50 protein-coding genes and 1 pseudogene (1 of these 51 running past the window's edge) are annotated in these 45,088 nt (G+C 60.0%); 41 read left to right on the top strand and 10 right to left on the bottom strand.

The features are described from left to right. Window positions 1-32: 32 nt before the first annotated feature. Together JK199_RS12125 and JK199_RS12120 are read right to left on the bottom strand one after the other, a co-directional pair. Window positions 33-1,691: a recombinase family protein gene (locus JK199_RS12125; protein WP_212376322.1), complete on the bottom strand. Its 1,659-nt coding sequence runs from the start codon at window positions 1,689-1,691 to the stop codon at window positions 33-35. 12 nt (window positions 1,692-1,703) lie between these two features. Next, complete coding sequence (locus JK199_RS12120; protein WP_212376319.1) at window positions 1,704-1,898, bottom strand: hypothetical protein; 195 nt, start codon at window positions 1,896-1,898, stop codon at window positions 1,704-1,706. Between the two features lie 391 nt (window positions 1,899-2,289). On the opposite strand from JK199_RS12120, the gene JK199_RS12115 reads away from it, so the two are divergent. After that, window positions 2,290-4,347 carry a ParB/RepB/Spo0J family partition protein gene (locus tag JK199_RS12115; protein ID WP_212376317.1) on the top strand — a complete coding sequence of 686 codons (2,058 nt, stop codon included), beginning with the start codon at window positions 2,290-2,292 and terminating at the stop codon, window positions 4,345-4,347. Window positions 4,348-4,584: 237 nt separating this feature from the next. Here the strand turns inward: JK199_RS12115 and JK199_RS12110 are convergent, their stop codons facing one another. Genes JK199_RS12110 through JK199_RS12095 form a run of 4 tightly spaced genes read right to left on the bottom strand, consistent with a single transcriptional unit; the run spans window position 4,585 to window position 7,365 of the window. Then, window positions 4,585-4,914: a 4Fe-4S dicluster domain-containing protein gene (locus JK199_RS12110; protein WP_212376314.1), complete on the bottom strand. Its 330-nt coding sequence runs from the start codon at window positions 4,912-4,914 to the stop codon at window positions 4,585-4,587. Continuing rightward, on the bottom strand, window positions 4,911-5,816 hold the full coding sequence (locus JK199_RS12105) for an SDR family oxidoreductase (RefSeq protein ID WP_212376311.1): 906 nt from the start codon (window positions 5,814-5,816) through the stop codon (window positions 4,911-4,913). The genes JK199_RS12110 and JK199_RS12105 overlap by 4 nt, the downstream gene beginning before the upstream one ends. Further along, window positions 5,813-6,523, bottom strand: coding sequence for a TetR/AcrR family transcriptional regulator (locus JK199_RS12100; RefSeq protein WP_212376307.1), 711 nt, complete (start codon window positions 6,521-6,523; stop codon window positions 5,813-5,815). The genes JK199_RS12105 and JK199_RS12100 overlap by 4 nt, the downstream gene beginning before the upstream one ends. A gap of 56 nt (window positions 6,524-6,579) precedes the next feature. Next, window positions 6,580-7,365: a helix-turn-helix transcriptional regulator gene (locus JK199_RS12095; RefSeq protein ID WP_212376303.1), complete on the bottom strand. Its 786-nt coding sequence runs from the start codon at window positions 7,363-7,365 to the stop codon at window positions 6,580-6,582. Window positions 7,366-7,510: 145 nt separating this feature from the next. On the opposite strand from JK199_RS12095, the gene JK199_RS12090 reads away from it, so the two are divergent. Further along, window positions 7,511-8,413, top strand: a complete 903-nt coding sequence (locus tag JK199_RS12090) for a ketopantoate reductase family protein (RefSeq protein ID WP_212376300.1) — start codon at window positions 7,511-7,513, stop codon at window positions 8,411-8,413. Window positions 8,414-8,634: 221 nt separating this feature from the next. Here JK199_RS12090 and JK199_RS12085 read toward each other — a convergent pair. Beyond that, window positions 8,635-9,135: pseudogene (locus tag JK199_RS12085) on the bottom strand (integrase core domain-containing protein); the annotation flags it as partial. A gap of 268 nt (window positions 9,136-9,403) precedes the next feature. Between JK199_RS12085 and JK199_RS12080 the strand changes: the two are divergent. The 31 genes from JK199_RS12080 to JK199_RS11945 all read left to right on the top strand — a co-directional run bounded on the left by JK199_RS12080 (window position 9,404) and on the right by JK199_RS11945 (window position 33,621). Further along, on the top strand, window positions 9,404-11,701 hold the full coding sequence (locus tag JK199_RS12080; RefSeq protein WP_212376296.1) for a 3'-5' exonuclease: 2,298 nt from the start codon (window positions 9,404-9,406) through the stop codon (window positions 11,699-11,701). A gap of 198 nt (window positions 11,702-11,899) precedes the next feature. Then, window positions 11,900-12,370 carry an IS5 family transposase gene (locus JK199_RS16145; protein ID WP_456304285.1) on the top strand — a complete coding sequence of 157 codons (471 nt, stop codon included), beginning with the start codon at window positions 11,900-11,902 and terminating at the stop codon, window positions 12,368-12,370. Then, window positions 12,289-12,621, top strand: coding sequence for a transposase (locus tag JK199_RS16140; RefSeq protein ID WP_456304286.1), 333 nt, complete (start codon window positions 12,289-12,291; stop codon window positions 12,619-12,621). The genes JK199_RS16145 and JK199_RS16140 overlap by 82 nt, the downstream gene beginning before the upstream one ends. Beyond that, entirely contained in the window at window positions 12,597-12,737 is a 141-nt protein-coding gene (locus tag JK199_RS16135) for a hypothetical protein (RefSeq protein WP_456304284.1), read from the top strand. Before JK199_RS16140 ends, JK199_RS16135 begins: the two co-directional genes overlap by 25 nt. A gap of 405 nt (window positions 12,738-13,142) precedes the next feature. After that, the gene (locus JK199_RS12070; protein WP_212376292.1) at window positions 13,143-14,345 is read left to right on the top strand and encodes a DUF932 domain-containing protein; all 1,203 of its coding nucleotides are present in this window, start codon (window positions 13,143-13,145) and stop codon (window positions 14,343-14,345) included. An 83-nt stretch (window positions 14,346-14,428) separates the two neighbouring features. Next, complete coding sequence (locus tag JK199_RS12065; protein WP_212376289.1) at window positions 14,429-14,857, top strand: hypothetical protein; 429 nt, start codon at window positions 14,429-14,431, stop codon at window positions 14,855-14,857. Continuing rightward, window positions 14,857-15,903 (top strand): DUF7146 domain-containing protein, encoded by a 1,047-nt coding sequence (locus JK199_RS12060; RefSeq protein ID WP_212376286.1) that lies wholly within the window; start codon window positions 14,857-14,859, stop codon window positions 15,901-15,903. The genes JK199_RS12065 and JK199_RS12060 overlap by 1 nt, the downstream gene beginning before the upstream one ends. A 312-nt stretch (window positions 15,904-16,215) precedes the next feature. Continuing rightward, on the top strand, window positions 16,216-17,151 hold the full coding sequence (locus tag JK199_RS12055; protein ID WP_212376283.1) for a DUF2493 domain-containing protein: 936 nt from the start codon (window positions 16,216-16,218) through the stop codon (window positions 17,149-17,151). Between the two features lie 536 nt (window positions 17,152-17,687). Further along, a complete protein-coding gene (locus JK199_RS12050) occupies window positions 17,688-17,903 on the top strand; it encodes a hypothetical protein (protein WP_212376280.1) in 216 nt (71 codons plus the stop codon). An 18-nt stretch (window positions 17,904-17,921) separates the two neighbouring features. Next, entirely contained in the window at window positions 17,922-18,245 is a 324-nt protein-coding gene (locus tag JK199_RS12045; RefSeq protein WP_166928337.1) for a DUF736 domain-containing protein, read from the top strand. A gap of 341 nt (window positions 18,246-18,586) precedes the next feature. Then, window positions 18,587-18,739 carry a hypothetical protein gene (locus JK199_RS12040; RefSeq protein WP_212376277.1) on the top strand — a complete coding sequence of 51 codons (153 nt, stop codon included), beginning with the start codon at window positions 18,587-18,589 and terminating at the stop codon, window positions 18,737-18,739. A gap of 213 nt (window positions 18,740-18,952) precedes the next feature. Continuing rightward, window positions 18,953-19,180: an XRE family transcriptional regulator gene (locus JK199_RS12035; RefSeq protein ID WP_456304283.1), complete on the top strand. Its 228-nt coding sequence runs from the start codon at window positions 18,953-18,955 to the stop codon at window positions 19,178-19,180. An 11-nt stretch (window positions 19,181-19,191) separates the two neighbouring features. Next, entirely contained in the window at window positions 19,192-19,470 is a 279-nt protein-coding gene (locus JK199_RS12030; protein WP_212376275.1) for a DNA -binding domain-containing protein, read from the top strand. Between the two features lie 132 nt (window positions 19,471-19,602). Next, window positions 19,603-19,902 carry a transcriptional regulator domain-containing protein gene (locus tag JK199_RS15825; protein WP_244985112.1) on the top strand — a complete coding sequence of 100 codons (300 nt, stop codon included), beginning with the start codon at window positions 19,603-19,605 and terminating at the stop codon, window positions 19,900-19,902. Window positions 19,903-19,951: 49 nt separating this feature from the next. Then, on the top strand, window positions 19,952-20,368 hold the full coding sequence (locus JK199_RS12025; protein ID WP_212376273.1) for a DUF2285 domain-containing protein: 417 nt from the start codon (window positions 19,952-19,954) through the stop codon (window positions 20,366-20,368). 109 nt (window positions 20,369-20,477) lie between these two features. Next, window positions 20,478-21,728, top strand: coding sequence for a cation:proton antiporter (locus JK199_RS12020; protein WP_212376270.1), 1,251 nt, complete (start codon window positions 20,478-20,480; stop codon window positions 21,726-21,728). A gap of 193 nt (window positions 21,729-21,921) precedes the next feature. Continuing rightward, window positions 21,922-22,926 (top strand): type II toxin-antitoxin system VapC family toxin, encoded by a 1,005-nt coding sequence (locus JK199_RS12015; RefSeq protein ID WP_212376267.1) that lies wholly within the window; start codon window positions 21,922-21,924, stop codon window positions 22,924-22,926. Window positions 22,927-23,153: 227 nt separating this feature from the next. Beyond that, window positions 23,154-23,447 (top strand): helix-turn-helix transcriptional regulator, encoded by a 294-nt coding sequence (locus JK199_RS12010; RefSeq protein ID WP_018307952.1) that lies wholly within the window; start codon window positions 23,154-23,156, stop codon window positions 23,445-23,447. Continuing rightward, window positions 23,447-24,502 carry a replication initiator protein A gene (locus JK199_RS12005; RefSeq protein ID WP_212376264.1) on the top strand — a complete coding sequence of 352 codons (1,056 nt, stop codon included), beginning with the start codon at window positions 23,447-23,449 and terminating at the stop codon, window positions 24,500-24,502. The genes JK199_RS12010 and JK199_RS12005 overlap by 1 nt, the downstream gene beginning before the upstream one ends. Then, window positions 24,499-25,137 (top strand): ParA family partition ATPase, encoded by a 639-nt coding sequence (gene parA, locus JK199_RS12000; RefSeq protein WP_212376261.1) that lies wholly within the window; start codon window positions 24,499-24,501, stop codon window positions 25,135-25,137. The genes JK199_RS12005 and parA overlap by 4 nt, the downstream gene beginning before the upstream one ends. After that, on the top strand, window positions 25,134-25,877 hold the full coding sequence (locus tag JK199_RS11995; protein ID WP_212376258.1) for a DNA-methyltransferase: 744 nt from the start codon (window positions 25,134-25,136) through the stop codon (window positions 25,875-25,877). Before parA ends, JK199_RS11995 begins: the two co-directional genes overlap by 4 nt. Further along, a complete protein-coding gene (locus tag JK199_RS11990) occupies window positions 25,874-26,116 on the top strand; it encodes a ribbon-helix-helix protein (RefSeq protein ID WP_212376255.1) in 243 nt (80 codons plus the stop codon). Before JK199_RS11995 ends, JK199_RS11990 begins: the two co-directional genes overlap by 4 nt. Then, window positions 26,113-26,577: a DUF2840 domain-containing protein gene (locus JK199_RS11985; RefSeq protein ID WP_212376252.1), complete on the top strand. Its 465-nt coding sequence runs from the start codon at window positions 26,113-26,115 to the stop codon at window positions 26,575-26,577. Before JK199_RS11990 ends, JK199_RS11985 begins: the two co-directional genes overlap by 4 nt. Further along, window positions 26,574-27,110 carry a S26 family signal peptidase gene (locus JK199_RS11980; RefSeq protein ID WP_212376249.1) on the top strand — a complete coding sequence of 179 codons (537 nt, stop codon included), beginning with the start codon at window positions 26,574-26,576 and terminating at the stop codon, window positions 27,108-27,110. The genes JK199_RS11985 and JK199_RS11980 overlap by 4 nt, the downstream gene beginning before the upstream one ends. 7 nt (window positions 27,111-27,117) lie before the next feature. Further along, complete coding sequence (locus JK199_RS11975) at window positions 27,118-27,456, top strand: DUF736 domain-containing protein (protein ID WP_212376246.1); 339 nt, start codon at window positions 27,118-27,120, stop codon at window positions 27,454-27,456. After that, window positions 27,443-28,144: a lytic transglycosylase domain-containing protein gene (locus tag JK199_RS11970; protein WP_212376243.1), complete on the top strand. Its 702-nt coding sequence runs from the start codon at window positions 27,443-27,445 to the stop codon at window positions 28,142-28,144. Before JK199_RS11975 ends, JK199_RS11970 begins: the two co-directional genes overlap by 14 nt. 246 nt (window positions 28,145-28,390) lie before the next feature. Next, complete coding sequence (locus JK199_RS11965) at window positions 28,391-30,145, top strand: relaxase/mobilization nuclease domain-containing protein (protein ID WP_212376240.1); 1,755 nt, start codon at window positions 28,391-28,393, stop codon at window positions 30,143-30,145. 89 nt (window positions 30,146-30,234) lie between these two features. Continuing rightward, complete coding sequence (locus tag JK199_RS11960) at window positions 30,235-30,507, top strand: type II toxin-antitoxin system ParD family antitoxin (protein WP_141262633.1); 273 nt, start codon at window positions 30,235-30,237, stop codon at window positions 30,505-30,507. After that, a complete protein-coding gene (locus JK199_RS11955) occupies window positions 30,504-30,797 on the top strand; it encodes a type II toxin-antitoxin system RelE/ParE family toxin (protein ID WP_212376237.1) in 294 nt (97 codons plus the stop codon). The genes JK199_RS11960 and JK199_RS11955 overlap by 4 nt, the downstream gene beginning before the upstream one ends. Window positions 30,798-31,207: 410 nt before the next feature. Next, entirely contained in the window at window positions 31,208-33,190 is a 1,983-nt protein-coding gene (locus JK199_RS11950) for a conjugal transfer protein TraG (protein ID WP_212376234.1), read from the top strand. A gap of 5 nt (window positions 33,191-33,195) precedes the next feature. Further along, complete coding sequence (locus tag JK199_RS11945) at window positions 33,196-33,621, top strand: CopG family transcriptional regulator (RefSeq protein ID WP_212376330.1); 426 nt, start codon at window positions 33,196-33,198, stop codon at window positions 33,619-33,621. A 278-nt stretch (window positions 33,622-33,899) separates the two neighbouring features. Here JK199_RS11945 and JK199_RS11940 read toward each other — a convergent pair whose 3' ends face one another. From JK199_RS11940 to JK199_RS11930, 3 genes are all read right to left on the bottom strand, one after another. Continuing rightward, window positions 33,900-35,771: a UvrD-helicase domain-containing protein gene (locus JK199_RS11940; protein ID WP_212376231.1), complete on the bottom strand. Its 1,872-nt coding sequence runs from the start codon at window positions 35,769-35,771 to the stop codon at window positions 33,900-33,902. After that, window positions 35,753-38,002, bottom strand: a complete 2,250-nt coding sequence (locus JK199_RS11935; protein ID WP_212376228.1) for an ATP-dependent nuclease — start codon at window positions 38,000-38,002, stop codon at window positions 35,753-35,755. The genes JK199_RS11940 and JK199_RS11935 overlap by 19 nt, the downstream gene beginning before the upstream one ends. 294 nt (window positions 38,003-38,296) lie before the next feature. Continuing rightward, complete coding sequence (locus JK199_RS11930; RefSeq protein ID WP_212376225.1) at window positions 38,297-38,566, bottom strand: HU family DNA-binding protein; 270 nt, start codon at window positions 38,564-38,566, stop codon at window positions 38,297-38,299. A 214-nt stretch (window positions 38,567-38,780) separates the two neighbouring features. Between JK199_RS11930 and trbB the strand changes: the two genes are divergently transcribed. The 8 genes in view from trbB to trbF are tightly spaced (at most 7 nt apart) and all read left to right on the top strand, a layout consistent with a single transcriptional unit that may run on beyond the window. Continuing rightward, complete coding sequence (gene trbB, locus JK199_RS11925) at window positions 38,781-39,749, top strand: P-type conjugative transfer ATPase TrbB (RefSeq protein WP_212376222.1); 969 nt, start codon at window positions 38,781-38,783, stop codon at window positions 39,747-39,749. Next, window positions 39,746-40,072, top strand: coding sequence for a TrbC/VirB2 family protein (locus JK199_RS11920; protein WP_212376219.1), 327 nt, complete (start codon window positions 39,746-39,748; stop codon window positions 40,070-40,072). The genes trbB and JK199_RS11920 overlap by 4 nt, the downstream gene beginning before the upstream one ends. Beyond that, on the top strand, window positions 40,072-40,338 hold the full coding sequence (locus tag JK199_RS11915) for a VirB3 family type IV secretion system protein (protein ID WP_077807154.1): 267 nt from the start codon (window positions 40,072-40,074) through the stop codon (window positions 40,336-40,338). Before JK199_RS11920 ends, JK199_RS11915 begins: the two co-directional genes overlap by 1 nt. 7 nt (window positions 40,339-40,345) lie before the next feature. After that, window positions 40,346-42,769 carry a conjugal transfer protein TrbE gene (trbE, locus tag JK199_RS11910; RefSeq protein ID WP_212376216.1) on the top strand — a complete coding sequence of 808 codons (2,424 nt, stop codon included), beginning with the start codon at window positions 40,346-40,348 and terminating at the stop codon, window positions 42,767-42,769. After that, the gene (trbJ, locus tag JK199_RS11905; protein WP_212376213.1) at window positions 42,769-43,515 is read left to right on the top strand and encodes a P-type conjugative transfer protein TrbJ; all 747 of its coding nucleotides are present in this window, start codon (window positions 42,769-42,771) and stop codon (window positions 43,513-43,515) included. Before trbE ends, trbJ begins: the two co-directional genes overlap by 1 nt. Further along, window positions 43,515-43,787, top strand: coding sequence for a putative entry exclusion protein TrbK-alt (gene trbK-alt, locus JK199_RS11900; protein ID WP_212376210.1), 273 nt, complete (start codon window positions 43,515-43,517; stop codon window positions 43,785-43,787). Before trbJ ends, trbK-alt begins: the two co-directional genes overlap by 1 nt. A 4-nt stretch (window positions 43,788-43,791) precedes the next feature. Next, the gene (gene trbL / locus JK199_RS11895) at window positions 43,792-45,057 is read left to right on the top strand and encodes a P-type conjugative transfer protein TrbL (RefSeq protein WP_212376207.1); all 1,266 of its coding nucleotides are present in this window, start codon (window positions 43,792-43,794) and stop codon (window positions 45,055-45,057) included. A 2-nt stretch (window positions 45,058-45,059) separates the two neighbouring features. Then, a protein-coding gene (gene trbF, locus JK199_RS11890; RefSeq protein WP_212376204.1) for a conjugal transfer protein TrbF crosses the window boundary here: on the top strand, window positions 45,060-45,088 show its 5' portion. Its footprint extends 652 nt past the window's final position; 29 of the gene's 681 nt are visible here — the first part of the coding sequence; it begins with the start codon at window positions 45,060-45,062; the stop codon falls past the right edge of the window.

The following is a 45,088-nucleotide window of genomic DNA, read 5'->3' as shown; positions in this document are numbered from 1 at the left end:
GCGGGGTGGAGCAGCCCGGTAGCTCGTCAGGCTCATAACCTGAAGGCCGCAGGTTCAAATCCTGCCCCCGCAACCAACGATACTTGCGATACGAACGCATCGAGAACGCCACTGTCCGGATGGACCGTGGCGTTTTTCTTGTGCGCCGCGAACTGCAGGATCGCCGCCAGATCACCGCGCAGGATGATCGCCAGTTCGCCATCGGCCGGCTGGAGCGTGATCTGCGAGACGAGCGTGCGCAGACGCTCGGCCGCCTCCGTCTTCGTCTCTTCGGCCTGAAGGCTCTCATAAAGAGACGCGATCCGCTGCTGATAAATCTCCGCCATGTTCGGATGCAGCAGGGGAGGCGGCTCTTCCGTATTGGCCAGACGCTCTGTCACTTCTGCCTTGCGTGCTTCCAACCGCTTCATGTCATCGACGATTGCCTGGATTGGTCCACCAGCCTTGAGCGCGGTCAGAAGTTTTGCCAGTTCCCGATCAATGCGGGGCAGTTCTGCTCGCATGGCAACCAGATCGGCACCGTGCTCCATGCGCAGCCTGTTCACCTCGCGGGTGAACTCGTTGCAGAACTCCTTGAACAGGTCCGGCTCCATCAGGTGCGTGCGTAATCCACTGAGGACCGATGCTTCCAATGCGTCACGGCGGATGTTCAGCCGGTTGTCGCAGGTGCCCTTGTTGCGCGCCGTCGAGCAGCCGAGCAGATCCTTCGAGATCATGCTGTAGCCGCCGCCACAACAGCCGCAGCGGATCAGACCGGCAAAGAGGTGGCGAGGACGGCGCCGGTCATTGAGGGCTTCGTTTCCCCTCTCTGGCTGGCTGAAGGTTGTTTCGGCCTGGCGCGCCTTCACGGCATCCCATAGATCCTGCTCAATGATCCGCAGCTCCGGCACCTCCTGGATGACCCATTCGGATTCAGGATTGAGGCGTGAGACGCGCTTGCCGGTATCAGGATCTTTCAGGTAGCGCAGCCGGTTCCAGACCAGACGGCCGACATACATCTCGTTATTGAGGATGCCGGTGCCGCGTTCCCGGTTGCCGTGAATGGTGGACGGTCCCCATTCGCGGCCCTGCGGGCCGGGAACGCCGTCGCGGTTCAGTTCCATGGCGATCGTGCGTGAGGACTTGCCCCGTGTGTAATCGGTGAAGATGCGTCTGACCGTGCGGGCCTCTTCCTCGTTGATGGTCCGGTCACCCCGGATGCGCTCGCCCTTCGCATCGAACTGGCGCACGACATCATAGCCGTAGGAATTGCCGCCGCCGGACTTGCCGTCCTCGATCCGGCCGCGCAGGCCACGACGGACTTTTTCGGCGAGATCCTTGAGGAACAGGGCATTCATGGTGCCCTTGAGGCCGATATGCAGATGGGTGACGTCGCCTTCGGACAGGGTGATGATCCGCACGCCGGCGAAGGTCATTCGCTTGAACAGGCCGGCAATATCCTCCTGGTCGCGCGACAGGCGATCCATGGCTTCGGCCAGAACGATCGAAAAGCGGCCTCGCGTCGCATCCTGGATCAGCTCCTGAATGCCGGGACGCAGCAGGGAGGCGCCCGAGATGGCGCGGTCGGTATAGCTGTCGACGATCGTCCAGCCCTGTTTCTCGGCATGAAGCCGGCACAGACGCAGCTGATCCTCGATCGACGCGTCGCGCTGGTTGTCGGATGAGTAGCGGGCGTAGAGCGCGACTTTCACAATCCCATCTCCCTATTCCTGGAGATCGCGTCGCCTCGCGGCCTCCACTTCAGCGTTGACGAAATCCCGTGCAGCCTGACGGGCCAGAAGCCGGACCAGACTGACCAGCCGTGGATCGGCTCCACTGCGTAATGGTGTCACGTTGGCCTTCGGAGCGTCGAGAACGAGCCGCACCCTGTCCGCTATCGTATCGCGTTGGCGTGCCATCTTCCCGTCCTTTCTGCATGGATCGTCGAAACGTCCTGAACCCACTGTGGCGGACGGATTTGCAGTGCGTGAACAGAAAAATACACAGAAACAAGGAGATGGGCCGTGCGGAGAGGGCTTCGGGATAGTCGCGAACACGCGCGGCTATCGCTGTCGGCACTATCACAAGATGGTGAACGTGCGACTATAATAGTCGCAATTTATCGCGGTGGCATCGACTCGCAGGTTGGTTGGCACGGACCTGCATCCCTTAAAGCCGTATCTACGCGGTTTCGTGGATGCGATCTGGCGCCTGGTGGGGCCGGGAGAGAGGAAGAGGGAAGTGAGGTTTTCGTGACGGATTCAGGGGTGGAAGAGAGGCTTCCGCCCGTCCGTCACGGAGTGTCCTGCCATGGCGAGTGCCATCCAGAAAATCGCCCTCAATGCGTCCCGTGATATTCCCTTCAACAAGCTGGTGCTGTCGCAGTCCAACGTGCGGCGTGTAAAGGCCGGCCTGTCGATCGAGGAACTGGCCCGCGACATCGAACGCCGCGGCCTATTGCAAAGCCTCAACGTTCGTCCCGTCCTGAACGGTGAGGGGGCGGAAACCGGGGTCTATGAGGTACCGGCCGGTGGTCGCCGGTTCCGCGCCCTTGAACTGCTGGTGAAGCAGAAGAAACTGGCCAGAACGGCACCCGTGCCCTGCGTCGTGCGCGAAGCCGGATCGGCCATTCTCGCCGAGGATGATTCCCTGGCCGAGAATGTCCAGCGGGTCGCGCTGCATCCGCTGGACCAGTTTCGGGCTTTTCGCGACATGCTGGAGAAGGGCATGTCTGAGGAAGAAATCGCGGCCGCGTTCTTCGTCGTGCCGGCCGTGGTCAAACAGCGCCTGCGCCTCATGACTGTGTCGGACAAACTGCTCGATATCTACGAGCAGGATGGCATGAAGCTCGACCAGCTCATGGCCTTCTCGATTAGCGATGATCACACCCGTCAGGAACAGGTCTGGGAGATTGTTTCCCATAGCCACAATCGCGAGCCTTATCTGATCCGTCGCATGCTGACGGAGAAAACCGTGCGAGCCTCGGATCGCCGCGTGCGCTTTGTCGGGCTGGACGCCTATCTCGCTGCCGGTGGCCATGTCATGCGTGACCTGTTCGAGGCAGACGATGGCGGCTGGCTGCAGGATCCGACCCTGCTCGACCAGTTGGTGATGGAAAAATTGCAGGAGGCGGCCGAACAGGTCCGTGCCGAAGGCTGGAAATGGGTCGAAACGGCGCTGTCCTTCCCCTGGGGGCATACACGGGACTTCGCGGAGATTGATGGTGTGCCGGTGGTGCTTTCGGAAGAAGACGCCGCGTGTCTGACCGCTCTGCACAGCGAGCGGCAGACGATCGAGGCGGAATACGCGCAGGCGGATGAATTCCCCGAAGACGTTGATATCCGCCTGGGCGAGATCGAGCAGGCCATTGAGGCGCTGGAAGAACGCCCTGTGTCCTTCGATCCGGTGGACATGCAGCGAGCCGGCGTCTTTGTCAGTCTCGATACCGACGGCACGTTGCTGGTCGAGCGGGGCTTCGTTCTGCCCGAGGATATGCCGGTGGAGCCCGAGGATGGTCACCATGAGTCCGAGGGATATGATGACGGAATTGTCCATGGCAGCGATGGCGACGATGCCGACGGGGGAGGGACGAACGGCGCACCGGACATCGAGCCCGAAGAAGAGGACGGATCGAAGCCGCATTCCGACCGTCTGCTGACCGAACTGACGGCCTGGCGCACGCTGGCCCTGCGCGATGCGTTTGCCGGCAATCCGCATATCGCGCTGACGGAACTGCTCCATACGCTGGTGCGCGACCTGTACTGGCAGGTCTCGGGCGCGGACTGCCTGGAAGCCTATGTTCGGGAAATTTCCCTTCCGGTTCATTCCCCCGACATGCCGGGCAGCCTGCCGGCTCATGCGCTGCGCCAGCGTAACGAAGGCTGGAAGCACGATCTGCCGGAGAATGAGGACGCGTTGTGGCACTGGATCAACGGGCTGGATGACACTAGCCGTCTGGCCCTGCTGGCGCATTGCCTGTCTTTCGGGATCAACGCGCTGCATGAATCGTCCCATGGTCCGTCCCTGGCGCGCAGCGTCAGGGAACGGCTGACGCGAGCCGACCGCCTCGCCACTGCGCTTACGCTTGATCTGGTCGAAGCGGGCTGGCAGCCGACGGTGGAGAATTATCTGGGCCGTGTCACCAAGGCCCGTATTCTCGAAGCCGTACGCGAGGCGCGGGGAACTGAGGCAGCCGAGCGTATCGCACATCTGAAAAAGAACGACATGGCGCCGGCGGCCGAAAGGCTGCTTGAGGGCGCCGACTGGCTGCCCGAAGCATTACGCACGAAAGGACTGTCCGCGCAGATGAAAACTGATGAAGTCCCTGATTACTTAGCAGACGGGCCTACCGCGGTCGCTGCGGAATAGCATTTCCCTGAATGAAAATGGCGGCTTCCGATCTCCGGGAGCCGCTTTTTTCATGCTGTCATGCTACTCGGCAGTGCTTCTGCTTCCGCCTCTTTTAAGACATTCATTGACCTTGAAAGTCTGCCCATAACCAGACATTGATTACGGGTATAAGGCAACTCCACGTTATGGCCCTGTATCAGGCTGACTACGCCTGCCGAGCACGGTTTCATGAGCCAGCCGATTTTTCTCTTCGCGTCAGACTTTCACGAGTTTGATAGCGCGTTCCGGACAGGCCTTTACACAGAGACCGCAGGCACGGCACTGATCGGCATGAGGCGTATACGCGACCAGTCCTCCATGAACATGGCTTTTGATCTTCCCGACAAATGAAAGCTTCCGATAGTCCGAACGGTCGATCTTTCGAACTTCGAAAACATTGTAAGGGCACAAGGCGACGCAGGCGTCTTTTCCCTCACAACGATTGAAATCAACAATTGGGACGACCAGCCCCGTTCGACCTTCTTCCAGGCATTTAGGTGCGCTCATCGGTCTTTCTCCGTTTCCGGTCGTTTCGATGCCACTCATTTGACGCTCTGCTGCAAATTCCGACTTTGGCGAAGTTCCCGCGCGAACATCTCAAGCGTGGTCATTGGTTTCCCCAGTTTTTCCCAGGTTTCCTTGGCGTAAAACGGATCTTCGTGATCGCCGAAATAGGCGAACAGATGCGCCACGAATTTCATTTTCGGATTGAAAAGGCCGATCATTCGCATGACCCAGAGCGGCGCCACGCGAATTTTGAGAGAGGGATCGTAGTTTTTTACAAACCGCTCCAGCGCCTGTCTGACGGAGATCGCTTCCGGTCCCTGCACGGGACAATGTTCTGGCATTGCTTCAGGATTTTGAAATGCCTCGACCACCCATCGCGCATAATCCACAGCGCTGATCCACCAGATCCTGACACGCGTATTCCCGATCCACTGGATCGCGCGTCCGCTGATCATGAAAGGCAGCAACTCCATGAAATGGGTTGGCGCGAAGAAGGTATGACGGATACCGGTGTCCGCAATGATCTTGTGCCCTTCCATACGGATAATATTGGGCACGACATTCTGTTTGATGTTTGGGAGAGCCGGTGGATAGGCACCAAGAGCACCGATCTTGGCAATATACCGGATATCCAGCCCCTGTATGGCCGTCATCAGGTTTCGTACACCCTCTCGCTCTTCATAAAAGGGAAGGTTCGGGTCCGCCGTCTCGGTCGCGAGATTGATGTAGAGCGCGTCTACCCCTTCAAGAGCACTACGCAGTCCCGGAATGTCCCGTAGATCGACCTGAACGATCTCGACAGTGTCCGGGAGCATCCTGCGTGCCTTGTCCGGCGAGCGGACGATGGCGCGGACTTCGAAATGTCTGGCCAGTTCGGTCGCGACCGGCGCGCCAAGGCGACCCGTCGCACCAATGACGGCTATTTTTCTGATCGGTTTCATGGTGTGTCCTGATCCATCGATGCAAAAATTGTCCTGAGTTTTTCAGGACCGTAATGCCGGTTTATGGCGGTGTTTCTGAGGCCGATCCCGCGCAGCAGGAAACGGACCGTGTTCTCGACCAGCTTGTCGCGTGTCACGCCGTATTCAACGACCGTGATGTCGGGCAGGCTGATCAGATGCAGCGTGTTCGCCAGATGATGGACGAACCAGATCTCGGCACTGCCGGTCTGAACACCGTCCTCAATATCGCCCGCGTCCTGCGCAACCCGGAAAGATCGTTCGAAAACGCCGATCCAGGGCTTCACATGCCGATCGAGGAAAGCCTTTGCGAACTGTCCGTCGCCCAGCAGACTGGCCGTGACCAGCCGCTTGGTATCATTATGAGACTGTGCATCTCCGATGCCGGGAAAGACCGCCTGCACGAGCAACGCAACACCTGTGACCAGTGTTGCCGTCGAAGGAGTTGCTTCGGCGAGAAGACGGCTGCCCACGGCGTTGGCTTCTACGCAATGGGACTCAAGTTCCGCGTAAAGCACCTCCTTACTGGCGAAGTGCCGGTAAAGAAGGGCTTCTGAGACACCCGCCGCCTTGGCGATCTCTTTCGTGGTCGCACCCTCCCGACCAAGCCGGGCGAAAACGGGAGCCGCCGCTGACAGGATCGCCTGCCTGCGGTCCGTCGCGGAAAGTCTGGAAGGGCGTGGCGGCATGGTTTCTCCTTACGGAGAATTAGTAAGTTAGTATTCACTTACATGCAAGCGCTTTGTTATACCTCGCCGTATATGACCAGGGTCAGGTCCGGACGCCCATCGACTGCGAAGGTTGAAACCTCAAAGATCCGGGGACCATGAACAGGATGATGGAACGTCTCGGCGCCATGCCCGAACGTATGAACCGTCCTGTCCTGCCATAGCGCCCGGAATTCAGGACTGGCGCTGCAAAGTTCCGCCACTAAAGGCTCGACCGCCTCCGATGCACCCGCCCGGGCCGTATCCATCCTGAAGCTGCTGACGATGAAACGCGCGGAACTTTCCCAGTCCGGGTGAAGCCTCCTGCTGCGCGGGTCGAGAAAAATCAGCCGAAGAATATTGCGGTGTTCGGGCGGAAGGAGCGCAAAATCTGTCATCAGTTCCGTGGCCGCACGGTTCCATGCGACCATGTTCCAGGTTGCGGTACGGATGAACGCCGGACTGGGATCAAGTCTGTCGAGCACGCGTTGAAGTCTCGGCGTGACATCCGTGTCCTGCCGATAACGCGCCTCGGGCGATCGCCCCAGCCCGAGAAGGAAAAGATGCTCGCGTTCTGCGTCGGTCAGCATCAAAGCACCCGCAAGACGCTCCAGAGCCGCAGCCGACGGCATTCCGCCCCGGCCCTGCTCAAGCCAGGTGTACCATGTCACGCTCAGCTCCGCGCGCTGCGCCACCTCCTCGCGACGCAGGCCCGGGGTTCGTCGGCGGATTGCCGGGAATCCCAGTGCGACAGGATCAAGTTTCTGACGTGCATTGCGAAGATAGAGACCAAGCGCCTTCTCACTGGCGTGCAGGCTACTCATCCTGTTAGTTCCTATACCCCTGTAAGTTCACGGCTTTACCAGTGTATCTGATGCCATTCAGTCTGTCCCCTTTCGGGAATACTGTCCGGACCTCAATCCTGAGTCGGGCTGGATCTTGTTTCCGGGAGACGCAGGGGCACAGCACATGAGCATATCTTCCGATAAGTCTTCACTGTTACGCATCGCCATTCTGGGCGGCGGACGGATCGGCAGCGCTTTCGCCTTTCATTTCGCGCGAAACGCGAGGCATGAGGTCACGATCATTGCCCGTCCGAATTCTGCGCGCCTTGCACAGTTGCAACGGGATGAAGGGATCGTGACAACGACGCATGAGCACGCCTCAGCGATCATCTGCGACACGCTGGATGAAAACATCCCGTATGATCTCGTGCTCGTTACGGTGAAAGACTACCAGGTGAGAGCGCTTCTCCCGGCGCTGACGCGCTGTGCAGCCCGGAAAATCCATTTCATGTTCATGACGTTCGAACCGGACCGTCTCCGGCAGGCGGTCAGCCCTGAACGTGCTGTTCTTGGCATGCCCTTTCTCCAGTCCGATTTTGATGCAAACGGCCATCTCAAGATCTCCATCGGAAAGCGCGAGACGCTGACCGACGACCCGGAATGCGCACATCTTTTCAGGGCTTTGGGGCTGCCTGCCCGGCACGAGCCCCAGATGGCCCTGTGGCTGCGCTGTCATGTTCCGCTGGGTGCCGCTTTCGAAAGCGTTGCCGTTGCTGCGGTGCAGCGTGGCAAGGGAGCTTCATGGAGCCGTGCCCGGACCCTGGCTCTTGGTGTACGGGCCTGCTTTGCCATGATCAGGAGCCAAGGATATGAGATTTACCCGAAGGACAAGGCGAGACTGGAAAAAATGCCGGTTTCCATCGTGGCGACCATGCTCTGGGGGCTGTCACGCATTTCAGTGTTCCGTAGTCTTCTGGCAACTGGAAAGACCGAGTGCAGCGCTCTTGTTGATGACATGCTGGCATCAGCGCCCACGACTGCGCCATCAATCGATTTGCACGCCATTCGCGCCATGAAACCAGAATGATAACCTGATCCTTTTCCCGATATGAGGTCTCAGGTTGTTACCACACATGCTGTCGTGCGCATGACCACTTGCAGATAATTTTGATCAATACCGGACAGGCAGTAATCGCCTCATGTCAGACATCAGGCGGTTGGAAGAATTTCCCGGAAGCCGACATAAAACGTCGAGCGCTCAGTTGGAAAGGTAATCCCCCCATTTTTAGTGGGGTTCTGACTGAGAATTTAAGCAGCTGCTTTTAGTTTCTGGGCGGGTGTGAACCCGCTGTTCCCCATGTTGGGTCTGTCATGGTTATATGTCCAGAGCCATTGTGTTGCGACCTCCTGTACGTCCTGAATGCGTTCAAACAGATGCTGCTCCAGCCATTCCTGCCGGACAGTCCTGTTGTAGCGTTCAATATAGGCGTTCTGCTGCGGATTACCCGATGGCGTATAGATCAGGGTAATCCCCTGCTTTTCGGCCCATGAAACCAACGTATGACTGACATATTCAGGGCCATTGTCCATTCGGATAGCCCCTGGCCTCCCACGCCACTCCATAACCTGCTCCAGACAGCGGGCCGGCAGGGAAAAATCAACCTCAATCGCCAGTCCTTCACGATTGAAGTCATCCAGAATGTTCAGGAGCCGAAAAGCGCGCCCATCCAAAAGCCTGTCCGCCATGAAGTCCATGGACCAGGCCCTGTTGGGAAGGGCTGGAACCGGGACGCCGCCCTCATCCTGGCGGATCACACCCATAATCTGCGCGTCAGTAAAGCGATCACTCTTCATCAGAATCTTCTCATTTCTTACGCTGAGAAAATTCTCATTCAAAAGCCACTCTTTTATGGGGGGATTACCGGTGGACTCACAGCTGATAATGCGTATTATGAACCTAATGCAATGCAGTCAGAGTGGTAGAATGATAACAATTATATAAAGCTTATCAAGATAATACAACTTTTATAACTTACAGAACTGCCTCTAACTACTCCCAAAATTTTAAGGATGACACATGGAGCCGGTAATTTATACGAAGAAATTCAATAGTTACTTGCGTCAGCTAAATTTAAGCGGTCAGAAAAAGATTGTGCAGGCTGTCCGGGCTGCAATGGCAGAGGCAGGGACTAATGCTATTATTGAATCATTGCCTCGCACAAAGCACGGTGAGAGCCGCCTGAAAAATATCGAGAAATTTGACCTCCCTGATGCATACCGGCTCGTGGTACAGCGCGTGGGAAATAAAAAGCAAGTGAGAGCGTTTCTCTTTGTGGGGACTCACGACGATGCTGAGAAATGGCTAGATAGTCATCGAAATTATACGTGGGTGAAAAGCCCAACCGATGGTACCTTAAATTTCATACCAATCACCTACAATGAAGAGCGATATGTTCCTGCCGACAGACTTGATCTGGAGAGCCCGGAATCAGATCTCGAAGTTCCTCTTCTTAGGCATCTGACCGATGAGGAATGGAGTCGGATTTTATGCAGTGAACAGCAAAAAATATTAGCAATGCGTATCACTGGCGAACAGTATGAACAAGACGCTGAAGGGATTCTGGAAAAGCTTGATCAGTTGGGCAATTACGAGGCAGCTAGTCTATTATTAGATTTGTTCGTGCTGGCTCATGGAAAAGATTGGGATGCATTTCATCGCCGTCTGGAAATATTTGATCAACCTGAAATCATCTCTGATACAACAAAGCTGCAGTCTGAGATGAACTCCCTCGCTAACGTTGAGCAATTTGTGACGTTCGATGATGAGGCAATGCTCGACGGCTTTTTTGAAAAAATGACATTCTCGGATTGGATGCTGTTTTTACACCCTGAGCAGAAGAAAATTGCGCACCATGATTATAAAGGACCGGCACGTCTTAGGGGTGTATCAGGTAGTGGCAAGACCTCGGTCTTGGTGCATCGAGCTCGTTATCTAGCCAAAAAATATTCTGCACCAGTATTGTTGGTCACGCTAACAGAAAGCATGCGGAAGCTGCTAGAAAAATTAGTTGAAGAGCTTTGTGGGGCAGAGAGATCGCTTATCTTTACCAAAACCATGAACTCGCTTGCTCGGGACGTTTTCAATGAGTGTTACGAGTGTTTCCCATACCCTCAGGTAAACTCCGACGTTCAACATGACTTGCTGACCAAGTGCATCGCGGTTCTTAGGGAGGATCCTTCATTTGTTAAGACCCCGATGCGAGGGATGGTTGACAACGATCTTCGCAACTTTCTCAAAGAAGAGTTCGAGTATGTTAGGGGACGTTTGCGTCCATGCGAATTCAATAAATATCTTGATACCAACTTATTTCATCGCCGTGGTCGTGCAATACCGCTTAATAAGAGTGCGCGCGAGGTCATGGTTCGAGCTGTAGCTGCCTATGAAAACGGTGTAGAGGAGCACAACTTATCCGATCATGAGCTAATCGTTGCTCGGGCGATTGATTCACTTGCCGCCAAACCGAATAATGGTCAATTCAGGAGTATTTTGATTGACGAAGTTCAGGATCTAACAGAGCTCGATGTGGTTTTGCTAAGTAAGTTAGCGACGCCCGATGGAGAGGTTTTATCTCATGTAGAGAACGGTCTATTTTTGGCTGGAGATGGGGCACAAAGTATTTATAAGAGAGGGTTTGCACTTAAACGTGCTGGTGTTGATGTAATTGGTCGCAGTGTTAGCCTAAAAAAGAACTACCGAAATACACATGAGATACTGAAGGCAGCTTTCAATTTGGTATCTGAATACGAATTTTCAGATACTGATGAAGATGAAGTTAGGCAGCCCTCGTTACCTGATTTTGCAAAACGACACGGTGAGCGCCCGCTCTTACTTCAGTGTACAACCTCTCATGACGAAGTCGAAGCAGTTGTTCAGTATGTCTCTACGTTGTTATCTATGAGCCAGACTGCAGGGCAAATTTGCATCATTGCCCCTCAGCAGAGGCTTCGCACTGCAGTGCGCGAAGCCTTAGATGCAAAGGGAGTTGCTTGCGCCGATCTTAAGCATGACGTCAATTTTGATAGTGATAATGTAAAAATCAGTACTATTGAGTCAGCTAAGGGTCATGAATTCGGTGCAGTGCTGATTATGGGCCTTGTCGAAGGCTATTTGCCTCACCAAAACGTGAAACCCCATGAACTGGCTAGAGAAGCATCGCGTCTTTACGTTGCGATGACTCGAGCTCGAGAATCATTATGCATCACCTATAGCCCAAGCTCGAGCCATCCTGCCTCAAGATTTCTTATGTCCATTCAGAAAGATTGCGACGAAGCTAAATATAGGAACGGCAAGATTATTCCGTTGGTTGATGGCTAGGGGTACTTTGAGAGAAAATTTGGGAAGAGTTTTCAACGGGTGCGATCGGTGTTTCAAGGAAGTCCAGTTACAGGCTGAACTGGCATTTGAACACCGAGCCCGCTCAGACGCGTCACTTGGTGTCCGTCCAAGACCATCCTGAATCATTGACATCGTTTGTGATTCCCTGTCAGCGCACCCGATTCGCAGGAATTTCTGATGTGGACCACGGGGAACCGCGCCCGATATGACCAGCGCCAGCTTCGCTATCCGAGCGATCTGACGGACGAGGAATGGTCGCTGATCGCCCCCCTGATCCCGGCCGCCCGGCGTGGCGGCAACAAGCGGACAGTGGATATACGGGAGGTCATGAACGGCCTGATATATGGTCCTGGAACGGGTTGCCCGTGGCGCGCGATCTCGAAAGACTTTCCGCCGCGCAGCACGGTCAATTACTATTTCTGCCGCTGGCAGCATGACGGCACACTCGATCGTCTGCACCATGCGCTTTACATCCTTTGCCGGGAGCAGGCGGGCCGTGAGGCCAGTCCGACAGCGGCGATCATCGACAGCCAGAGCGTCAAGAATGCCGCAAACAGGGGCGGCGCATCGATCCGTCCGGTTTTGATGCCGGCAGGAGGATCAAGGGCAAGAAGCGGCATATCCTCGTCGATACGCAGGGCCTGTTGATGGAGGCAACGGTCCACGCAGCCGATATCCAGGATCGCGATGGCGGTGTCATGCTGATGGCGACATGGTTCGGACTGTATCCGTTCCTTCTGAAACTCTACGCCGACGCGGGCTGTCATGGGGCAAAGTTTCAGCAGGAACTGGCTCATGCCTGCCGTTCTGTGAATGTCGAGATCGTGCGGCGCTGCGACGTCGGAAAATTCGCGGTTCAACCAGGCGCTGGATCGTGGAGCGCACCATCGCCTGGTTGAACCGCTGCCGACGCCTGAGCAGGGATTGGGAGTGCCTCAATCGCAATGCACGCGCTTTCCTCCGAAGGGCATCAGTCCGGATGATGCTCAGAAGACTCTGTAATCATACATCATGATCTTGGGAGGCCTCTTAGAGGCTGTCTCTTAACTCTGTTGTAATGGAGATAGCTGGCTGTGACGAGATCTGCCTCCCGCAGTCTTACGAGACGGAGTTGGAGCATTAGCGCTGGGACTCATATCTGATTACTTCATGCTGCTGGCTATGAGTAAATGCTCAAAGAATGATTTGGCCGATCCGTTCACTTTGTGTCCATTTTGGTATTTTTTATCCTATAAGCCGACCTTCAGCTTGCCCCCCATTGCTGTCGTGATTTCGGGTAGGTGACGGGAACGCCGTGTTCCGGGATGAGGGACTGGGCATTTCTGGGGTTGGATGGGATCCCGCGTGGGAAGTGGTGATCAGAGGAAGAGGGTGGCTTCGCCTTTGGTGCCGAATAACCGGCATCAGAGGAGAGTTTTCCATGGCCACGACCACCATCCTGCCTCCTGCGTCCCGTGGCGCTGCTTCCGGCGGCTTTAAGATCGATCCTTCTCGTGGGGAGCGCAATGCCCGCGTGTCTTCGGAGTGGTTCTCCCGCCCCGATGACGAGCGCTACCTGTCGCTGTCCGACCTCCATGCCTCCACGCTGGCGCGTGCGGATCGGGCTACGGCCCGCACCGTCGAAAGCCGCGCCATTCGTGTCGAAGCTTCCCGCGACAATGCCGAACGCCTGACCCTGACTGTGTCGGGACAGAATGACCCGATCGCCCCCACACACTGGTCGTTCGGCCAGATGTGCAGCCTTGTCGGGGCACCTTCGTCGTACCTGCGTAATCTTCCAGCGCCACTGGCAGCGATCAACCTGCAGCACGGCCTGCTGTCGCACCGGGCCGAACTGGTCAAAACGCTGGAAACCGAGGACGGTCGGGTGGAGCTGCGTGCTGTAACTGGCCCCGATTACGGCCGCATCTGGGACCACGAACTGGTGGGCGCGGTGCGCAAGATCGCGGGCGATGGTACGGGCGATACCAACTGGAAGGTGCCGGGTGTCATCGACTGGGCGACCATGACCCATAATCCCTATGTGGACATCACGAAGGAGACCACGACGCTGTATGCGTCAGACAGGGATGTCTTCCTGTTCCTTGTGGACGATACGCATCCCATTGAAGCCGGACGCCTGCCCAATGGTGACCCCGATCTCTATTTCCGGGGTTTCTACGCGTGGAATTCGGAAGTCGGCAGTAAAAGTCTCGGCATTGCGTCCTTCTACCTGCGCGGCGTGTGCCAGAACAGGATGCTCTGGGGCGTAGAGAATTTCGAACAGATCACGATCCGGCATAGCAAGTTTGCAGCATCCCGTTTCGTGCATCAGGCGACACCGGCGCTCCGGAATTTCGCCACGGCCAGTCCGGCCTCGTTCATCTCGGGCATTCAGGCCTCGCGCCGGGCGCTGGTGGCAAAAACCGATGAGGATCGGGAAAGTTTCCTGCGCCGTCGCGGGTTCTCGAAACCGGAAACCGCAAAGATCATCGAAACGGTCTTACATGAGGAAGGACACAAGCCCGAGAGCGTGTTCGACTTCGTGCAAGGGATTACGGCACTGGCGCGAACGAAGGCCAATCAGGACACACGGCTGGATCTGGAAGAGAAGGCCCGCAGGCTGATGGAGCGTGCGTCCTGAAAGCCGTTTCTCCGTCTTTCCGCCAATACGTTTTTACGAGCCCGGCCACAGCGCCGGGCTTTTTCGTTTCGGGAGTTCTTCCGATGGCTGATTTCTTCACGCATTTTTCCTGCGTGCTCGACGTGGGCACGGTGGACAATGCCGCAAAGGCGCTCGACCTCTATAATGAATTCATGGACGAACTGGCGGCGGAAGAACCGCCGTCTGACGGTTTTGTCCTGTCGATTACGCCTGAATATGGTGGCACCAAGCTCTGGATGCGCGACGAGACAACAGGAGATCCGCATCAGGTCGTGGAATTCGTGCTACACTGCGCGCGGGCCTTTCGGCTGCGGGGCCGATGGGGATTCCAGTGGGCCAATAGCTGTTCACGTTCCCGGGTGGGCGCATTCAGCGGCGGCGCGCATCTGCTCGACCTTGGCAGGCGCAGGACGATTTCATGGACGACCACCGATCGCTGGCTGGCGATTGCCCTGGATGGATGCAATCCCGAAACAGGAGGGCAGGGGTAATGGCCTCGCATGATGCAGGCGATCTTGCCCGTCGTCTGGCGGAGAACGCAGAGGCGGTGTGCCGGCGGTATCTGTCCGCCGGTCGCCGTCACGGCAATTACTGGCTGGTCGGTGATGTGCGCAACACGTCGGGGCGGTCGCTGTTTGTCCGGCTGCACGACACCGCGAACGGCAGGGCTGGAAAATGGACCGACGCACAGTCGGGCGAGCATGGCGACCTGCTGGACGTGATCCGCGAAAGCCTCGGCCTTGTGGATTTTCGCGACGTAGCCGACGAGGCCCGCGCGTTCCTCAGCCTGCCACGTCCCGACCCGGCATCGTCGTCACAGGATCGTCCGGTCCGTGAACGTGGCTCTGCCAGTTCCTCCGAGGCCGCGCGTCGGCTCTGGGTCATGTCCGGGCCGATCACGGGCACGCCCGTAGAAACGTATCTCCGCAGACGCGACATGACGCTTTTGCACGGAACCGGAGCCCTGCGCTTTCATCCACGTTGCTATTATCGCGCCGATACCGACAGTCCGGCCGAGACCTGGCCTGCCATGATCGCCGCCGTCACCGATCTCGAAGGCCGCGTGACCGGTGTGCATCGTACCTGGCTGGCGCGCGACGGACGCGGCAAGGCGCCTGTCGAAATCCCCCGCCGGGCGATGGGCGATCTGCTCGGCCATGCCGTGCGCTTTGGCACGACATCCGACGTTCTGGCGGCAGGCGAGGGGATCGAGACGGTGCTCTCGCTCCGCGAGGTCATGCCCGATCTGCCGCTGGCGGCCTGCCTGTCGTCGGCGCATCTCGCGGCCATGACGTTTCTGCCCACGCTGCGTCGCCTCTACGTGTTGCGCGATGACGACCCAGCCGGAGACCATGCGGTGACGACCCTGCTGGCCCGCACGCAGGAGGCTGGGATCGAGTGCCTCGTGCTGTCACCGCGTCTGGCGGATTTCAACGATGATCTGCGCTATCTCGGGCGTGGGGCGATGCGGGCGATCCTGCATCCCCAGCTTGCCCCGCAGGACGTGGCGCGGTTCCTGCAACCCGTCGCCCACTGAGGCGGGCCGGGAAGGGGGGTGAGGGTCCTCTTCTTTCCCTGTCGTGCGGGGCTGTCCCGTTTCCGGATGCGGCGCGCCCGTGGGCCTTTCATGAGGGGAGCGGGCGCCAGCCAGGCCGGGCCTGCAATGGCGAAGCCGGCTATTTTCCGCCGCGCGTGCCGCGCTTTGCATCGCGAAGCAAAATAGCCGTCTTCCTGCCATCCTCCACTGCGTTCCGGCCGCGCGTTGCGCGGTTCCGGCCCGGCCTTCGTCTGCCGCTATCCGCCCCCGGAAAGGCCGCGAGGGGCGCGGCCAGAACCGGAGAACAGACCCATGACCCGCACGCAGGACGATTTCGAACCCGTACACGCCACCTCTTCCACCGCCCATGTGCTGGCGGAACTCCAGCTTTACGGCCATCGTCCCTTTGAGGACGAGCCGGATCCGAGGTCCTTGCCCGACGCGAGCCAGATCGAGGGCGCGGTGGCCGATATTTTCGACGCCCTGTCAGCCACGCTGACCGACACAAGGCTGGAACCCGATCTCGAACCGCTGCTCTGGTCCACCGTCAATGTCTTTCACCGCATGGTCGGGCAGGTGGAGCGCGATCTCGACCGTAACGAGGCGGCGCAGAAACGCAGCCAGCAGGAACAGGATGGCAGCGAGATCCGCTCGGTGGAACTGGAGCGTCTCATCGCCGAGGGCCTGACCCTGCTGGAACGACGCAACGCCTACGAGATCTTCCGCGACCTTGCCTGCGACCAGTTTGAACGCCTGACCATGTCGCCCTGGCGACCGCGCTCAGGTTCGCTGGTCAGCCGCAGCACGCTGACGGCGTCGATGATCGACAGCCGCGATTTCCTCAACGCCCGCCGCAAGGCCGAAACCGAACTGCTCGTGCCTCCCGGACCAAAGGTCGCGGTCACCGGCGGGCTCGACTACGAGGATCATCACCTGATCTGGAACCGTCTCGACAAGGTGCGAGAGAAGCACCCTGACATGGTGCTGCTGCACGGCGGTTCGCCGAAAGGAGCGGAATTCATCGCTTCCCGCTGGGCCGATCATCGCGACGTCGCGCAGATCGCCTTTAAGCCGGACTGGAACCGGCACGGCAAGGCCGCCCCGTTCAGGCGCAACGACGCTCTGCTGAAAGTGCTGCCCGTCGGTGTCATGGTGTTTCCGGGATCGGGCATTCAGGACAATCTGGCCGACAAGGCCAAACAGATGGGTATCCCGGTCTGGCGCTTCCGCAGGGAGGCTGGCGCGTGAGCGCCACTGTTTCTTTCGACCATATCCTTGAAACGATGAGTGCCGCTCGCGATTTTTCGCGTAGTACCGATCGATCAGAACTGTCCGTCGGGCTCCCTGTTGCCTGCGCTGCCGGTTGAAGCAAACGGGATTGACCGCGCCCCCGGAAGGCCCCACCCGGAGAGATCGGGTGCGGGGTGTGACCTCTTTCCCCATTCCGGCGGCGGGGACGATGGATGAGGGAGCGGTGGTCCCCTTCCTCGTCGGTGAACAGGTCGAAACAGCCGTGGCGAAGGAGGGATCGTCCAGCGGGCAACCGGCTGGCCAGCCTTCGTTGGAACGACGGGTCCAGAGGATGCGGCCCGAACCGTTCGCAGCAGGGACGCAGCAGTCGGGGGCGGGTGTCTAGCCGCGATCCGCGCGACCAGCATGGAAGACGGTCGCACCGGGCGAGCGCGATATCCTCCTGTGTCGTACGTTCCCCACCTGTCGGACCGGTCATGCCGGCATCGTCTCTCCATGAGGCTGGCGGGTCCGCACACCATGGCCTCGGTCGGATGGCTGATCTAGCCGAAGACCGGCTGCGCCTCGATCGGCTGGCCGCAACGGCGTTCCAGAACTTTCTTCCCCTGCCGGCTGCGCCGTCATTCCTCGCGAGACAAGAAAGTTCCGGCCCTGCCGTCCTCCGCTGCGCTGCGGCCCTGAAGGGTGCTCTGCCGCTCGCCTCCGGCTGGTCGATCGCCATCGAGGCCACGGTGGTCGCGGCCCGATAACAGCATGGAGATACGACAATGGCTAACATCGGTTCCTTCAAGAAGGTGGGCGAAGGCTTCGAAGGCGAAATCGTCACCCTGGCCCTGCAGGCCCGTAACGTCCGTCTGGTGGCGGAAACCAGCCGGGCCAACGACAACGCCCCCAACTACCGCGTCTACCTCGGACGGGTCGAACTCGGGGCCGCATGGACCCGCCGCTCCAACGAAGGCCGCACCTATCTGAGCCTGAAGCTGGACGATCCCTCCTTCGCCGCCCCGATCTTCGCCAACCTGTTCACCGACGAGGAAGGGGAAGGCTACACCCTCATCTGGACCCGGCCCCGCAGCCGGAACGGGGAGTAAGCTCCCCACCACCAACCCCGCCCGGTCTCCCCGGGCGGGGCCTTCCGGCGCTTCTTTTCCAACGTGCTCCTCCGGGGCGCGGGCGGCAGCGCTGGTCGCCCGACGTGAGACGCAGGAGGAACAGAGGCTTTCCCTCAGCCTTCCCATTGTACCATGCACGAGGGCGCACCGCGTCAAGGACACGTGGTCCCCCCAATTTTGCCCAACGTACCCTTCGGGCACGCCGAACAAAATCGGCTCCCCCACGCGCCGGCGAGCCGGTCGCCTGCGGCGATCCCTGACCCGCTCCGCCCCGGCATGAGCCGTCCGTCCTGTCTTCGAGAAACGAAAGGAGCAGGACGATGACCACGCACCACGACCATATCCAGATGCTGCGCGCCGAACTGACCAGCTTTCACCTGAGCCGCCGCGAGCGCCGAGAGATCGAGCGCGAACTCAAAGAGGCGCTTGCCCGATGTGCGGCAGAGCGCCACGACGAGCCGGCCCCCGCATAGCGCGGGGGTCTTTTCGTATGGTCGCCCGTGCCATCGGAAGCCAGACGCCGATTTCCCTTTGCCATCATCCTGAAAGAACGGTGTTGAATATCCATAATACGACTATTATAGTCGTATTTCTGGTGTGCTGGCTTTGCGTGTCGGATGTGATCATGAATGATCACTGGCCGACAAGTAAGGGCGGCACGGGCACTCCTGAACTGGACACAGGAGATGCTTGCTGAAAAGGCCCTCGTAGCATTGACCGCGCTCAAGCGCCTTGAATCCGAACGCGGTCTTGGCGTTCATGAGGGCACGACCGACCAGGTCCGCCGCGCGCTGGAAGCGGCGGGCATCCTGTTCATCGAGTCCGGACAAGGACGCGGCGTCATGTTTCTTCACGAGACTTCCGGCACCGAAACGCGGCAGGCTAGGGTGCGTCGCGTTCGTTCTCCGACCTGATCGGAACCATCATGCAGCAGCCTCCGCTCGACCCGTCCGTCGCCGACAGCGCCCCGGAAGCGTCCTGTCTCACCGGCTATGACGAACAGCACCTCATCACCTATCTCCGCCTGCTGGACGCCGAGGCCGATGGCGCCGACTGGCGCGAGGTGGCTCGCATCGTGCTGCACCGCGACGCCACAGTTGACCCCGAGGGCGTCTACCGCTGCTGGCACAGTCATCTGGCGCGGGCGCACTGGATGACCGAGCATGGCTACCAGCATCTCCTGCGCGGCGGTGCGCCCCACTGACATCCTGAATCGTTGCGTGACCTGCAAGACCTGTTGCAGGACCGGGGCGTAGCGGGCAACGGGACGGTCTGGCATACTCTCGCGAGCAAGTGCTTGCCCTGTTCCCACCCGTTACGCATTGGAGACGACGCCATGAGCCGCGCCAACTGGCGGTCGGCGGGCGCGTACGAGGGCCTGCGGTCGCTCGACGCCCCTGCCTTTGCCTTGCAGTTTGTCAGTCGCAATCGGGACTTTATCCGCGATCGTGCCGCCCTTCAGCGCGCCGCGCGCCGGGCCGCGCTGTCCACGTCAGACGCCGACGCCTTCGCCCGGCGCTGGGGGTTGCGATTTCGAGAGTGTCCTCACGACCCTCGATCCACGCACCGCCCTCTGGACTGTTGCGGTATCGCCGGCCGTGATTGCGGTTGCCCCCCTGCCGACAGCACTGGCTGACGCGGCGTCTCGTCCGCTCTCCCTCGCCCGGGCAGGACTGCCGCCCGACATGGCGGAAGAAGTGCTGGTCGAGCGGGGGGAGACGATCCTGCGCCTGTACGTCCTGCCGCCTGACGGGGCTCCGGTCGGCGTGTTGCTGCCGTTCGACGCATTGTTCGAGGTACGCGTCCAGGCCGCCTTGCGGCTCTGGCGCGTGCTGATAGATCGGCGTCCCGGTCGTGATCCGGCCCGCCTGTCATCCGATCGCATCCGCAGGCTGATCCTGGCGCTCCGTACGCTTGACGGTCTGGACAGCGGGGTATCGCAGCGCGAGATCGCCGGCGTTCTGTTCGGTCGGGAGGTTTCCGCTGGGGACTGGCTTTCGCACGATCTGCATTTCCGCATGAAACGGCTGGTACGTTTTGCGCGGGCGCTGCGCGACGGAGAATACCGGCGTTTGCTGTTACATCCATTCCGGGGGCGATAGGACGACTCGTCCTTTCGTGTGCCACTTCACAGACAATCAAGACTTTCGAGAAGCAGCCAGCATCCGGTTTTTCTTGACGTGGGGGACGGCAACGGCCAGCGGTGAAGGCATGGATACCATCAGCCTCCTCGCTCTGCTTCTGACCATCTCGGCAGGATTCAGCATTCTCAATCACCACACGTTTCGCCTTCCTGTGACGATCGGCGTGCTGGTCTTCTCACTGCTGGCTTCCCTGCTGGTCATGATCCTGAATCCATTGATACCGGCCTATGACCTTCAGGCTCTCCCACGGTCTGTGCTCGGAGCGATCAAGCTCCCCACGGCCCTTCTGAATGGCGCGCTGTCTCTGCTTCTGTTTGTCGGGGCCACACAGGTAAACGTTGGACATCTGCGCGCAAAGCTTGCCTCTGTGGCCGCCCTCTCTGTTTTGGGAACCGTTCTGGCCGTTGCCTTTCTGGCGATCGCGGCATGGTACGTCTTCCCCCTGTTGGGCCACGCCATTCCTTTTGCATGGTGCATCGTCCTTGGCGCCATTCTCGCACCAACCGACCCGGTTTCGGTCGTCGGAATGCTGAAACGTCTCGGACTGCCCGGCCCCCTTCAGGCCGTTTTCGCAGGGGAGAGCCTGTTCAATGACGGCGTGGGCGTGGTGATTTTCGGCGTCACGATCGGACTGGCGACCGGGGACAGTCTGGGAGTTACCGCCTCCGAGATTGCTCTGAGCTTTTGCCGCGAGGCGATTGGTGGCGGTCTGCTGGGCGCACTGACCGGATGGATTGCGCTCCATGTGCTTAAGGGACAGCGGGATTCGCATATCGATCTACTGACGTCGCTGGCTCTGGCGACCGGAACCTTCAGCATTGCCAACCAACTTGGCATGTCGGGGGCTATTGCCGTCGTAGTGGCGGGACTGTGCTTTGGAACAAGCTATAGCCATTCCGTTTTCGATGAGGCATCCCGAAAGGAACTCGACGTCGCATGGACACTCATTGACGAGGTGCTGAACGTCCTGCTGTTCATGCTGATCGGCTTTGAAATCCTGGAGATCACGCCGCATCTGTTTACGGTGCTGGCGACACTTGCCGTGATCCCGCTGTCCATTGCCGTGCGGGCATTGAGCGTGCTGTTTTCAACGCTTCCGGTTCATCTCAGGCAATGGGAACAGGGCCGGGTTCTTGGGATCCTGACCTGGGGTGGTCTGCGTGGCGGCATCTCGGTTTCGCTGGCACTGGGATTGCCACCCGGAGACTTGCGCGACCTGTTGTTGCCGGTCTGTTACGGCGTCGTCGTGTTCACCATCATCGTGCAGGGACTGACCATGGAGCGGGTTGCCCGTAGGCTTTATCCGGCATCCGTCTAAGTGGTAATTTCGCTTGTTTCACTTCGGTCAACATGATGCGACGTGGTTGTCGCGCTACCATGGAGCGTCGATTTTCCGTTTCCAGTATTTATTTGTCTACTGAAATAACATGAATGAGAAATACAATGTATAATATACAAATACTTTATTTAAAAACATAGGTTTGATTTTAACATTAGGAGAAAATTTAAACATGCCAAATCGGATTGATAGGAAATCACCTATACGCATCATGCTGGATACAAACATTTGGAGTGAGTTCGCTAAAGCTGACGTAGGTCCTGATTTGCACCGGGCTATTAAACGTACCAATAATATTATTGTCGTTCCACCACTAATTCTTTTTGAAGCTCTAGCAACCCCCGCTGATGAGTATCGTCGTCGATTAGTAAGGTTACTTACTATGCCCACTTGGACACGCCTAATGCCAGAGGCTTACACTTTATCTCAGGAAATTATTTCAGAAGTTAAGCGGTTGCGACCCGAGTGGCTCCGTCATGAACCCAAAACTCAACGCTTCCATAAGCTACGTTATGATTGGACGCGAAAGACCAGAGGATTCTGGGAGCGAGCACGTTATCGTTCGGAATTACTTAGAAATGCATTACGGGAGGATGGTGGATGGCCCCGTAATTTACTCGAAATGGCAAGGAAAGATTATGCTGATCAACGAAGCCTAAGTAAGGAGCAAGGCATTCGTGATATTGGTTCACTCAAAAATTGTGAGGGAACATTTCCAGCCCCTTTGCCCGAAGGGATCACAGATGAACCTATTCAATGCTGGAGGATACGTTCGTGGGCTTCTGTAACAAGAGCGCTGGCATATCCTGAACACCCTCTTGGTGAATGGTTAACGCCTTTTCTTGATTTTGATCGGATGCAGTTTTCTTTGGCATCGTGGAATCGTTTTTGGTTGCGAGAAGTCAATGAAAAACAGATGAAATGCTTCTGGTTACACTATGCTTTCGAAATGCTGCAGTCCGTACAAAAAGTAACACCTGGGACGCCTGCTGATGCAGCGTTGTCCGTCTATCTCTGTGAAGCTGACTTGGTTATATCTGCAGATAAAAATTTTATACGAAACATTGATGGAGTCAGGAATGATGCACCATGTGGAGTTCCTATTGCAAGAATAGTACAAGGCGGATCGTCTGGTATCCAGGAGACCTTGGATATCGTAAATAATTGTTATTTATAAATATAATAATTTAATGAATTGTTATTTATTTTTATAAATTATATTTATTAAATACTTCCAATATGACTTATATTCGCGGTAGGCATACCGTGATTTTTCACCTGTCACGGACCGATCTCATGCCTCTGCGAGATCGGTCCTAGTTCCGAACCTACCCGCTCCGCCACGCTGATCCTTGCTGGCCGCATTTGTCCTGCGGCCCCAGACAGCGATCACGGAGCCACATCATGTCCGCCAATTACAGCGACCTGCCGCCGCGCTATCTGCGCACGCCCGACGCTTCGCGCTTCGTCGGGCTTTCCATTCGCACCCTGGAAAAACACCGGATCTACGGCACCGGCCCGCGCTATTCGAAGCTCGGCGGTCGTGTGGTCTATCGGGTCGATGAACTACAGGCCTGGGTCGAGAGCGGGGCACGCGCCCACACCTCGGACACCACCGCCGGCACCGTGTCGGCTGCTGCGCGGCAAAGCCCGCTGATCCCGCCGACATCGCCGACCTCACGTGGGAACCGCCGCTGATGTCCCCGATCGGCAGGGCGCGTTCGGAGCGCGAGCAACTGGAACTCTTCCATGCGATTGCGGGAGATTTTGCGCCTCGCGACGCCCAGGATCTGATGGCGTTCCCGTTCTTCAGCCTCGCCAAATCTCCCCGCATGGTCCCGATCGATTACCGGACCCCGGATGTCACCATCCGGGTCGAGGCTTCCGCCGAACATGGCATGGCCACGATCTGGGATGCCGACGTGCTGATCTGGGCCGCCAGTCATCTTGTTGCCGCGCGCGACGCCGGTCGGCGCACGTCGCGGCTGATGGTGGCCAGCCCGCGCGAGATCCTGACTTTCATCGGCCGGGGCGACAGCGCGCGGGATTACGAGCGGCTGGAAGCGACCTTCGACCGGCTGCAATCCACCACGATCAAGACCTCGCTGCGGCAGACCGGCAAGGGGCAACTGCACCGCTTTTCCTGGATCAACGAATGGAAGCGACATACCGCGCGGGAAGGCCGCACCCGCGTGATCGAACTGATCCTGCCCGACTGGTTCTACCAGGCGGTGCTCGATGACGCGCTCGTTCTGACCATCGATCCGGCCTATTTTAACCTCACCGGCGGTCTGGAGCGCTGGCTCTATCGCATCGTGCGCAAGCATGGTGGTCGTCAGCGCGCGGGCTGGGCCTTCGGCCTTCGCCATCTCTACGAAAAATCCGCCAGCCTTTCCCCCTATCGCCGCTTTGCCTTCGAACTGCGCGAGATGGCGAAACGGCAGCCCTTTGCCGGCTATCGGCTGTCGGTGCGCCCCGACCGTAACGGCAATGACTCGCTGGCCTTCGCGCCTGTCAAATTATCCACAGGTACCTGTGGACAGGCTGTGAATTCATCCGTGCTATCAGTTGTGGATTTATCCGTGCCATCACTGCCACGGCATCCGTGCTATCGTTTGCGGAAAACGCCGAATCACGACGTTGAATCAAACGGTTATGGCACCCTTAACTTAGAATCTAACTTAAAAGAGTCTAACTTTAAGGATGTTGGCCCCCCTGCCGATCCGTGGATAAGCCCCGGAGAGGGGTCATGATCGTGGCCCTTCTCAACCAGAAGGGCGGCGTCGGCAAGACGACGCTGGCGCTGCATCTCGCGGGCCAATGGGCTCGGGAAGGCCGGCGCGTGACGGTCATCGATGCTGACCCGCAAGGCTCGGCGCTGGACTGGTCGGCGCAGCGCGCGCGGGAAGGACTGCCCCGGCTGTTCGGCGTGACCGGCCTCGCACGCGACACACTTCACCACGAGGCGCCCCAACTGGCTCAGGGGGCGGATCACGTCGTCATCGACGGTCCGCCGCGGGTGGCGGCATTGCTGCGCTCGGCCCTGCTGGCCGCCGACTTGGTGCTGCTTCCCGCCCAGCCCTCGCCCTTCGACGGCTGGGCCTCGGCCGAGATGCTGCGGATTCTGGAGGAGGCGCGGCTCTTCCGTCCCGACCTGCTGGCCCGCTTCGTGTTGAACCGTTGTGCCGCACGCACGGTCATCGCCCGCGAAACCCGGCTGGCGTTGGTGGGACATGAGCCAGCGGCGCTCATGGCGCGGATCGGCCAGCGTGTCGCCTTCGCCGATGCCGCGCGCACCGGCCGCCTGGTCTGCGACCTGCGCCCGCATGGGATTGCCGCCCGTGAAATCGCCGCTATGACGGCTGAGATCGGGGGGCTGGTGCCATGACCCTTCTGACCGGCGACAGTGCGCTCCTGATGCCCTGGCATGGTCCCTACGACATGATCCTGGTCGATCCCCCCTATGGCGATACGTCGCTCGCCTGGGACCGGCGCGTGGTGGACTGGCCGGGCAAGGCACTCGCGGCCCTGAAACCCAGCGGCTCGCTCTGGGTCTTCGGCTCGCTGCGGAGTTTCCTTGCATCCAACGCGGCATTCCGGAACGCTGGCTGGAAATATGCCCAGGAACTGGTCTGGGAGAAGCAGAATGGTTCCAGCTTCCATGCCGATCGCTTCCGGCGCGTACATGAACTGATCGTCCAGTTCTATCGCGAGGATACGGCCTGGCGGGCCGTCTACAACGCGGTCCCGACCACGCCCGATGCGCGGGCGCGCACGGTGCGGCGGAAACACCGGCCGCCCCACATGGGCCGGATCGATGCCGGCCATTATGTCAGCGAGGATGGCGGCCCTCGCCTGATGCGCTCCGTGATTCCGGTCCGAAATACGCATGGCCGCGCCATTCATCCGACCGAGAAACCGGTTGCCCTGCTGGAAATCCTGATCCGCACGAGCTGCCCACCGGGCGGTCTGGTGGGTGACTGGTTTGCCGGATCGGGCGCGGCCGGTGTCGCCTGTCGATTGGCTGGCCGGCGCTATGTCGGCTGCGAGATTGATCCGGTGATGGCGCAGAAGGCGCGCGACCGCATCGCCTCCGTGCTGCCGCTCGGCGAAGGAATTTCGCCATGACGGAACATCGCACGCCGCCCGGCTTCGCGGCGCGTCCTGCCGATCCTGAACGCTGGGTCAGGGCGCCGGAGAAGCCTGCGACCACCAACCGCTTTACCGCCCGGCTGACCATCGACGTCACGCCGGCGCTGCGCGGACGGCTCAAGGTCGCGGCGTTCCAGCGCGGCATCACGGTCGCCGACATGCTGCGCGCGCTGCTGATCCGTGAGTTCCCCGATACTTCTGGAGATGTGCCATGAACGACACCCTCGCTCATGTCGAACTGACCTGGATCGAGAAGCGCATCGAGCACTGGATCCGCTTCGGCTCTGTCGCCCATGAGCAGATTCTCGATCGTCGGCGGCGGATACTGAGCTTTCCGCCGGACACCGTGTTCGCCTTTCTGCGCTGGGCGGCGAACGATTACGGCACGGTGGTGTCCTGCATCGACATCGTGCGCGTCACCCGTCCCGGCGAGCCCTATCAGACGGTACCGTTCGTGCGCCCCGGTGGCGAGAGCCTGCTGCGCCAGAGCGGCTGGCCGAAGGTCCGCCTGGTGCTCGAAGCCGTCGATCATATCGAAGCCATCGGCATCGACCCCGTCGATGTGGCCCCCGACCATTGGCGGCATCTGCACAACCGGATGCTCGCCGGACAGGCGTCACGCCCCTACACGCGCGACCGCCATCAAGCCTGGCTGCGCCGGAGGGCGGTATCATGACGCGCTTCGGCTGGTTCTTCACCACCTATTTCGCAATGCTCGGTGCTGGCACGTCATTGGTGATCCATCCGGCGCCCCGGCTGATCTGGAACGTCACCGCCAGCACGCCGGTTGGGCTGTATCGCCTGCAATCGGTAAGCACCCTGCATGTCGGCGACCTGATCGCGATCCGGCCGCCTGCCGACGTCGCCGGAACGCTGGCGCGCGGTGGTTATATGCCCTTCGGTGTGCCGTTGCTCAAGCCGGTCGCGGCACTACCAGGGCAATTGGTCTGCCGGATCGGCGCTGCTGTCACCGTCGATGGCATGGTGCTCGGCAATGCGTTGCCCCGCGATCATCGCGGCCGTCCGCTGCCGGTCTGGCAGGGCTGCCGGCATGTCCTGCCCGGCCAGATTTTCGTCATGAACCCGGCAGTCCCGACCAGTCTCGACGGTCGCTATTTCGGCGTCCTGCCGGTCGACACCGTGCTCGGCCGCGCGCAGCCGCTGTGGCTCGCGCCATCACCAATTTCTCCCAACCTCAAGCAGAAATGAGGCTGACATGGCTCAGATCGGAACTTTCACGCGCACTTCTGACGGCTTCGCCGGTCGCCTGCGCACGCTCGCTCTCGACGTCGAACTGACGATCGTGCCGGCGACATCGTCGGACGTCGAGCATGCGCCCGACTATCGCGTCCATCTCGGCGACGCCGACGCTGGGCCGGAGATTGGTGCCGGCTGGAAACGCACCGGCGAGAAGGCGGGCACCTACCTCTCGCTCGTTCTCGATGACCCCACGCTGGCGCAGCCGATCCGCGCCAACCTGTTCCAGTCCGACCGTCAGGGGCGTGCCTTTCATCTGGTCTGGAACCGTCCGGTGAAGCGCGATGATCGGCGGTAAATCGGCACTCCGGCTGCTCGGTGTCGTGCTTCCGATCGTCGCTTCGATGACGATACCGGAGCATGTCGCGGTCGCCGATCCCTACGCCGACATGATCGCGGAAGCAGCCACACGCGCGCAGATTCCAGCGTCATGGATTGCTGCCGTCCTGCATGTGGAGAGCCGAGGTGATGCGCGGGCGGTGTCATCGGCGGGTGCGATGGGGCTCATGCAGGTGATGCCCGGCACATGGTCCAGCCTGCGCACGTCGCTCGGCCTTGGCGACGATCCGTTCGACCCGCACGATAACATTCTGGCCGGAGCGATCTATCTGCGCTGGATGCGGGACCGCTACGGCGAGGCCGGGTTTCTTGCCGCCTACAATGCCGGTCCCGCGCGCTATGACGAGCATCTGGCAACCGGCCGACCGTTGCCTGCCGAGACGCGGAACTACGTCGCGTCGGTCAGCGCGCGCCTGGCTCTTCCGCTTGCCGATGACATCGCGATCGGCGCTTCGGCGGCACCATCCTGGCAGGTTTCCTCCCTCTTTCCGGCGTCATTCCTGCGCACAGAAAATGCCCCCCGGCATGTCGGGAGCGTACATAATCTGGTGCATGCCGACGACGCCCGCCCGAGCGACTGGACGGCGCTTGCCCCGCAATCGGCCGGTCTGTTCATCTCGTCGGGACATGGGGAAACACGTCGATGACCCCCGTTCCGGTCCATCGGGTGCTGGCGGGCTGTGGGTGCCTTGGGGATGGGGTGCCGGGGGGAGACAGGCAACAGACAGAAGGACGGCAAGGTAAAAGCAGCGCCCGTTCGGGGCTGCATGTGGTTGGTTTGATTGGGGAATTTGCCCTCTCACCCCGCACCGCCTGCGGCTGTTCGGGCATTTTTCCTAATCTTTTCAACGATCCGGGCGCCGTCAGGCGCACATCGAAACGGAAAGCGGCCCATGGCGACGCGCGATGACAGCCTGACTGTCCGGCCCGGACGCATCCGGCATGGCAATCAGGGCGCACGACCGAAATCCTTCGTTGGCGAGGTCATGCGTGCCGCGAAGAGGGCCGGTCATACCGGCACCCGTTTCGGTGCGAAGGGCAGGGGAGGCGGTGGCGGTTCCCGTTTCGGGCGCGGCCGGCGGGCAGCACTCTCCATGCGGCTGCGCAGCAATGCCCGTCGCGTCGTGGTCAAGGCGCGGGTCGTTCGCCAGCAGGGCACGCGCTTTCTCTCGGCGCCGCTCGCCCGGCATATCGCCTATCTCAGACGCGAGGGCGTGACCCGCGATGGTGCGAGGGCCCACCTATTCGATGCGGGGTCTGATGAGGCGGACAGCAAGGCGTTCGCGGAACGCTGTGAAGACGACCGGCACCATTTCCGTTTCATCGTCTCCCCCGAGGATGCGCCACGGATGGAGGATCTGCGGGGCTTCGCACGGGAACTGATGCAGGACATGGAGCGCGACCTGGGCACAAAGCTGGACTGGGTCGGGGTGGATCACTGGAACACCGACAATCCGCACGTCCACATCCTGGTGCGCGGCGTCGCCGATGACGGCAAGGATCTGGTGATCAGCCGCGCCTATATCAGTCAGGGCCTGCGCGACCGTGCCGCTGAACGGGTGACGCTGGAGCTGGGTCCGCGCAGCGAGCAGGAAATCCGCACCGCCCTGGAGACCGAGATCGGCGCCGACCGCTGGACCAGCCTCGATCGCGCGCTGCAGGACATCAGTGACGAGCGTGGCGGCATCGTCGATCTCCGGCCGGGTGTGGGCGCCGAAGACCCGGAACTACGCCGCCTGCTGGTCGGAAGGACGACCAAGCTGGAAGGGCTTGGTCTGGCCGAGCGCGTGGGCGTCGCACGTTGGACCCTCAAGCCGGGGCTGGAGGGGACGCTGCGCGATCTCTCCATCCGGGGCGACATCATCAGGACCATGCACCGCGCCATATCTGGCGGTGGGACGGAACCCGATGTTGCGGGTTTTGCCATCCATGGCGAGACGCTGGCCGATCCGGTCATCGGGCGGCTGGTCGAGCGCGGGCTGGATGACGAGTTGAAGGGCTCCGGCTACGTGGTGGTCGCCGGCACCGACGGGCGGACACATCATCTCCGCTTCCCCGATCTGGACCTGACCGGCGATGCCAGGACCGGTGCGATCGTTGAGACCCGGACCTGGGAGGATGCCAAAGGCATACAGCGCCTGTCGCTGGCGACGCGCTCGGACTTCACGCTGGCCGAGCAGGTGACAGCACCCGGTGCAACCTGGCTCGATCGCCAGTTATTCGCAAAAGAGCCGGCACTGGCCAATGGGGGCTTCGGCGCGGAGGTCCGCGCGGCGATGGCGCAACGGATTGATCATCTCGTCTCCGAGGGGCTGGCCCGGCGGCAGGGTGAGCGCGTGGTGTTCGCACCCGACCTGATCGGCACCCTGCGCCAGCGCGATCTCGATCAGGCGGCGGCCGGACTTGCGGCGCAGACCGGGCTGGAACACCGGCCCGCGAAGGAAGGCGAGATTGTCTTGGGGGTCTATCGCCAGCGGGTAGTTCTGTCCTCCGGCCGCTTCGCGATGGTCGATGACGGGTTGGGGTTCCAGCTCGTGCCGTGGCGGCCAGCGCTGGAGCAGAAGCTCGGGCGGCAGGTTTCCGGTACCCTGTCGCCGGGTGGATCGGTGGACTGGAATTTCGGTCGTAAGCGCGGGCTGGGTATTTGATGGCGGGTGGACAGCCTGCGGATTTTCGGCTGACAAAATAGCTGCTTCATAAGTATGATGAAGTATGCTCGCCTGAGAGGAGCCGCTTCATGTCCACGATCGAACGTATGACCATCACCGTGCCGTCCGAGATGGCGGCGATCCTGCGCCAGTCCGTCGACGGTGGCGAATACGCCTCGACCAGCGAGGTGGTGCGCGAGGCGTTGCGCGAATGGATGCGCCGACGTGATACCGACCGTCGTGATCTCGATGCCCTGCGGGAGGCGATCCGGCTTGGTGATGAGAGCGGGTCGAGCATCCCGGCTGAGACCGTCTTCGCCGAATTGCGGGATGTGATCGCCCGTCGCCGCGTGCAGGGATGAAACGGCTCGGCTTCGCTCCGGCCGCGCGTGCCGACCTTCTGGAGATCGCGCTCTATATCGCTGAGGACAATCCCGAGCGGGCCATGAGCTTCGTTGCTGAACTGGAAGCGAAGGCCGCCGTTGCGGCTGAACATCCAGCGAGCTTTCCGGCGCGCGATGAGATCAGTCCCGGATTGAGGGTCATTGTTCACGGCCGCTATCTGCTGTTCTTCCGTGAACTGATCGACGAGGTACGTATCGTCCGCGTGCTTCATGGCGCACGGGATCTGCCACAGATATTTGACTCGTAAAGTCAGGGCCTCCCGTGAGATCGCGTGCAGCGGTCGTCAATGACGATGAACTTCGATGCCATCACGACGATCAGAATGTGGGTGCGATTATCAGGTGGAGGCATCTTTACCGTACCGGGTTCTTCTCCACATGCGACGACAAGGCGATCGGAGTTTCCCAGCATGACAAGGCAAAATAAGGTGCCATCGACCTGTTATCCCGCCACTCATCAAGATGAGCGTGCGCTTGTCGAGTTGCTGGAACAGGGCGAGCGAAGCGGCGTCAGCACGCGCACGATTCTCGATATTCTTGCCGCCGTCCACGCGAACAGGCAGGCCGTCCGTTTATTGTCCCCACCTATCCGGCGGCCCTAGACATCGTAATTAGACCTTGAACGCCGGCGAAGCGAGCCGTTTGGTCGGTTCCTGTCATGAACCAGACCAAGATCCTCTGGGGATCGGTGTTTGCCGTCAGCACCGTGATCCTCGCCTTCACGTGGGCCGCGACCCAGTGGACGGCCTGGCGGCTAGGCTTCCAGCCGCAGCTTGGTGCCCCGTGGTTCACGCTGCTCGGCTGGCCGGTCTATTACCCGCCGGAGTTCTTCTGGTGGTGGTTCGCCTACGATGCCTATGCTCCGGACATCTTTACCACCGGCGGTTACATCGCGGGGTCGGGGGGCATAGCCGCTGTCATCGTCGCGATCACCATGTCCGTCTGGCGCGCCCGGGAGAAGAAACGCGCCACCACTTATGGCTCGGCGCACTGGGCAGAGCCGCGCGAGATCCGTCGCGCCGGGCTGCTGGCCCCCGATGGGGTGGTGCTGGGCCGCTCGGCCGATGCCTATCTCCGCCATGACGGGCCGGAGCATGTGCTGTGCTTCGCCCCGACCCGATCGGGCAAGGGTGTCGGCTTGGTGGTGCCGACCCTGCTGACTTGGCCGGGCTCCGCCATCGTCCATGACATCAAGGGAGAGAACTGGACGCTGACCGCCGGCTGGCGCTCGCGCTTCGGCCGGGTGTTGCTGTTCGATCCGACCAACCTGGCCAGTGCCGCCTACAATCCGTTGCTGGAGGTACGGCGCGGCGAGCGCGAAGTCCGCGACGTGCAGAATATTGCCGACGTGCTGGTCGATCCCGAAGGCGCCCTTGAGAAGCGCAATCATTGGGAAAAGACCAGCCACGCCCTACTGGTCGGCACCATCCTGCATGTCCTCTACGCCGAGGAGGACAAGACACTGGCCGGGGTGGCCAATTTCCTCTCCGACCCCAAACGGGCGATCGAGACCACGTTGCGTGCGATGATGACCACACCGCATCTTGGCGCGAAGGGCGTGCATCCGGTGGTCGCCAGTTCTGCGCGGGAACTGCTCAACAAGAGCGACAACGAGCGCTCGGGCGTGCTATCCACCGCCATGTCATTCCTTGGCCTGTATCGCGATCCGGTGGTGGCGCATGTGACCCGGCGCTGCGACTGGCGGATCCGCGATCTTGTGGCCGGCAGTCATCCGGCGACGCTGTATCTGGTGGTGCCGCCCTCGGATATCAGCCGCACCAAACCTCTGGTCCGTCTGGTGCTGAATCAGATCGGCCGCCGGCTGACCGAGGAACTGGAGGCGAAGCGGCGTCATCGGCTGCTGCTGATGCTCGATGAATTCCCGGCGCTGGGACGGCTGGATTTCTTCGAGAGTGCATTGGCCTTCATGGCGGGCTACGGCATCAAGAGCTTCCTGATCGGCCAGAGCCTGAACCAGATCGAGAAAGCCTACGGCCAGAACAATTCGATCCTCGACAATTGCCATGTCCGGGTCAGTTTCGCGACCAACGACGAGCGGACCGCCAAACGGGTGTCCGACGCACTGGGTACCGCGACCGAGATCCGTGACGCGAAAAACTATGCCGGCCACCGGCTATCGCCATGGCTCGGGCATCTGATGGTAACACGGCACGAGACGGCGCGGCCCTTGCTGACGCCGGGCGAGATCATGCAGCTTCCGCCTGACGAGGAACTGGTGCTGGTGTCCGGTTGCCCGCCGATCCGGGCGCGCAAGGCGCGGTATTTCGAGGATGCCGAACTGACCGCGCGCATCCTCCCGCCGCCCCGGTTTGAGCCACCGCCGATCCCTGAAGGAACGCCCCCAATCGGCCCGCTGCCGCCGGGAGATTGGGCCGATGTGGTCCAGCCGTCTCCTGCCAGCAATGCGGACGATGATCCCGCCAATGCCGGCATCCGCCGTGAGCCGGAGCTGCCAGAACAGGAAGAGGTGGTGCAGGCACCGAGGAAGCCGGTGCATGAATTTGATCCGCCGGAGGATGAACCCGAGGACGATGCGAAGCGGGCACAGACCTTGCGGCGCGGTGAGCGGGGTCTCGCGCGTCAGGTTTCGCTCGATCCTGGCGATCGGATGGGGCTATGACTGCCATGCGGATCAAGCACACGATCCGGCTGCCGGCCGAACTCAGCGTCAGGCTCGCCGATTACGCTGCCCGCAAGAAGGTGCCGCAGGCGCTGATCGTGGAGACGGCGCTGGCGTCGTTCCTGTCACCGGATGGGCCGGAACGGCTGGAAGCGGCGTTGGCCCGGCGGCTGGACCGGATGACGCGGCAGTTGGAGCGCATGGAGCGACGAGTGACGATCGCCAATGAATCGCTGGCCGTGTTCGTGCGGTTCTGGCTGACCAGCACGCCGCCGCTACCGGATGCGGCTCTTGCTGCGGCGCAGAGCAAAGGGCGGGAGCGGTATGACGGCTTTGTAGAAGCTGTCGGACGTAGGCTCGCGCGTGGGACGACGCTGGACGACGAGGTGAGGCTGGACGTGAGGCCTGTTACGGAACGGAATGGTAACTGACTCGGCAGTCCATCTCCCAAACTTTGATCTGGATTGCGGCGGATACGTTCATCCCAGCTGGCCGCCGGCCATAGGCTCATCTTTAGAATTGTCCGAAAGCAGATATCCTTATAACAGCTGTGTCACGTCGCGTGGGCACCAATAGCGGCCATGTGTGTTCGAAGTCAGAATACAAATAATGATACTCACTGCCGCGCCGATCTATGCAAGATGTTATCGCAACAAGACGGGAGTTTGACCTGATCAACGTAGCGAACAATCATCCTACAGTAAGAGGTTCAGATCGCGATGACATTTCCTTCGCCGAACCATTCCTTCGCTCTTGCGATGACCTTCAAGGAAGGGTCTCGAAAATACACTGCAAGCGATTCTTTTGATCGCGTGCAGCAAACATAGAATAGTTTTTCAGTGCGCTCTCGGACGGAGGCTGTCCCGCCACCCTCGAACAGATAGGTGAAATTGTACTTGTTCCATCCCCCGGAATCCAAAATGACGAGAACGCGATCAAACTCCCGTCCCTTTATCTTGTGCTGCGTTGAGTAGGTCGTTCGACCTTCGAGGTGCTCGTAGAGCGCCAGGTAAGAAGAGTAATTCACTGGTGTTACGCGATTGAAGAGGTAGGGCTTGCGAATCACAAAATTGGTGAAAGCGTCGTCTTTGCGGACCAATCCATGTTTCTCGGCGTAATCTATGACTTCGATAATCGGACGGTCGCTCATCGCACCAATTTCGTTGATACATTCCTTGAGTCGTAACTTGTCTTTCGCTGACCGAAGCTTGAACTCGGTGCGTCTCAGAAATTCATTGAATTTCCGCTGCTGATAGAGGTGAACGACGTCCAGGATTTTGAAGACATGCTTGATAAACGGGCATCGTTGTGAGCCTTTGCGTGCGCTCTCTTCCTCGGTTTGTTTCTTGTCATCGACGAGTTGGTCCTTATCGACACGCATGCGCCTGAAAACCAGGAAGTTGCAGCTTTTTGCATCCGTCAGCCAATCTGGATGGGCGTCGATGAAAGCTTTCATCCCCGGCGTCGGAACCACTCCTGGAAACTTGGTCATGACCTCGCCAAATGTGTCGGCGTCGTAATTAGCGAGCTCATCGTTGGCTTTGATATGGTTGACAAGCCTGTCGCGGAATTTGAGCACGCCATCTTTGTCGTAGATTTCCATGAGATCGCCGAATCCCGCCTGAGGCGCGATCAAATTGTGCGTCAGGTTCAGCTCTTTGGTCTCAGCGACGTCGCTGAAGTTCCATCCGAGAGTCTTCCGCAGGCCATCAAGTTTGTCGCTTCCGTCCGCCGTGTAATAAAAGCGGATTGATCCATCTTTCACAGCACCGCCGTGCATATTAGGAGCATTTTCGTCAGAAGACTCTTTCTGTACGAGCCCATCTGATCTCAAGCGGTTTGCAAGCTCGAACACGAGGCGAGGATTTCGACGGTTTTGGACTTTTTGAACCTCCATTACAGATGCAGTCGACACATAATCCTTTATCGATCCGACACCGTCATCATAGATCGATTGCATGCTGTCGCCGAAGAAGCCGCAGACGCCTTTCCTGTGCGCCAAAGGCAGAAAATCGAGGAGAATTTTGATGACGTCAGGTGCCGTATCCTGATATTCATCTACCAGAATATACCGATAACGATCTCGGAGGATTTCTCGAATCTTGGGATATTTTTCAAACACACCGTAGGCGAGAGTGATAACCTCGTCGTGGGAAATGATTCCTTCTGATAATATTCTGAACTCCTTGTATTCAATTGATTTTCCGTCATACATCCCATTGAAAATTGCGGCGCTCCCGGGATTAATTCGAGGGCTATCTCCAGACATCAAATCGATCAAAACAAGACGCAGTTCGGTCTGGAACGGGCTGATGGCGGCCCACAAAAAATCATGGATGGTGCTGACGGCTAGTCTCTCGTTCACAACACGTGACTCGATTTCACGAACCGCCGCATTCGTATAGGTGATACAAGCAATGGATGCGCTTAGCTGGGTCCGCAGCAGTTCGCCAATGACTTGGACTAGGGAGTAAGTTTTCCCGCTCCCCGCTCCACCACTTAGTAGAAAGTTCTTGCCGTCAGAAACGTGTTTGAGAACCAGCTCGACCTCGGGCTCCAGTTTCAGCCGATCTTGATCCATCTTAGACCTTCTTGAATGTATTTTGGAATGTTCCAGTTACTGAATTCCAGAGTGAATTCTCGGGCCTTGCCATCCATATTTGATTTGGTAAGCTTCGCCGTCTCGCTGTTGAGTAGTATCTCGATGGCGAATGAGGGCTTCTTATCAATTCCTTTATTAGCCATTACATCGGGTTTGCCGCCACCGATGAACTCGGCCAATGCACTTGGTTTGAGACTTGGAAACTTCGGCGGATCGTCCTCATCTGCCACCGCGCTGGCGGATGTCATGAATGCTCGATTGACATGGAAAAACGCGTCCTCAAAACTCCGAGCACAGTATGTTTCATTTTCGGCATTGGTCTCGGTAACTTGATAAGCGCACATGACTTCACCTGCGGGGTCCATAGCCCAGAGGCCGTCTAACTTTCTCTTTACGGTCTTTTGTCCAAGGGACAGCGTCCGGAAATATGTGAGCGCGGAGCCGACTCCGAAGAAAAATCTTAGAGCAGCATTGCTCGTGTGGGTCCCGTGTTCCACCGGGTGAGCAACGATATCCATAACTGGTTGCCCATTTTTTTTATTCGTGACCAGGGTGCCGTCTTTGACGCGCTGCCGCTCGACGCATGAATCAAGGTCCGTGATGATGAGTGTCTTTGCACCAATGAAGTCGAGGAAGATTTCAAAAATGTGAGAGTGAGCACCGACCTCGATTACTGAGATGTTCTGAGACATCAAAGGAAGCGGAGCGATTTCAGAGTTTTCGAAAGCAGCCGCTTCGTCAATTTGATCAATTTTGCGCATCATGGCGGGAAGAAGGATTCGCTCTGTGTCACCCTCAACCAAAATAGCCTTGTCCGCGAAAAAAAGCTGCGAACGATGGAGAGTCAGGTATTGTCTTAAAAAAGTGTAGTGCCCGTCTTTCCCCGAAGCCCTGTACATGGCATGCAGGTCGCGCAGTCCCTTGGCCTCAGTAGTTCCGGCAGATTTCTTGAAATATTTTATATCGTCGAATTCTGACTCGGCCACGATATGTGCTGAATGCGTCGAAAGAATTGTCTGGAGCGTACGCCTAATACCATCTGCGTTTGAAACAGACCGCCCAACGAGGTTCTTAATATTCTTGATGAATATTGCCTGCATCTGTGGATGTGTATGGGCCTCAGGCTCTTCAATGAACAGGAGATTTATGTCTGCGGGTTTCGGTTTATTCCCTCTTTTGAACTCATTGAGGATGAGCTTGATATCGAAAATCATGCTGATCAAGTTTAGGTAGCCCAAGCCGTTGTAGCTTTCGGGCAGAACATGCAACTCTGCTCCCTGCCCGTACATGACGGTCGTGTTGTCCTCAAGCAATTCACGACGCTGCAACGTCGACCTAATTTGAAGCTGTGTATCGCCCTCCTTAACTCCGCCAAATCGCCTCACATCGTCGATGACCTCTTCAAAAAGTTTGTTGTAGATGCTGTTGAGTTTGTCGTCCGTATCACTGAGCGCCATCTTGAAAGTTTCAAAAACCTCCTCATCTCCGGCGTCGGATGACATTGCTGAGTAGATCTTCGACGACATCGTCGATAGCGTCTTATCTGTTTCCTTGTTTGAAACCGAGCGGCGCGCGGAGATGCGCTTGAATGAGATGATGTCGTCGATACGGATAGATTCCTTGATGAGATCGACGAAAATGTCTTCCTGCGCCTTCCTCGCTGCAGGGTCGAATTGTACGCTTCGCCTAGCGATTTTGAAGTAATCCCTATGGTTCTCGCGTAGAAATTTAAGAATGTCCTGCGCCTTATCCGTCTTCTTCTCCTGCTGAGCCTTGAAATCCCTCCGCAGGATTTCGAGATACTCCGACGAGAGGTGGTATAGAAAGTCCAATACGATCCACTTGTTTTCGGGATCGAGGTCCATGATTACCTTGTTGCCGATATTGCCGAGATCGTCATCGTCCGAATACTCAATGAAGACACGAAGCCTGATGCCACAAAATGGATACGGGTCGTCAGGCTGAACCTTGCCCTCGGCCAACTCCAATACATGCTGCCGAAAATCCAGATTGAAATCATCAAAATCGAAAACTGAGCTCGAGTTACCTAGAAAGCGCTCCAATGCGATTAGAAGCGAAGTCTTCCCTACATTGTTCTTGCCAACAATTATCGAAAGATATTCTTCTAGATCGACCTTAAGATTTCTGAGTGAACGAAAGTTTTCGATCTGGATATTTATTAATTTCACAGTATCGCTCGCAATTTTCACCTATTACCATAGATATTGGCATCATGTGGGAGACGTGTCCTGCAAAAAATTGGTTGCCCCCCCAAAAAACCATCTTACAGACTATTCCCTCCAACCCCGTACAAATGAGGAAACTGAAGCTGGCCCAGCATGTTTGCAGGGCCACTTGCAAACTTCCACACCAACACCTCGAGTGCCTGCTTCCGGGCGACTGACGATACCGAAGGGATCTCTGAAATGAGGCGTAAGCCGTCTGTCTCCTGCTGTTTGCCCTATCCAAATTATCTTCTGGCGGCCACTGAACTAGGCATTCAATCAGACCGCCCTCTTGAGATTCGGACTGGCCTTGAAGCGGACGGTCTTGCCGGCCTTGACCTTCACCGGCTCGCCGGTGCGGGGATTGAGCGCCTTGTGGGCCTTGGTCTTGTGGACGGTGAACGTCCCGAAGGACGGCAGGGTGAACCCGCCCTCCTGCTTCAGTTCGGCGACGATGGCCCCGACCAGGTCATCGGCCGCCTTGGCGGCAGCAACGCCGGTGCAGTCCAGCGAGTCCTGAAGAATGGCAGCAATGAAGGCTTTGCTCATGCGGGCACAGGTCCGTGTCGTGGTCGATTCCAGAAAACGGTAGCAGCGCCCTGTCGCCCCGTCACCGCCCAAACGGCGACACACCCCTATGCAAGTTCTTCTATCCCGGCGCCCTACGGTCCCAGAGACTTGTTGCGCTTCCGTGTTCCTGCCTCTTTCTAATCGATCCCGCTGATCCATCGCCTCCCTCTGGAGGCTAATCGCGGGGTTCCCGGTGTCTATCGCTCCTTTCCGCTCCGAAGCCGTCGCCCGAGGCACGCGCATGCTGCGCACCGCACTCGGCCCGGCCATTGCCGGCCATCTCGACGATCCGTCGATCGTCGAGGTGATGCTCAATCCCGATGGCCGGTTATGGATCGACCGCCTAGCAGGTGGGATGGAGGACACCGGCACCCGGATCGGGCCTGCCGATGCCGAGCGGATTGTCCGCCTGGTCGCCCATCATGTCGGGGTCGAGGTCCATCCCGGCCGCCCGCGCGTTTCCGCCGAACTGCCGGGAAGCGGGGAGCGGTTCGAAGGGCTGGTGCCCCCGGTGGTGGCAGCACCCTGCTTTGCCATCCGGCGTCCGGCGGTCGCGGTGTTCTTGCTCGACGATTATGTGGCCGCCGGGATCATGACCGCCGCGCAGGCGACGTTTCTGCGCCGCGCGGTGATGGAGCGGTGGAACATTCTGGTTGCCGGTGGCACCTCCACCGGCAAGACCACGCTGGTCAATGCCCTGCTGGACGAGATCGCGCAGACCGGAGAGCGGGTGGTGCTGATCGAGGACACCCGCGAACTGCAATGCGCGGCCCCCAATCTGGTCGCCCTGCGTACCAGGGACGGCGCCGCCTCGCTCTCCGACCTGGTGCGCTCCTCGCTGCGCCTGCGCCCCGACCGGATTCCGATCGGCGAGGTGCGCGGCGCCGAAGCGCTCGACCTGATCAAGGCCTGGGGTACCGGTCATCCCGGCGGCGTCGGCACCCTGCACGCTGGGTCGGCGATCGGTGCCCTGCGCCGGCTGGAGCAACTGATCCAGGAAGCCGTCGTCACCGTGCCGCGCGCTCTGATCGCCGAGACCATCGACGTGATCGCGGTCCTGTCCGGGCGCGGCAGTGCGCGCCGGCTGGCTGAACTCGCCACCGTCCAAGGGCTGAGCCCGGACGGGAACTACATCCTCGCACCTGCCGGAGATCCGTCATGACCCACATGATCGCCCTGCGCCGTCGCTTCGCTATGGCTGGGGCCACCCTCTCGTTCGCCCTGCTGTCGGCCCCGGCCTACGCCTCGGGTTCCAGCATGCCGTGGGAAACCCCGCTCAACGAGATTCTGGAAAGTGTGCAGGGACCGGTGGCCAAGATCATCTCGGTGATCATCATCACCGTGACCGGTCTGACCCTGGCCTTTGGCGAAACGTCGGGCGGCTTCCGTCGGCTGATCCAGATCGTCTTTGGCCTGTCGATCGCCTTTGCCGCCTCCAGCTTCTTCCTGTCCTTCTTCTCCTTTTCGGGCGGGGCGCTGATCTGATGGAGCCGGACGCCATTCCCGGCTTCACCGCGCCGGTGCATCGCGCCCTGATCGAGCCGATCCTGCTCGGCGGAGCGCCGCGCACGGTGGCGATCGTCAACGGCACGCTGGCTGCGGCAATCGGGCTCGGCCTGCGGCTGTGGATTGCTGGCGGCATTTTCTGGCTGGTCGGCCATCTTGCCGCCGTCTGGGCTGCGAAGCGCGATCCCGCCTTCGTCGACGTGGTGCGCCGGCATCTGCGCTATCCCACCCATCTAGTCGGATGAGGGCGCCATGCTGAACCTCGCCGAATACCGCCACCGCCGCGATCGGCTGGCCGATTTCCTGCCCTGGGCGGCGCTGGTCGCCAAAGGCGTGGTGCTGAATAAGGATGGCGCCTTCCAGCGCACCGCCCGGTTCCGTGGTCCCGATCTGGAGTCCTCGACCGCCTCCGAACTGGTCGCCATCACGTCCCGCCTGAACAACGCCCTGCGTCGGCTCGGCTCCGGCTGGGCCATTTTCGTTGAGGCGCAGCGCCGGCAAGCGCGCGGCTATCCTTTCACCCCGTTCTCCGACCCGGCTTCGGAACTGGTGGACGCCGAGCGCCGGGCACAGTTCGAGGAAGAGGGCGCGCATTATGAGAGCCGTTATTTCCTGACCCTGGTCTGGCTGCCGCCAGCGGACGATGCCGCCCGCGCGGAAGCCTGGCTCTACGAGAACCGCGCCCGTGGCGGCGCCGACTGGCGGGCGGTGGTCGCGGGTTTCATCGACCAGACCGACCGAGTGCTGGCGCTGCTCGATGGCTTCATGCCCGAGGCCGACTGGCTCGATGACGGCGAAACCCTGACCTATCTCCATTCCTGCATCTCCACGCGCCTGCAGCGGGTCCGGGTGCCGGAAATTCCGATGCACCTCGACGCCATCCTGGTGGATGAGGAACTGACCGGTGGGCTGGAGCCCCGATTGGGCGATGCGCATTTGCGCACGCTGACGATTACCGGCTTTCCCACCCAGACCTGGCCGGGGCTGCTGGACGAACTGAACCGGCTGGCCTTTCCTTATCGCTGGTCGACGCGGGCGATCTGCCTTGACCGCACCGATGCGACCAGGGTGCTGGGCCGGATCCGGCGGCAATGGTTCGCCAAGCGCAAATCGATCATGGCCATCCTCAAGGAGGTGATGACCAACGAGGCCTCGGTGCTGCTGGATTCCGATGCCGCCAACAAGGCCGCCGATGCCGACGCGGCGTTGCAGGAACTCGGCACCGACCAGGTCGGACAGGCCTATGTCACCGCCACCGTGACGGTATGGGACGAGGATCCGGCGGTCGCAGGCGACCGGCTGCGTCTGGTGGAGAAGACCATCCAGGGCCGCGATTTCACCTGCATGCGCGAGAGCGTGAACGCGCTCGAAGCCTGGTTTGGTAGCCTGCCGGGCCATGTCTATGCCAATGTCCGCCAGCCCTGCGTCTCCACCCTGAACCTGGCGCACATGATTCCGCTCTCCGCGGTGTGGGCCGGGCCGGAGCGCGACGGGCATTTCGCCGCCCCGCCGTTATTCTATGCCCGCACCGAGGGTTCGACCCCGTTCCGCTTCGCGCTCCATGTCGGCGATGTCGGCCATACGCTGATCGCCGGGCCGACCGGCGCCGGCAAGTCGGTGCTGCTGGCCTTCATGGCGATGCAGTTCCGCCGCTATGCGGGTGCCCGGATTTTCGCCTTTGACTTCGGTGGCTCGATCCGTGCAGCCACCCTGGCGATGAGCGGGGACTGGCACGATCTTGGCGGCGCGCTGGCGCAGGACGGAAACGACCCCGTCGCGTTGCAGCCGCTGGCGCGGATCGACGAGCCGGGCGAACGGGCCTGGGCGGCGGAATGGGTGGCGACACTGCTGGAGCGCGAGGGCGTCACCGTTGCGCCCGATCTCAAGGAGCATCTGTGGTCGGCGCTGACCTCACTGGCCTCGGCCCCGGTCGCGGAACGTACCCTTACCGGCCTGTCGGCGCTGCTCCAGTCGCTGACCTTGAAGCAGGCCCTTCAACCCTATTGTGTCGGCGGCCCGTGGGGACAGTTGCTCGACGCCGAGCATGAGCGGCTGGGCGTCGCCGATATCCAGGCCTTCGAGATCGAGGGGCTGATCGGCTCGGGTGCGGCGTCCGCCGTGCTGTCCTATCTGTTCCACCGCATCGAGGACCGCTTCGACGGCAGCCCGACGCTGCTGATTATCGACGAGGGCTGGCTGGCGCTGGATGATCGCGCCTTTGCCGGACAACTCCGGGAATGGCTGAAGACGCTGCGCAAGAAGAACGCTTCGGTCATCTTCGCCACCCAGTCGCTGGCCGATATCGACGCCAGCCCCATCGCGCCGGCGCTGATCGAAAGCTGTCCGACACGGGTGTTCCTGCCCAATGACCGGGCGCTGGAGCCGCAGATCACCGCGATCTACCGCCGGTTCGGGCTGAACGACCGCCAGATCGAGATCCTCAGCCGGGCCACGCCCAAGCGCGATTATTACTGCCAGTCCCGGCGCGGCAACCGGCTGTTCGATCTCGGCCTGTCCGAGGTGGCGCTGGCGTTCACCGCCGCATCCTCGCCCGACGATCAGGCCGCTATCGACCGGATATTCGCCCGGCATGGGCGCGACGGGTTTGCGGCTGCCTGGCTGGCACACAAGGGTGTCGAATGGGCGGTGGAGATGCTCAGTTCGGGAGAAGGTTAATGAAAAACATACCGACAATGAAATCAGTTTTCGTGTTCGGCGCTGTCCTGGTGCTGCCGCTTGCCCTAAGCGCACCGGCCCATGCGCAATGGGCGGTCTATGACGCAGCCAATCATGTGCAGAATGTTCTCACCGCCGCCCGGGAATTGCAGCAGGTCAACCAGCAGGCGCAGAGCCTGCTCAACGAAGCAACCATGCTGGAGAACCAGGCCCGCAACCTCGCCAACCTGCCGCTCTCGGTGCTGGCGCCGCTGGAGCAATCAATCCAGCAGACGGAGCAGATCGTCGGTCAGGCCCAGGGGCTTTCCTATAATCTGAGCAGCATCAATCAGGCGTTTTCGCAGACCTATCCGCAGGCGTTGGGCAGCCCGTTGTCGGCGACCCAGATGATCACCGACGCGCAAACCCGATGGCAGAACGCGCGTGGCGCCTATCAGGACGGGCTGCGCGTGCAGACCGGCGCGGTGCAGAATCTTGATGCCACGCGCAGCCAAATCGACAGTCTGGTCACGTCCAGCCAGTCCTCGACCGGCGCCTTGCAGGCCGCGCAATCGGGCAACCAGCTTACCGCATTGCAGACGCGCCAGCTTGCCGACCTCACCGCCGTCGTTACGGCGATGGGCCGCGCCCAGGCGCTGGAAGGCGCCCGTCAGGTCGAGAGCGAGGAGCAGGGCAGGGCGCAACTGGCGAATTTCCTTAATTACGGTGCCGGCTATACCCCCGGCTCCGCGCAGATGTTCCACTGATGCGCGCGCCGCGCCTCTCCCCGCCGATCATCTTCCGGCTCGTAGCCATCGGGCTGGTCGTGCTGATCCTGATCGCCGCCAGCCTGCATCTCCGGCACGCTCCTCGCGATATGGGCGTGCCGGATCTCGGGCCGCCGGGATCGCGTCACCGGCTGGCCGCTGGCCTCGCGCGCTGCCAGGCGCTCGGCATGAAGGCCGACGGCGATCCGGCCTGTGCTGCGATCTGGGCCGAGAACCGCAAGCGCTTCTTCTCCCCCGACGCGGCACGGTGACGCCATGCAGCAGGGCACCGGCGTCATCGACAATTTCCTTGCCATCTTCACCCAGTATATCGATTCCGGCTTCGGTCTGGTGCAGGGCGATGTCCACTGGCTCGCCGCAACCCTGATTACGATCGACATCACCCTGGCCGGGCTGTTCTGGGCGCTGGCACCGGACGAGGATGTGCTGGCGCGGCTGATCCGCAAGACCCTGTTCATCGGCCTGTTTGCCTTCATCATCGGCAATTTCAACGGGCTGGCACGGATCATTTATGAATCCTTCGCCGGGCTCGGGATTGAGGCTGGGGGCGGCCATCTCACCCAGGCGCAATTGCTCCAGCCCGGTCGGCTGGCGCAGGTCGGCATCGATGCCGGCAAGCCGATCCTGACCTCGATTTCTTCGCTGGTCGGTTTCGTCGCCATCTTCAACAACGCGATCCAGATCGCGGTATTGCTGATCGCGTGGCTGATTGTGGTCATCAGCTTCTTCGTCATGGCGATCCAGCTTTTCGTGGCGTTGATCGAATTCAAGCTGACCACCCTGGCGGGGTTCGTGCTGGTGCCGTTCGGCCTGTTCGGCCGCACCGCCTTTCTCGCCGAGAAGGTGCTGGGCAATGTCGTTTCGTCCGGGATCAAGGTGCTGATGCTCGCCGTCATCGTTGGCATCGGTTCGACAGTGTTCGACCAGTTCACCAGCGGTTTCAACAACCCGCCGACCATCAATGACGCACTGACCCTGATCCTCGCCTCCCTGACGCTGCTTGGCCTGACCGTGTTCGGCCCGGCATTGGCTAACGGGCTGATCGCCGGGGGGCCACAACTCGGCGCGGGATCCGCTGTCGCTACAGCCGCCGGGGTCGTTGGCGCCGGCGTCGCTGCCGCGTCTGGCGCTGGACTGGCCGTGGGGGCTGCGGCCGCCGCCGTGCGGGGTGGTGCCTTTGTCGCAGGCGGCACCACCGCCGCCTATCGGGCCGGCGGAGCGGTCGGTGTCGCCAAGACTGGATTGTCTGCCGCCACCAGTCCGTTGCGCCGCGCCGCGGCCAGTGTCCGCACCAGCTATCAGGCCGGCGGGGCGGCCGCGACCGGCGGCGCTGGTGGTGCGACCGCTTCGGGCGGTGGCGGTGGCGGTGGCGCGGGTGCTGCCGGAAAGCCGCCAGCCTGGGCCAGCCGGATGCAGCGCAACAACCGGATCAGGGGCGGGGCTGACGCCGCCGCGCAGGCGATCAAGGGCGGCGACCGGCCCAGCGGCGGCCATGACGTCGATCTCTCGGAAGGAGAATAACCATGTTCCGCCGCCCCACCATACGGTTCGG

This window comes from Acetobacter persici (assembly GCF_018256955.1).
GTDB classification, from domain to species: domain Bacteria; phylum Pseudomonadota; class Alphaproteobacteria; order Acetobacterales; family Acetobacteraceae; genus Acetobacter; species Acetobacter persici.
The sequence above is the reverse complement of the archived record's forward strand: the minus strand, read 5'-3'. Positions and strand labels throughout refer to the sequence as shown.

Bases quoted from the DNA above. Each gene is read 5' to 3' on its own strand.
- JK199_RS12105 (WP_212376311.1), bottom strand. From the start codon at position 5,816: ATGAAACCGATCAGAAAAATAGCCGTCATTGGTGCGACGGGTCGCCTT.
- JK199_RS11915 (WP_077807154.1), top strand. From the start codon at position 40,072: ATGGAGCCGGACGCCATTCCCGGCTTCACCGCGCCGGTGCATCGCGCC.
- trbE (WP_212376216.1), top strand. From the start codon at position 40,346: ATGCTGAACCTCGCCGAATACCGCCACCGCCGCGATCGGCTGGCCGAT.
- JK199_RS12095 (WP_212376303.1), bottom strand. From the start codon at position 7,365: ATGAGTAGCCTGCACGCCAGTGAGAAGGCGCTTGGTCTCTATCTTCGC.
- JK199_RS12045 (WP_166928337.1), top strand. From the start codon at position 17,922: ATGGCTAACATCGGTTCCTTCAAGAAGGTGGGCGAAGGCTTCGAAGGC.
- JK199_RS12035 (WP_456304283.1), top strand. From the start codon at position 18,953: ATGCTTGCTGAAAAGGCCCTCGTAGCATTGACCGCGCTCAAGCGCCTT.
- JK199_RS12050 (WP_212376280.1), top strand. From the start codon at position 17,688: ATGGCTGATCTAGCCGAAGACCGGCTGCGCCTCGATCGGCTGGCCGCA.
- JK199_RS11955 (WP_212376237.1), top strand. From the start codon at position 30,504: ATGAAACGGCTCGGCTTCGCTCCGGCCGCGCGTGCCGACCTTCTGGAG.
- JK199_RS12090 (WP_212376300.1), top strand. From the start codon at position 7,511: ATGAGCATATCTTCCGATAAGTCTTCACTGTTACGCATCGCCATTCTG.
- trbK-alt (WP_212376210.1), top strand. From the start codon at position 43,515: ATGCGCGCGCCGCGCCTCTCCCCGCCGATCATCTTCCGGCTCGTAGCC.
- JK199_RS16145 (WP_456304285.1), top strand. From the start codon at position 11,900: ATGTGGACCACGGGGAACCGCGCCCGATATGACCAGCGCCAGCTTCGC.
- JK199_RS12060 (WP_212376286.1), top strand. From the start codon at position 14,857: ATGGCCTCGCATGATGCAGGCGATCTTGCCCGTCGTCTGGCGGAGAAC.
- JK199_RS11990 (WP_212376255.1), top strand. From the start codon at position 25,874: ATGACGGAACATCGCACGCCGCCCGGCTTCGCGGCGCGTCCTGCCGAT.
- JK199_RS12030 (WP_212376275.1), top strand. From the start codon at position 19,192: ATGCAGCAGCCTCCGCTCGACCCGTCCGTCGCCGACAGCGCCCCGGAA.
- JK199_RS11995 (WP_212376258.1), top strand. From the start codon at position 25,134: ATGACCCTTCTGACCGGCGACAGTGCGCTCCTGATGCCCTGGCATGGT.
- JK199_RS12020 (WP_212376270.1), top strand. From the start codon at position 20,478: ATGGATACCATCAGCCTCCTCGCTCTGCTTCTGACCATCTCGGCAGGA.
- JK199_RS11945 (WP_212376330.1), top strand. From the start codon at position 33,196: ATGCGGATCAAGCACACGATCCGGCTGCCGGCCGAACTCAGCGTCAGG.
- JK199_RS12025 (WP_212376273.1), top strand. From the start codon at position 19,952: ATGGCGGAAGAAGTGCTGGTCGAGCGGGGGGAGACGATCCTGCGCCTG.
- parA (WP_212376261.1), top strand. From the start codon at position 24,499: ATGATCGTGGCCCTTCTCAACCAGAAGGGCGGCGTCGGCAAGACGACG.
- JK199_RS12005 (WP_212376264.1), top strand. From the start codon at position 23,447: ATGTCCCCGATCGGCAGGGCGCGTTCGGAGCGCGAGCAACTGGAACTC.
- JK199_RS12055 (WP_212376283.1), top strand. From the start codon at position 16,216: ATGACCCGCACGCAGGACGATTTCGAACCCGTACACGCCACCTCTTCC.
- JK199_RS11975 (WP_212376246.1), top strand. From the start codon at position 27,118: ATGGCTCAGATCGGAACTTTCACGCGCACTTCTGACGGCTTCGCCGGT.
- trbJ (WP_212376213.1), top strand. From the start codon at position 42,769: ATGAAAAACATACCGACAATGAAATCAGTTTTCGTGTTCGGCGCTGTC.
- JK199_RS12115 (WP_212376317.1), top strand. From the start codon at position 2,290: ATGGCGAGTGCCATCCAGAAAATCGCCCTCAATGCGTCCCGTGATATT.
- JK199_RS11930 (WP_212376225.1), bottom strand. From the start codon at position 38,566: ATGAGCAAAGCCTTCATTGCTGCCATTCTTCAGGACTCGCTGGACTGC.
- JK199_RS11950 (WP_212376234.1), top strand. From the start codon at position 31,208: ATGAACCAGACCAAGATCCTCTGGGGATCGGTGTTTGCCGTCAGCACC.
- JK199_RS12120 (WP_212376319.1), bottom strand. From the start codon at position 1,898: ATGGCACGCCAACGCGATACGATAGCGGACAGGGTGCGGCTCGTTCTC.
- JK199_RS11920 (WP_212376219.1), top strand. From the start codon at position 39,746: ATGACCCACATGATCGCCCTGCGCCGTCGCTTCGCTATGGCTGGGGCC.
- JK199_RS15825 (WP_244985112.1), top strand. From the start codon at position 19,603: ATGAGCCGCGCCAACTGGCGGTCGGCGGGCGCGTACGAGGGCCTGCGG.
- JK199_RS11980 (WP_212376249.1), top strand. From the start codon at position 26,574: ATGACGCGCTTCGGCTGGTTCTTCACCACCTATTTCGCAATGCTCGGT.
- JK199_RS12110 (WP_212376314.1), bottom strand. From the start codon at position 4,914: ATGAGTGGCATCGAAACGACCGGAAACGGAGAAAGACCGATGAGCGCA.
- JK199_RS12080 (WP_212376296.1), top strand. From the start codon at position 9,404: ATGGAGCCGGTAATTTATACGAAGAAATTCAATAGTTACTTGCGTCAG.
- JK199_RS11960 (WP_141262633.1), top strand. From the start codon at position 30,235: ATGTCCACGATCGAACGTATGACCATCACCGTGCCGTCCGAGATGGCG.
- JK199_RS11965 (WP_212376240.1), top strand. From the start codon at position 28,391: ATGGCGACGCGCGATGACAGCCTGACTGTCCGGCCCGGACGCATCCGG.
- JK199_RS11985 (WP_212376252.1), top strand. From the start codon at position 26,113: ATGAACGACACCCTCGCTCATGTCGAACTGACCTGGATCGAGAAGCGC.
- JK199_RS12100 (WP_212376307.1), bottom strand. From the start codon at position 6,523: ATGCCGCCACGCCCTTCCAGACTTTCCGCGACGGACCGCAGGCAGGCG.
- JK199_RS12070 (WP_212376292.1), top strand. From the start codon at position 13,143: ATGGCCACGACCACCATCCTGCCTCCTGCGTCCCGTGGCGCTGCTTCC.
- JK199_RS11940 (WP_212376231.1), bottom strand. From the start codon at position 35,771: ATGGATCAAGATCGGCTGAAACTGGAGCCCGAGGTCGAGCTGGTTCTC.
- trbL (WP_212376207.1), top strand. From the start codon at position 43,792: ATGCAGCAGGGCACCGGCGTCATCGACAATTTCCTTGCCATCTTCACC.
- JK199_RS11970 (WP_212376243.1), top strand. From the start codon at position 27,443: ATGATCGGCGGTAAATCGGCACTCCGGCTGCTCGGTGTCGTGCTTCCG.
- JK199_RS12010 (WP_018307952.1), top strand. From the start codon at position 23,154: ATGTCCGCCAATTACAGCGACCTGCCGCCGCGCTATCTGCGCACGCCC.
- JK199_RS12040 (WP_212376277.1), top strand. From the start codon at position 18,587: ATGACCACGCACCACGACCATATCCAGATGCTGCGCGCCGAACTGACC.
- JK199_RS12015 (WP_212376267.1), top strand. From the start codon at position 21,922: ATGCCAAATCGGATTGATAGGAAATCACCTATACGCATCATGCTGGAT.
- JK199_RS12065 (WP_212376289.1), top strand. From the start codon at position 14,429: ATGGCTGATTTCTTCACGCATTTTTCCTGCGTGCTCGACGTGGGCACG.